Below are 55,577 nucleotides of genomic sequence, written 5' to 3'. Positions count from 1 at the left end.
AGGATCGAGCGGCCGCTCGCCCGCACCTGGCGCACGAAATGGAACACCTTGGCGGTTTCGGTCAGCGACAGCGCCGTCGTCGGCTCGTCGAGGACGATCAGCTCCGCCTGCTTGTAGATGGCGCGTGCGATCGCCACGCCCTGGCGCTCGCCGCCCGAAAGCTGGCCGACGATCGACTGCGGCGTGAACACTTTCGAGGTGAAGCCGATCTCGCGCATCAGCCGGCTCGCCTCCTCGATCTCCTTGTTGACCCTGAGAAAGCCCATGAAGCCGGTCAGTTCGCGGCCCATGAAGATGTTGCGCACGATGGTCTGCTGCACGGCCAGCGCCCGATCCTGGAACACCGTCTCGATGCCGGCCTCGCGCGAGCGCGCGGCACTCCATCCGGTCACCGGCTTGCCGCGCACGAGGATTTCGCCGCTGGTCGGCTTGACCACACCCGACAGGATCTTGATCAGTGTCGATTTGCCGGCGCCATTGTCGCCGATCAGGCCGACCACCTCGCCGCGATCGACGCTGAGATTGACCCCGCCCAATGCATAGACATGGCCATAGGATTTGCTGATGTCGCGCAGTTCGATGAGGCGTTCGGCCATCGGATCCTCGCTTGATTGTCTCTTGTCGGCCTTGTCGCCGGCGGTCCCGCCGGCCGGGGCCTGATCCCAGCCGGCGGCTTGGGAGGTCAGCGCAGCGCCTGTTTGGCGAGTTCGGCGACGATCTCGTAATTGTCGGGCGTGACGAAGCCGGCGCCGGTGTCGACATTCATCGGCGCCAGCCCCAGCACCACCTGCTGGCAGAGGCTGAGGATCGGCAGATAGCCTTGCAGGAACGGCTGTTGGTCGGCCGTGAGCTGCACCCAGCCGCCCTTGAAACCCTCGACGATCTGCGGGCTGGTGTCGAAGCCGAAGTTGAAGATTTCGCCCGCCTTGCGTCCCGCCGCCTGCATGTAGGTGGGGACGTTGCCGAGCATCTGCCCGCCGGGATAACCGACCGCCTTGACGTCGGGATTGTTGAGCAGTGCCGCTGTGATCACCGGAATGGCCAGATTGGGATCGGACGCCCATTCGCCACTCGGCGGCGAGGACAGCTGGATGACCTCGACGCCGGCCTCCTTGAGCGCTGCCACCGTGCCGCGCTCGCGCGCGCCCCGGCTCTCATTCTCGAACGGACCGATCATGATCGCCTTGTCGCCGGCCTTCAGCTTAGCCAGCTTGAGCGCCTCGGCGCCGAGCGCGCGGCCCTGCTGCTCCTGCTGGGCGCCGACATAGCCGCCGCCGAACGCTTCCACCACCTTCGGCACCGGCACGTTCTGGTACATCATCTTGATGCCGTCCTTATGCGCCTGTTCGGCCAGCGGCATGATCGACGCGTCACCCGGATGGCCCATCATGGCGATGCCGTTGGGCTTGACCGCGACCGCCTCGCGCAATTGCTGCACCATCTTTTCGATGTCCCACTGGGAGAAGATGTAGTCCACCTTCGGCCCGAGATCGGCCTCGGCCTGCTTGGCGCCATTGTAGACGATGGTGCCGAAGGCGTCGCCCTCGGCGCCGCCGACGAAGAAGCGGATGTGGACGTCCTTGCACCATTTGGCGTCGAGCGCCTGCGCCGGCAAGGTGGAGATCGCAGCGGCAAGCACCGTGGCGGCGGCCACGACGGTCGAGCGCAGAACTGTCCTTCTCATCGTCATGCTCATGCACTTATCCTCCCTTTTTGTCCTCGCAAGCCGAGGGTTTGGCGTTCGTTTCGGCGCAGCACCACAGTTTTTACCAGTCGGCTCCTCCCGCCCGGCCTGCGGTCACACCGGGTTCGGCAGATAGGTAGCTCCTCCCCGGCATTGCTTCAGATATTCCAGCGCCCGCACCTGGCCGGTGATTTCCAGATCGTCGCGATAGACAGGGTCGTGCCAGCCTTCGATATCGATGGCACCCTTGTATCCGGCCAGCCGCAATTCGCTGATCACCCGCGTCCAGTCGCTGTCGCCGAAGCCTGGCGTGCGCATCTGCACGAACGGCAAGCCGCCGAACACGCCATGCTCGCGGATGACGTCCCAGCGCACCGTCGCGTCCTTGCCGTGCACGTGGAAGATGCGCGGCGCCCATTTGCGGATCTGCGGCATCGGGTCGATCAGATAGACGAGCTGGTGGCAGGGCTCCCATTCCAGCCCGAGATTGTCGTCGGGCACTTCGTTGAACATCAGCTCCCAGGCGTCCGGATTGTGCGCGATGTTCCAGTCGCCGGCGGCCCAGTTGCCGTCCATGGCGCAGTTCTCGAAGGCGATGCGGACGCCTTTGTCGGCGGCGCGTTTGGCCAGCGGCTCCCAGACTTCCTTGAAGCGCGGCAGGCTGTCGGTCAGCTTCTTGCCGCGCAGGCGGCCGGTGAAACCGCTGACCATCGAGGCGCCGAACAGATGGGCGTTGTCGATCACCGTTTCCCAGGCCTGGAGCACGCCGCGATCGACATCGCCGCTCTCCAGCGGATTGCCGAACACGCCGAGCGAAGACACGGTGACGTCGGCATCGCCGATCGCCTCGCGGATCTGGCCGGCGAGCCGCGGCAGGTCCTTGCCGCCCAGCGTCTGCCAGAAGAAGGGCTGGATGCTCTCGAAGCCGAGCGGCAGGATCTGTTTGATGTAAGCCGCCGGGTCGTCGAGATTGGCGCGCACCATGGTGCCGATCCGGATGTCGAGAAGCGGGTTGGGCATCATTGTGCTTCCTCTGCGATTGCAACGCGGCGTCCGGTTTCGGCGCTCTCGATGGCGCCGAAAACCATGGCCAGGCTCTTGATGTTGTCGGCGCCGCGCGTTTCCGGCTCGGTGCCGGTCTCGATGGCGCGGACGAAATCCTGGATGATGCCGAGATGGCCGCCGATGCGGTCGGACGCGTCGAGCGGCGGCACGTCGATTGGCTGGGTTTTGTCGATCAGGCCGTCGCGGCCTGACACCACCACTTCTGCCTTCAGCCCGTCATGACCGTCCCAGATGAGGCTGCCGCGCTCGGCAACGATACGCCATGCGCTCTCCCAGCTGGTGCGAAAGCCGGCCGCGCACCAGCTGCCTGCGTAGGTGAAGACCTTGCCGCCGCCGAGATCGAAGACCGCACTGGCCGACGATCCCTGCCGGTACCAGGAATTGGCCGGCTCCCATTCCTGGCAATGGACGCCGGCGGGCTCGCCATTGACCATGTAGCGTGCGGCATCGAAGGTGTGGATCGCCATATCGAGCAGCAGCACATGGGCCATCTCCTCGCGAAAACCGCCGAAATGCGGCGCGACGAAGAAGTCGGCGTGGATGCTGGTCGGCATACCAATGGCGCCGGAGTCCAGGAACCTGCGGATGCGTCTGACATTGGCGACATAGCGGCGGTTCTGGACGACGGCGTGGACGCGCTTTGCCCGGCGCGCGGCCTCGACGATGGCGCGCGCATTCTCCGGACTGTCGGCGAGCGGCTTTTCCGTCAGCAGATGGCAATTGTGGGCGAAAGCGGAAAGCGCAACCTCGCGCCGCGCGGCGGGAACCACCACATCGAACACCGCTTGCGGTTTGGTCTGGTCGAGGACGGCATCAAGACTGGTGCCGATGACGGCATTGGCGAGGTCGTATTCGCGCGCCCTCGCCCGCGCCCTGTCGGCGTCGAGGTCGACAAGGCCGACAATAGCGAGCCCGTCGAGCTGCCGCGCGGCATCGAGCCAGGCCTTGCTCATGGCTCCGCAGCCGACCAGGACGGCATTGATCATCCAGCAATCCTCCTCCCCTTCGGCCCCTCCAGGCCGAAGTCACGGCGTTCACGGCATCACCGTAAACGTTTTTCCGTAAACGTTTACGAGAACACACCCGAAGGCGTAGAATGTCAATTGGCCGTTGGCGAAAATCGTCTTATCGCCTTGGCCTGAGCGGCTACCGGTGCTAGCCAAGCAAGGGGGAGTACAGTCACTTGGCATCCAGCATTCACGACCTTGCCCGTCACCTGAACATTTCGATCGGCACGGTGTCGCGGGCGCTGAACGGCCGCGCCGACGTCAATGCCGACACGCGCCAGCGCGTGCTCGAAGCGGCCAGGACGCTCAACTATTCGCCGAACCAGTCCGGCCGCAGTCTCAGGCAAGGCGCCACCCATTCGATCGCCTTCATGCTGCAGCCGCATCCGGGCGACCTGGAATATGGCGAGCCGTTCTTCATTCCGTTCCTGACCGGACTGCAGGCCAAGCTCGCCGAAAGCGGGCTCGACCTGATCGTGGTCATGGGCGCGCCGGGCGACTACCAGCAGGAACGCCTGCGCCGTGTCGTCGAGACGCGTCGCGCCGATGCGGTGCTGCTGGCCTGGACGCGGCGCGAGGACGAGCGCATCGACTATCTCACCAAGGCCGGCTTTCCGTTCGCCACGCTCGGCCGCAGCCGCTCCGGGGCCAAGTCCTACCCTTCGCTCGACCTCGATTTCGAGAAGGCCGGCGCCGACGCGGTCGACCGCCTGGTGGCGCGCGGCCACCGCCGCATCGCCGCCGTCCGCCCGTCACTCGACCTCAACTTCGGCTATCTGTTCATGGCCGGCTACCGCAAGGCCCTGAAGCGGCACGGCATCGAGGTCGATCCCGAGCTGATCGCGTCCGGCTTCATCAACGAGGCTGGCGGCTACGAGGTGACGCCGCAGGTCATGCGCTCCAAGGACCCACCGACCGCCATCATCTTCAACAATGACGCGATGGCGCTTGGCGGCTGCAAGGCTCTGGCAGAGATGGGCATCAGGCCGGGTCACGACATGGCGGTGACCGTCATCGTCGACACGCCGCTCTGCCGTTATTTTTCCCCGGCGCTGACCGCCTTTCGCCCCGCGCTGGAGCCGATGGGACAACGCCTCGCCGAAATGCTGCTGGCGTCGCTTCCCGCCTTCGCCGGTCCGGAAGGTCCGCGGATCATCCGCGAGGTCTGGCCGCTGGAACTGGTCGCGCGCGACAGCGATTGATGGTGACGGGAGTTGCGCCGGATCGGCCGTGAAATTTGCCTGGCAGAACTTAGTCCACCTTCTTCTCGCCCTTCTCGCCGGCCTTGACGATGTCGCCTGACGTAAACAGGATTTCCTTCAGTTCCGCCCGCCAATCTTCCTTCTGGCGCAGCAGGAATTCGAGATCCATGCCGAAATGCTTGAACTCCTCGCCTTGCGCATTCTGCATGATGGCGCGCGCCTGCGGGTCCTTCTCCACCGACATGCGCTGTTCGTACCAGCTGATCGCTTCCGCCTCCTCGATCAGCGAGGTGATCATGCGGGCAAAGGTCCGCACCTTCTGCGACAGCTCTTCAGGCGGTTCGTGATACTGGTCGAAACCCATGTCGTCCTCCGTCAGGCCTTTCCCATGAATGCCCGGAAGCGACGCCGGTTCCGCACCCACTACAATTCCGACAGTGGTCACGACACCGGTGCGGCTCCGCCCTCCTCGGTGCGCCGCGCGATGAATTCGTCCAGCACGCCTGATGTGGCGGCAGCCGAAGCCGGCGGCACGAAATCGGCAAGTGTGCGTTTCCAGACGCCGGTGGCGCGCTCGCTCGCCGTCTTCGAGCCACTTTGCGTCCAGTTGCCGAAATTCGACCAGTCGGCCACCAGCGGTTCGTAGAAGGCGGTGCGGTAGCGCGCCATGGTGTGGCCGGCCGAGAAGAAATGCCCGCCCGGCTGCACCTCGGCGATCGCCTCGAAACCGATGGCATCGCTGTCGCCAGGCGTCGCGGTACAAAGTTCAGCCACCGTCTGCAAAGCCTCGATGTCGGTGACCAGCTTTTCAAAGGAAACACTCAAGCCCCCTTCGAGCCAGCCAGCGGCATGGATGCACATCGTCGCCCCGGCCAGCACCGAACCCCACAGCGCGAACTGCGTTTCGTGCGCGGCCTGTGCGTCCGAGACGTTGGCCGCACTGCCGCCGCCCGATCGCCACGGCAGTCCGGTGAAGCGCGCCAGCTGGCCGGCGCCCAGCGTCGCCTTGACATGCTCAGGCGTGCCAAAGGCGGGCGCCCCGGATTTCATATCGACATTGGAGGAGAACGAGCCGTAGACGACCGGTGCGCCCGTTCGCACGATCTGCGCCAGCGTCAGTCCGGCCAGCGCCTCGGCATGCTGCAGCGTCAGCGCGCCGGCGACCGTGATCGGCGCCATGGCGCCCGCAAGGCAGAACGGCGTGATGACGGAGACTTGCCCCGCCGCAGCGAAATCGATGATGCCTTGCGCCATCGGAATGTCGAGCTGGCGCGGCGAGTTCGTGTTGATGACGGTGTAGCAATGCGCGCCCGCCCGAAATTCGTCCTCCGACAGGCCGCGCGCCAGCCGCAGCATCTCGAATCCGTCCTCGACCTGTGGCGTGCCGCGCGCGAAAATGAACGGGAGCTTGTCGGACAGCGTCAGCTGCGCACGATTGACGGCATAATGGCGAAAGCGGTTGTCGACATCCTGCGGCTCGATGCAGGGTCCCAGCATGTGCAGCACGTCGAAATGCTGCACCAGCCGCATCAGATCCTCGAAATCGGCGAGCGTGCCCGGCCGCCGGCCGCGTTCGAGGTCGGTGACGTTCGGCGCTCCGCTCCCGGCCAGGAACGCCATCGAGCCGAGTTCGAGCGTCAGATCGCGGGCGCGGGAACCGGCATGGACATGGATCGACTTCGGCGCCGAGGCCAGTGCCGCCGTCACCATATCGCGACCGATGCGCACCATGTTGGTGTCCGGATCGATCAGCGCGCCGCCGCTGGCGAAATGCTCGCGCGCTTGCGGCAGCAGCACCTTGATACCGAGCTCTTCCAGCACCCGCAGCGCCGTGTCGTGGATCGCGGCCACCTGATCGTCGGAAAAGATCGGCTGCGGCAGGAAGGGGTTCTTCAGCGAATGGTAGTTGGGGCGGCGGCTGCTTTCGCTGCCGGCCTCGCCCGTGCGTCCACGCCGGCGCTCGCGCCTGACATCACGTGCCGCGTCATCGACCATTGGAAATCCTCCTCATTGCCGCATCGCCTTGCCCTCGGGATCGTATGGCGAGGCCGCGATGACACGCGCCGTCCGCTCGACGCCGACAATGTGCACCGAAAGCGCTGTCCCCTCCTCGGCAAAATCGTCGTCCACCAACGCCAGCGCGACGCTCTTGCCGATCATGTAGCTAAATCCGCCCGACGTGACGAAGCCGATGCGCCGGACCGTATATGTACTAGACATAAGTGTCCATAGCATCAATTTTGAGCCAGGCGGAAGTTTTTATCGTCGCGCGAAGGAGACGGCGGGCATGCACAGCGCGCTGTCACGCAAGCATCATGTTCGCGCCGTAGACCGCGTTTCGGGGAGGCGCTCGCGGCATCGTCGATGTTGCACCTCTTTCAGATTTTCGTCCTGCGGCCGCTCCGCACATCTGTCACAAAGAGGATTGTCCATGAAACATCTGCACCGAACCGCGCCGCTCGGCGTCGCGCTGGCATTGTTCACCGCCCTGACGCCGGCGCTCGCCGACAGGACCAGCTTCGTCAACAAGGGGCTGGTCGGAGTCGGTCGCATTCCGGCCGCCCAGCGCGACAAGTTCGGCGAGACGTTCGGCTCGGGCTCCGGCATGGCGATCGACACATCAGGCTGGACGCGTGACGCCTCCGGCTACAAGGGCTCGCTCTGGCTGCTGCCGGACCGCGGCTACAACGTCGCCGGCACCACCGACTACCGGCCGCGCCTCAACACGATCGGCATCGAGTTTGCTCCGGTAGCACCGGGTGCGGCACCCGCTGCCGGCCAGGAGCAGACTGAAGTCAAGGCAACGCTCGCCGGCACCATGCTTCTCACCGACGACAAGGGCGCTGATGCCACTGGCCTCGATCCGCTCAACGGCGTGCGCGCGGCAAGCGGCGACATGCCGATCCTGCCGCAAGCCGACAACGGCAAGCTGGCGCTCGACAACGAGGCGATCGTGCGGCTGCCCGACGGTTCGATGTTCATCTCCGACGAATACGGCCCGAACATCTACCGGTTCTCGGCCGACGGACATCTGATGTCGGCGACGCAGCCGCCGGCGGCACTCGTGCCGATGCGCCACGGCGCGCCGAACTTCGCCTCGGATAATCCGGGTCCCGGTGCCGCCGAGCCCGATCCAAAGGATCCCGACACCGGCCGCCAGAACAACCAGGGCCTCGAAGGCATGGCGATGACGCCCGATGGCAAGTTCCTGATCGCCGTGCTGCAGTCGGCGCCTCGCCAAGATGGCGGCGATTCGCCCGCGACGCGCCAGAACACGCGTGCGCTGGTCTACGACGCATCCGACCTCGCGCATCTCAAGCTGGCGCACGAATATGTCGTGCCGCTGCCAGTGTTCAAGGATGCCAAGGGCAAGACCAAGGTCGCCGCGCAAAGCGAGATCGTGGCGCTGTCGGATCAGACCTTCCTGATGCTGGCGCGCGACAGCGGCAACGGCCAGGGCGTGAAGGGTGACACCTCGCTGGTGCGACAGATCTTCGTCGTCGACTTCTCGGCCGCGACCGATATCGCAGGCGGCGCCTTCGATGCAGCCGACAAGCCGGTCGCCGCCAAGGGCGTCCTCGATCCCTCGGTGACGCCGGCCAAGCTGACGCCGTTCATCGACATCAACGAAAGTGCCGAACTCGGCCGCTTCGGCCTGCACAATGGCGCGCCGAACGACAAGAACAACCTGTCGGAGAAGTGGGAGGCGATGTCGGTGGTCAGCGTTCTCGATCCAAAACTGCCCGACGACTACTTCCTGTTCGTCGCCAACGACAACGACTTCCTTGCCCAGGACGGCTTTCAGGTCGGTGCGCCCTACAAGGCGGAAGACGGCGCCGATGTCGACACCATGTTCCTGGTCTATCAGGTCACGCTTCCCGGCCTTGCCAGGAAGTAACGACCACTTTTCAGGCGGGCGCGCCTGACGCGTCCGCCTGGGCAGGTCGTGAGGGCTTACTTCAAGAACTCCGCATCCTTCGGCACACCCGCATCGATCGGCTCGGCGGTCCTGCTCGACACGGCCATGATCTTGCCGGCAGCCGACAGGTTGGGACGCACGAAGACCTGGGCGGGGCCGTTGACGCGGCTGTAGAGGTCGATGATGTCCTGGTTCATGAAGCGCACGCAACCGGACGAAGCGTTCTTGCCGATCGAATCCCACTCCGGCGTGCCGTGCAGCCGGTACATCGTGTCCTTGCCGTCGCGGAACAGATAAAGCGCACGGGCACCGAGCGGGCTCTGCGGGCCGGGCGGCATGCCGTCCTTGTATTTCGCCAGTTCCGGCCGGCGCTGGATCATTTCCGGCGGCGGCGTCCAGACCGGCCATTTCTTCCTCGCCTGGACCACGGCGCTGCCGGTCCATCCGAAACCGGCCTTGCCGAGGCTGACGCCATAGCGGATGGCCGTGCCGCCGTCGCGCACCAGATAGAGGAAGTGCTCGGACGTATCGACGACGATCGTGCCGGGTCTCTCTCCGGTCGGGTCGGAGACGATCTGGCGCACGAATTTCGGATCGACCTTGGCCACCGGGATTGCCGGCAGTTGATAGCCCTCGTCGGTGCGCGCCGCATACATGCTTGCGGCATCGCCGAAAGCCGGATCGCTTGGCGGTGCTGCCGCTGGCGGCGGCGCCACGTCCGTCGTGGTGCACGCCGAAAGAGCGACGGAAGCCGCGCCCAAAGCGGATGCACCGAGAAACGCGCGCCGGTTAAGGCGCTCAAAAAACAGCGGAATATCGGACATGACCCCCCCGGCTTATCCAAGATCTAATAGGAATGCGGCCCCACGCACCGAGGATCAATATCCCATTCCGGAAGCTTTGAGAACATGATTAGATTAAGGCACGCCGGAAGATCCCAGGCCAACCTTTTGCGATGCCGCATCGACCCGTCCCGTGGAATCGGCGATCATTGAGAGCCGGGCTTCCGATAAACCATCGCCGAGTGGCCAGCCATGGACGAAAAAATGCCGACGCGCCGGCGCACCGGCGATCTGACAAGCGGCCCGATCCCGCGCACGCTTTTGCTGTTCGCCCTGCCAGTGCTCGGATCCAATGTGCTGCAGTCGCTCAACGGGTCGATCAACGCCGTCTGGGTCGGCCGCTTCCTCGGTGAATCGGCGCTGACCGCCACCTCCAACGCCAACCTCGTCCTGTTCCTGATCCTCGGCACCGTCTTCGGCATCGGCATGGCGGCCACCATCCTGGTGGCCCAGTCGGTCGGCGCCCGCGACCTGCCGGAGGCGCGCCGCATCGTCGGCACCAGCGCCACCTTCTTCTTCCTCGTCTCGATCGTCTTCGCCGTCTGCGGCTGGATCTGGGTCGACGCCATCCTGGGCGCGCTCGGCACACCGGCCGATGCCTTGCCGCTGGCGCGCTCCTATCTGCGCATCATCTTCGTCGCCGTGCCGATGATGAACCTTCTGTCCTTCGTCATGACCGTGCTGCGCGGTGCCGGCGATTCACGCACGCCCTTCTTCTTCATGGCGCTGGCCGTCGTCCTCGACATCGTGCTCAACCCATTGCTTATCCGTGGCTTCGGGCCGTTTCCCGAACTCGGCATCGCGGGCTCCGCCACGTCCACGCTGATCGGCCAGACGGTGAGCGTGATCGCCATTCTGATCGTGCTCTATGTGCGCAAGCATCCATTGCGTCTGGCCGGCGCCAACCTCGCTCTGCTGTGGCCCGACCCCACCTTGCTGCGCATCGTCGTCTTCAAGGGTGTACCGATGGGTCTGCAGATGATCGTCGTCTCGGCGGCGGCGCTGACGGTGATGGGCATGGTCAATTCCTACGGCTCGCAGGTCGCCGCCGCCTACGGCATCGCTGCCCAGCTGTGGACCTACATCCAGATGCCGGCACTCGCCATCGGTGCCGCGGTCTCCTCGATGGCGGCGCAAAATGTCGGCGCCGGGCGCTGGGACCGGATCGGCCGCATCGCCGCCTCCGGCGTCGGCTTCAACCTGGTCCTGACCGGCGCACTGGTTGCCGTGCTGTCGGTTTTCGACCGCTCGGTGCTGAGCCTGTTCCTGAGCAGCGACAGTGCGGCGATCGACATCGCCGTCCACATCAACACCATTGCGTCCTGGTCCTTCATCCTGTTCGGCATCACCATCGTGCTGTTTGCCACTGTGCGCGCCACGGGTGCCGTGATGCCGCCGCTGATCATCCTGGTGATCTCGGTGCTGGTCGTACGCACCGGCTTTGCCTACTTCATGCGCGGCGTGATCGGCGAGGAAGCGTTGTGGTGGAGTTTCCCGGCCGGCTCGATCACCTCGCTCGTGCTGGCTGCCGCCTACTATCGCTTCGGCGGCTGGCGCACCATGCATATGATCGAGAACAGGCCGGCCGCCGGCGAGCCGCCGGACACCGGGCTTGGCGTGCCGCGCGGACGCGCGCATCTTTCGCCGGAAACACCTAACGGCTGAGGCCAACCCGACCTCGCTGGCCCGATTTCGTGGATCGTCCGGACTCTCAACGCCTCTGTTTCAGGCCAAAAACCAGTGCCACCAGCGCAAACACCATGATCATGCCGGCGAACGCCAGACTCGCGGCGACGGGACTGGCATAGATCGACACGATGCCAATGCCGATGACAGGCAAGGCATTGCCGACAAAGCAGCAGATGAAGAAACTGGACACCACTTCGGCGCGGCGTTGCGGCGGCGCAATCTCGTTGACCACCTGCAGGCCGCCTCGGTAGCTGCGCCGCCACCACCAGCAAGACGCTTGGGATCATCAATGCCAGCGCAGCCAACATCGCTTTGTTGCTCTTCATGTGCCTCAGAACCACGATGCTGATCGCGGTGACGATCGCCAGTTCGAAGAACAGCGCGCCGGCGATGGCGTGGTTGGTTTCATGAAGCTGCTGCGCGGGGATGCTCGGCGCCAACGCGGCATAGAAGCCGACCAATGCCATCGCACCGAAGCCGGTCACCGCCGGCGCAACGAAGCGCGTACGGATCTCCTCCGGAACGGAGAGTTGCGGCCGCGAGGAAATCCGCCCGAGACCGCCCGGCTTCGCCACCGTTTCGCGAGTACGCCAGACCAGGATCGTCACCACCACAAGTGCTGCCAAATAGACGATGAAGATCAGCCGCAGCGGCCATGGCTCATACTCAGCCAGAAGTCCCGAAATCAAGGCGCCGAAGCCGAGGCCGAGGAAATTGGTGCTGGTGGCAATCACGCTGGCGCGCGACTTGTCCGCATCGGGGAGAAGCTCGGCAATCCACCCGGTTCCGGTACCCGCGCCGACGCCGATGCCAAGCCCGCTGAGAATGCGCGCGACATCGAGCGAGAGGACGTTTCCGGCAAATAGGAAGACAAGCGCGCTGATGATGGCGACAAGCATGGCCGCCAGGCTCGCGGGCCGGCGCCCGACAACATCGGACACGCCGCCGAACATCAGCAGTGCCGCCAGATTGCCGACGACATACACCGCGTAGATCAGCGTCAGCGTGATTTGTGAAAAGCCGAATTGCTGCTTGTAGACGATATAGAGCGGCGTCAGCACTGTGCTGCCGGCAAACAGCACGGCAATCATCGCCGCGACGGTGGGGACTGCAAGGGCGTCGCCGCCAGCCCCTTCGTGCGTACGCGCCAAATCGCGAATAACCATAGCCAACCTCGTCACCCATTTCGGGAATCGAGGGTTTAACGCGGTTTCATCCCCTGCGTTCCGGCCGGCAGGCAGGCTCCTGACAGCACGGTGGGAATTGCCTGAACGGGATATCCGCCCGAACAGGCTCGGATCGGAGCCAGCGGCTCCGATCCGTCATCTATCGCTCAGGGATCGGCCTTACCTGCAAGGAAAGCCGGGCGCGATCTTGCACTTGCCGGGACGTGGCTTGTGCGGCGGGCGATGGTGCGGAGGGCGGTGCGGCCTATGCCAGTGCGGTGGCCGATGCGGCGGACGCACGATGATGATCGGCGGGCGAACGATCTGGGAGCGCTCGAGATAGCCGGCGCTGGCCCAGCCGCTCACGCCGCCGCCATGGATTCTGCACCAGCCCGGCTGGCAGCCGGTGACATTGACCCTGAAGCCGGCGGGCAGCGTTCCGACCTTGGCGTATCCCGCTCCCGGCCCGCTGCGGACATTCAGGTTGGTCGTGGTGTGGGCGCTGTAGGCGAAGGCCGCGGCGGACGTACCGAAGACGGCGGCCAGGATGGTCGCGATCAGAAGCAGAAAACGAAATCTCATCAGTCCCTCCATTCGATCCCCGGCTGCTCGTCTGCTTCGGCCGAGGCTTCGCCGCAGGGGGAGAGGCCACAACAAGAAAAGTCAACAAGTGGCCACCGCAAACCACCCCAACCAGTGGCTCGGCGCAGGAGTTTCCTTGGATATAGTTGAGGAATTTCTCCAACACCGTTTATCCGCCCGGCAACATCCGCTAACAATTTACTTTCTTTCGACAATCCGTTGTGGGCAAAAGGCAGGATATGGGCAAAGGCAGGGTCGAGGCATTCACCGACGGCGTAGTGGCCATCATCATCACCATCATGGTGCTTGAACTGAAAGTGCCGCATGGCGAGGATCTTTCGGCCCTGGTACCGCTGTGGCCTGTCTTCCTCTGCTACGTATTGTCCTTCATCAATGTCGGCATCTACTGGAACAATCTGCACAACATGTTCCACACCGTGCAGCGCGTCGATGGTGGCGTGCTGTGGGCGAACCTCAATCTGCTGTTCTGGTTATCGCTGATGCCGGTGACGACGGCCTTCATGGGCGAGAACCATTTTGCGCCGGTGCCGGTCGCCGTCTACGGCGTAGACCTGGCGCTATGCGCTATTGCGTTCAACATCCTGACCATCACTCTCCACCGGCTTCACGGCAACGAGAGCGCCTTTGCCAGGGCCTTGGGCAGCGACCGCAAAGGCAAGATCTCACTCGCCCTTTACCTCGCGGCCATCCCGCTCACCTTTGTCAGCCAATGGATCGGCGTCGCCATCTATGTGCTGGTCGCGATGATATGGCTCGTGCCGGATACGCGTTTTGCGCGGATGATCGAAAAGTAGCTGCTATTTGCGCATCGCCTTCAGTTTTTCCGCCACCGATGCGGCAAGGTCGGCATAGCGCTCCTCCAGCCGTTCCGCCGCCTTGATGATCGAGAAATCATGGCCGAACTTTTCCAGCGCCATGCGCAGTTTCTCGACGAACTCGGCTTGTTTCTCCAGGGCGGAAAAGAGCGTCTTCACCTGCGCTTCGCTGATGTCGGGATTGGCAAGCATCTGCGGCACCTCGCGGCTCATCTGGTCGCCGGTAGCGGTCTGTTCTTTCAGGATTGCAACCCAGTCCGTCAATCAGGAAATCTCCGTTTTACCCCGGCAAAAGTCTCCTTTTGCCCCCGGCGCAAAAATCTCGTCTGCTCCTGGGCAAAAGCCTCTTTTGCCCCGGCAAAAGTGTCTCTTGCCCAAGGCAACATGCACAGCCTCGACCGGACTGGTCAACCCGACAAGGCGCGCGGAGGCTTGCGCGAGCCCGTTCCAGCGCTAAGTTCGGCGCCATCGAGAGAAGGAACAATCGCCCATGATCACCGACGTCGAAATCCAGGCCGCCCTGCCCGCGCTTGGCCGAGGCAACGCAGCCGTCATCACCGGTGCCGCCAGCGGTATTGGTCTTGCGGCCGCCAAGCGGCTTGCATTGATGGGCATGAAAATCGTGCTAGCCGACATCGGCGGTGCGCGCCTTGACGATGCCTCGCGCGCCGTCTCGGCGATTGCCGGCGACGGCGCCGTGCTTGCCGTCGCCGCCGACGTTTCGAAGCCGGATGACATGGACCGTCTCGCCGAAAGGGCATTCGGCGCCTTCGGCGATGTGTCGCTGCTGATGAACAATGCCGGCGTCGGCGACAACCCCGGAAAGCCCTGGGAAAACCGCGACGCCTGGAGACGGCTGCTGGACATCAATTTCTGGGGCGTCGTGCATGGCGTCGAGGCCTTCGCGCCACGCATGCTGGCATCGGCCAAGCCGGGCCTGATCGTCAACACCGGCTCCAAGCAAGGCATCACCACGCCGCCCGGCAACCTTGCCTACAATGTCTCCAAGGCCGGGGTGAAGACCTTCACCGAAGGCCTGGCGCATGCGCTGCGCAACGAACCTGGCGCCCATGTCTCGGCCCATCTGCTGATCCCCGGCTTCACCTTTACCGGCCTCACCGAGGGCGCGACGGAAAAACCGGCCGGCGCCTGGACCGGCGAACAGGTCATTGATTTCATGCTGGAATCCCTCACCAGGGGCGATTTCTATATCCTATGCCCGGACAATGAGGCGGCGCGGCCGCTGGATGAAAAGCGCATGGCCTGGGCAATCGGCGACATTATCGAGAACCGCCCCGCTTTGTCGCGCTGGCATCCGGACTACAAGGAGCCTTTCGCCGCGTTCATGAAAGGCTGACCTTCACGCCGCGTGTTTTTTCTTCTGCGCCACGGCCTTCTTCGCCGCCATGGAGGCAACCTGCTCGTCGTGCCGCTTGGCCGCACGCTCGCATTTGTCGCGGATCTCCTCGACTTCGGATTCGGTCAGGTGCTCGATGCCGATGAAGTGGTTATGGCCCTTGCCGACCCGGATCAGTTCGTCGAGCTTTGCCTGGATCGCCGCACCGTCGCGATTCTGGGTGTTCTGGATCAGGAACACCATCATGAAGGTAACGACGGTTGTGCCCGTGTTGATGACGAGCTGCCATGTGTCCGAAAAGCCGAAGAACGGACCGCTTACCGCCCAGACGACGACGATCAGGCAGCAGACGGCAAATGTCGGCGGCATGCCGGCTATATGGGCGACCCAGTTGGCTATCTTGGTGAAAAGCTTTTCCATCTGTCGAAATCCCTCAACACTGCGGCGCGATGAGAAACAACCGGCGACCGTTTCAGGTTCCCGGTGCAGATAAATACCTCAGGTACAATTGAATACACGCATAGGGAGAATAGGGTAGAAAACACACCTTATGGGTTTAATGTCACAGTAACCGTGCAGGCAAGAGTGCCTGTTCCTTCCGCTTCACAGCGGTTTACCTCCAGCCCCTTCCGCTGCGCCACCCCCGCATGGCGGAAGGGGTTTCAGTCCGGAGAGCGCGGAGGATTGTCTCTCGACAACTCCGACCGGCGGCTGCGCCGATGTGTTTGCGCGAACTCAGACGGCGTCGTTTTCCCAGCGATCGAGGAAGGCTTCGATCGGCATCGCCTGCATGTCGGGAACCGCTCTGGCGAGCTTTTCGACCGGCCAGTCCCACCAGGCGAGAGCTTCGATCCGCGCCGCAACATCCGGGGCGAAGCGTGGCCGGAGCGCCTTCGCCGGCACGCCGGCGACAATTGTGTAGGGCGGCACGTCCTGCGTCACCACTGCGTTGGCGCCTACGACGGCACCGTTGCCGATGGTGAGCCCGGGCATGACCACCGCGCCGTGGCCGATCCAGACATCATGGCCGATGGTCACGGCTTTCGCCTGCCGGCGCGCGCGGAACGCCGCGTCGACGCCAAGCCAGCGAAAATACTCGTTCGGCCGGTAGCTCATCTTGTGCTGGGTCAGCCGCTCGATGGGATGTTCCAGCGCGTTGATGCGGCTGTTGGCGGCGATCGAGCAAAACTTGCCGATCGTCGTGTAGATCGCTTCGCAATGGCGTTCGAAATAGGAGAAATCGCCGATGTTCACCTCGCGCAGCACCACCCGTTCGCCGATCGAGGCATAGCGGCCGAGTTTGCACGCCTTCAGCTCCGCGGTTGGATGGATGCGCGGCTCGGAATCCTTTGGGACGAGACTTTCGGTGCGGTCCATGCCGGCGGCTTTACGCCCGAGCGAATGGTCCCGCAAGCGGGACCATTCGTCCGTCCGACCAGTTCCGGGAAAGAACTGAACCCCCTATTGCGGCTTGCCTTTGCTCCACACCACGTTCTGGCCGTAGAGCGGCACGGTGGTGACCGACATTTTGGCCGAGCCATTCTGCACCTGGCGCGAATGCGACAGATAGATCAGCGTCTCGTTGGCCTTGTCGTAGATGCGGTTCACCACCTGCTTCTTCCAGATCAGGCTGATGCCCTGCTTGAACACCTCCTCGCCGCCCTCGCTCATGTCGATATCGCCGATGGTGATCGGACCGGTCTGGCGGCAGGAGATCGAGGAATCGGACGGATCCTCGAACCAGTTGCCCTTGTGCAGGCGATCGATGATGCCGCGATCGAAATAGGAGACGTGGCAGGTCACGCCCTCCACCTTCGGATCCTTGATCGCCTCGACGATGATGTCGTTGCCGAGCCAGTCGACGCCGACCTTACCGACTTCCTCGGCCACAGCGGCACCAGCGCCAAGGACAACGCACGCGGCCAATGTGCCGCCGATCAGTTTTCGCCCAATCAGTCCGTGCCCAATCAGTCGTCGCAAACTAGCCTCCTGCGGTTCGAGTTGCCGGTCACAGGTGGGGCGAGAATCCGGGCTTTGCAAGCAGATACATCATCGCGTCTGCGGTTGCGGCAACGCGGCACTTTGCCTGGGCGGTGCCGAACCGCTAAGACTGTCGCACGGGCGCGGCATGGAGCCGGCGCGACGATTTCTGCAGACGGACTTTTCTGATGATGCGTTCTATCCTGGTCGGCATTCTCGTCCTGATGGCAGCCGGCATTGGCTGGCTGACCTTCGACTGGTACCGCGGTCACTATGGCGGCGAGCCTTTCGGCGCCGCCTTTACACTGGTCGACCAGAAAGGCGCGCCGATCACCGAAGCCGCCTTCAGGGGCCAGCCCAGCGTCGTCTTCTTCGGCTTCACCCATTGCCCCGAGGTCTGCCCGACCACGCTGTTCGAACTGGCCGGCTGGCTGAAGACGCTCGGCGACGACGGCAAGAACCTGCACGCCTATTTCGTCTCGGTCGATCCGGAGCGCGACACGCCTCAGGTGATGAACGCCTATGTCAGCAATTTTTCCGACCGCATCATCGGCATCACCGGCGATCCGGATAAGGTCCATGCCATGGCCAAGTCGTTCGGCATCTACTGGAAGAAGGTCGACACCGGCGATGGCGACTACACGATGGACCATACCGCCTCGGTGCTGCTGCTCGACGCCAGGGGCGACTTTGCCGGCACCATCGCCTATGGGGAGAGCTCGGATACGGCCGTCGCCAAACTGAAGCGGCTGGCGGCGAAGGGCTAGAGCTTGATCCCGAAAAGTGGGAACCGGTTTTCTCGGACAAACGGAAACGTTTGTCCAGAGATCATGCTCAAAAAGAAACAGATTTCATGACCCAGACGCGCCTCTACTTCACCACCGGAAAGATCGAGTCCGTCAGCATTTTCGCAGCACTTGAGGCAGCCTTCGAGGATGAGGGCCTGCCGATCGCCGTGATCGAGGTCGACGAGGACAAGGACATCCACGAAGTGTCGCTCTATGCCGATGGCGACGTCGATATGGTCGAAACCCGCTTGAAGGATGTTCTCGCCGAGCTTTCCCTGCCGAAGCAGATCGAGCGCGAGGCCCTGCCCGACATCGACTGGGTGGCGCATTCGCTGGAAGAGTTGAAGCCGGTGCGTGCCGGCCGCTTCTTCGTCCATGGCGCGCATGACCGCCGCAAGCGTCACAGCGGCGAGCTCGCCATCGAGATCGAGGCCGGCCTCGCCTTCGGCACCGGCCACCACGGCACCACCGCCGGCTGCCTGGAAATGCTGGAAAGGGTGGTGCGGCGCGAGCATCCGCGCAACGCGCTCGACCTCGGCACCGGCAGCGCTGTGTTGGCCATCGCCATCGTCAAGCTCGCGCATATTCCTGTGCTGGCCACCGACATCGACCCGGTGGCGGTGAGAGTCGCTGCCGCCAATGCGCGGCTCAACCACGTCAAGGCGCTGGTGGAAACAGCAACCGCGCCGGGCTTTCACCACCCGATCTTCGGCAAGCGCGCACCGTTCGATCTGATCGTCGCCAACATATTGGCGCGGCCGCTGATGCGGCTGGCGCCGCAAATGGCCGATCATATCGCGCTTGGCGGCTCGATCGTGCTGTCAGGCATTCTCGAGCGCCAGCGCGACGCTGTCGTCTCGGCCTATGTCGGCCAGAACTTCCGCCATGTCAGAACCCTGCACCGCGAGGGCTGGGTGACGATCCACCTCAAGCATTGAGCCCGGCAGCAACCGCTTGGACCAAGTTCCGCCGGTTGTCAGTCAAGCCATGCTGTAGCAGGTTGCGTCAGCCGGAAATCGATTCCGATTTCCACCACCGTACGCTACGGTTGCGCTGACTGCAGGAGGCCCACAATGTTCCAGACTTTCGATTCCGCGGGCGACCCGGCCGTCGGCAAACCGCGCGTGGCGCTGCTTCGCCAATGGCTTGAAGCCAACGGGCTGGACGGCTTCATTGTGCCACGTGCCGACGAGCACCAGGGGGAATATGTCGCCGACCGTTCGGCGCGGCTGAAATGGCTGACCGGCTTCAGCGGCTCGGCCGGCATCGCCATCGTCCTGCGCGACCGTGCCTTCGTTTTTGTCGACGGGCGCTACACGCTGCAGGTGCGCAGCGAGGTCGATCTCGACATTTTCTCGATCGAAAGCCTGGTCGACAACCCGCCCGCTGTCTGGCTGAAAGACAATCTCGGCAAGGGTGCGCGGGTCGGCTTCGATCCGTGGCTGCACACAATCAGCGAGATCAAAGCGCTGCAGGCCTCGGCCGACAAGACGGGTGCTGTGCTGGTGCCGCTCGACAAGAACCCGATCGACATCATCTGGAAGGATCAGCCCGACGCGCCGGTGGCCCCCGTCGAGCTTCACCCGATCGGCTTTGCCGGCGAGCTTGCCAAGGACAAGCTGGCGCGGCTGGCGGCGGCGATCGGCAAGGACGGCGCCACCCATGCGGTACTGACCGACCCCTCCTCCATCGCCTGGGCCTTCAACATCCGTGGCGGCGACGTGCCGCATACGCCGCTGGCGCTCGGCTTCGCCATTCTCGCCGCCGACGGGGCACACCAGCTTTTCATGGATCGGCGCAAATTCTCGCGCCAGGTCGCGGCCTACCTCACCCAGCTCGCCGAGCCGCACGAGCCCGGCGAATTCGAGGCGGCAATCGTGGCCCTCGCCAAGAGTGGCGCGAAGATCGCGCTCGACCCGGTGCTGGCGGCCGATCGGCTGCGCATGCTGGTTGAGACCAACGGCGGCACCGTAATTGCAGCAGCCGACCCTGCCCGCATCCCGCGCGCCACCAAGAACCAGGCCGAGATCAACGGCTCGCGCGCCGCGCATCGCCGTGATGGCGCCGCGGTGGCGAAATTGCTGTGCTGGCTGGAGCGGCAAAAACCCGGCTCGCTCGACGAGATAGCAGTCGTCACCCGGCTGGAGGAGTCGCGCCGGCGGACGGGCGAGGAAACGCAGATGCCGCTGCGCGACGTCTCGTTCGACACCATTTCCGGCGCCGGCCCGAACGGCGCCATCATGCATTATCGCGTGTCGCGCGCCACCAGCCGCAAGCTGCGGGCTGGCGAGCTGTTCCTGCTCGATTCCGGCGCGCAGTATCAGGACGGCACCACCGACATCACCCGCACCGTGCCGATCGGCCAGCCGACGCAGGAGATGCGCGAACGCTTCACCCTGGTGCTGAAAGGCATGATCGGTATTTCCACGCTGCGCTTCCCCGCCGGCACGCGCGGCTCTGAAATCGATGCCGTCGCCCGCATGGCGCTGTGGAAATACGGCTGCGACTTCGCCCATGGCACCGGCCATGGCGTCGGCTCTTATCTGGCCGTGCATGAAGGGCCGCAGCGCATTGCCCGCACCGGCACCGAAAAGCTGCTGGAAGGCATGATGCTGTCCAACGAGCCCGGCTACTACAAGGAAGGTTCCTACGGCATCCGCATCGAGAACCTGATCCTGGTGACGCCGGCCGAACAGATCGAGGGCGGCGACATCGCCATGCACGGCTTCGAGACGCTGACGCTGGCGCCGATCGATACCAGGCTGGTGCGCACCGATCTCCTGACGCGCGACGAGCTGCACTGGCTCGACACATATCACGCACGCGTGCTGGCCGAGATCGGGCCGATGCTCGATGGCGAGACGCTAGCCTGGCTCGAAAAAGCCACCGCGCCGCTGCCGCACGATTTCAAGCAGTAGCGACGGCAACCGTGCTTGGGATTGGGGAGCCTTGCTCTGCAAGCAGATCCCGCAAAGCCTGGACGTTGGGAGAGCCTGCTCCCTTGCGCCAAAACAATACCGTCAGGGCGCTGTCCTCGCCCGAAGGCAGTTCATGCACCTGCAGCCTGCCAATTTCAGGGAAGCCGTTGAGCACGCTTTTGGGCATCAGCGCTATGCCCATGCCGGCCGCCACGCAACCGAGCATCGCATGATATGAACCGAGCTCGACGATTTGCTCGGCCATGAAGCCTCGGCGCGCATACCATTCTTCCAGCCGCCTGCGATGTGGACAGCCATGCTCGAAGGCTAGCATGGTTTTGGGCACGTCGCTGCGGTCCTCAATCGAACCGCGCGATGCCGCCGAGACAATGACCAACTCCTCGCGAAATGCAGTCTGCTTCTCAAACGGAGCGTCTGCGAGCGGCTCGGCCGCGAGCGCAGCGTCGAGTTCGCCGGCGAGCATGGCGGCCGCGAGAACCTGCGGGTTGCCGGTGCGCAGTTGGATCTCCACCTCGGGATAGCGTGCGTGGTACTCGGCGAGCAGGCCAGGAAGCCGAGCTGCGGCGGTGCTCTCCATAGCGCCAAGTCGCAGCGTACCGCGTGGGCGCGGATCGAGGACCGCCGTTCGTGCTTCCTCGGCAAGCGCCAGCAACTGGTCCGCATAGACAACCAACCTTCGGCCGGCGGGCGACACCTGCAGCCGCTTACCTTCTCGGATAAACAGCCGCACGCCCAGATCCTCTTCAAGCTGCCGGATGCGAGTGGTCACGTTGGACTGCACGCGAAACAGCTTTTCCGCCGCCCTGGTGATGCCGCCCTCGCGCACCACCATGCGAAAAATGCGCAGGTCGGCCAAATCCATACATCTTCCCCGGAGAATAAAATGATCTCAACAATTCATTTTATCTGATGATCAACGGCGCGTAAATCGCCTGTTATTGACGCCGATTAGGGCGTCAACCACGGGAGATGGAAATGTCACCTGAACCTCTCGGCCGTTGGCCGATCGATCTTGACGCATTGACTCCGATGCAGCGCGACGCCCTTTACACCAACCTTGTGCGTCGCGCCGATCAGGAGAGATCGGAGGCAATTCGGCTGAGCGCGGTGTGGATCGCTTCGATTTTCAAGAAGCGCCTGACAGGAATTATTGCCTCGATCACTACGTGTGTCGGCGCTGCGTCAGTGAGCATACGTGGACTAAGACAAAACGTCAGCCGGCGAACTGCCGAGCAACGATCAACACCACCGCGCCTGCCAGAAACATCGCCATCAGCCCACCGCGCAGCGACACGACGGCGGTGACCACCAGTGCCGCCCATTCCGCCGGCCCGGCATTCAGCAGCTCGGGCGCCACCAGCGTTGTCAGCACCGCCGCCGGCACGGCATTGAGGCCGGCCTCGACGCGCGGATGGATGGTGTCGAAGCGGGAGATGACGAGATGCCCGCCGATGCGCGTCAGATAGGTGGCGATCGCGCCGGCGATGATGATCCAGAATGTCGTGCTCATGGCCGTGCCTTCACGCCGCTGTGGTGGGGAGGCAGGATGACCGCCAGCAGCACGCCCGCAATCGCGCCGATCGAGACATGCCAGGGCGAGCCCACCGTCTTGTAGGCGACGATCGAGGCGGCCGCACTTGCTACGACCACCGGCAACCACAGCGGCCGCTTGCGGAAGCCCAGCACGAGACCGAGGAAATAGATCGGCAGCAGGAAATCTATGCCCAGCGCATGCGTGTCGGGGATCAGCTTACCGAACAGCGCGCCAAGCGCGCTTTCGACGATCCAGAACAGATAGACCGGCAGACCGAGCCCCAGATACCAGGCAAAGCCGACCGTCTGGCCGGATTGCGCCCGCGCCTCGGCCACCGCGAATTGCGGGTCGGTGAGGATGAAATAACCGAGCGCCTGGCTGATGACAGGCCAGTGCGCGATACGCCGGCCGATGCCGGCGGAATAGAGCACGTGGCGGAAGTTGACGGCGAAGATCGACAGCACGATCAGCCACGGCGCCACATGTTGGCCGAACAGCTGGATGCCGACCATCTGGCTGGCGCCGCCATAGACCAGCGCGCTCATCAGGAAGGCTTCCAGCACCGAGAAGCCGTTCTCGACAGCAAGCGCACCGAACAGCACCGCAAATGGCGCCGACGCCACAACGACAGGCATAGAGAGCCGCACGCCTTGCCAGAAATCGCTTCTATCGCCGCTCTCGGAAATTGCTTGCGCCGACATGACCTCTCCTTAATCAGAGGCCTGATGTAGGAAGCGCTGCCTGCCTTGTCACACGAATTCGCTTGAGCCAAACAATCAGCGGAAATGATCGTCGGATCGGCCAAGTTGGACGCCTATTCCTTCGGGGTTTTGCCCTCGATCGCCCTGCCCCAGTCGAGCAGCGGCTTGGCGCGCAAGGTGAAATCGACGAGTTCGTCGACCAGATCAGCCGTGTGGATACCCGCCGGATCGATGACATGCTGGACATAAAAATGCCGGTGACGGATGGCGGCGACCAGATCGGCATCGCTGATTTCCTCGAAGCCACGCGGCGTGCGCTTCATACGGTCTTCCGTCTCGAGTTCAAGACCGTTCTTCTTCAACGCCGCCACGAGGGCGCGAAACTTGTCCGGCTTCGTCGCGATGGCCTTGCGCATCGCCAGCAGCAGCGCCGGCTCCGGCTGCCACCACGCAATGTCGGCGAAGCAGCGCTCAAGCCCGACATGCACGTAGAACACGCCCTGCTCCATCTTGGTGCCGTCGGGCGACAGGATGGCCGACAAATGCCTGTTATAAGGCCGCTTGTCCTTGGCGAAGCGCACGTCGCGATTGATCCGGAACAGCGACTTCTTGCGATCGCCGCGCAGGCCGAGCCCTGCCTTTGCGAAGCGCTCGGTCAGCGTGTCGACCAGATCGCCAAAGGGATCGCGCAATTCCTTTTCGAACAGGTCGCGGTTTTCAAGGAACCACTCGCGGCTCTGGTGGAAATCCAGCGCCTTGAGGAATGGAATGGCCTTTGGGCCGAACCCTTTGAATGCGCCTCCCATCATGCCTTGCCGATCCGCACCAGCCAGGCATCCTCGTCGATCACCTCGACGCCCAGTTCGCTGGCAAGCTTGAGCTTGGAGCCGGCACCCGGCCCGGCGACCACCAGATCCGTCTTCGCCGAAACCGAGCCCGCGACCTTGGCGCCGAGGCGCTCCGCCATGGCCTTGGCTTCGGAGCGTGTCATCTTCTCCAGTGAGCCGGTGAACACGACCGTTTTGCCGGCGACCTCGCTGTCGGCCGAGACCGTGACGACATACGGCTTCGGCTTGACCTGCTCGAGCAGCTTCTCAAGCACGTCGTCGTTGCGTTCATTGCCAAAGAAGCCGCGTAGCGCATCGATCACCGTATCGCCGATGCCGTTGACCGATGGGAAGACACTGTGGGGATCCTCTGCCGCCGCTGTCTCCTTGCCGACACGGATCAGCTCTTCGATGGTCGAGAAGGTGCGGGCAAGCACGGCCGCCGTGGTTTCGCCGATATGGCGGATTCCGAGCGCGAAGATGAAACGGTCGAGTTCCGGCTCGCGGCGCGAGTCGATGGCCGCGAACAGCTTGTCGAGGCTTTCATAGTTGCGATCCTCGACGCTGCGCACGTTCTTGCGCGTCTTGCCCGATGCGGCTTCGCGCTGCCTGGCCTGCTCCTCGCGGCGCTCAGCCAGCGCCCTGGTGACGGCCGGACGGCGATCCCTGAGCGTGAAGATGTCGGCGGCGGTCTTGATCAATCCCGCATTGAAGAAGGTATCTATGTTTTCGGCACCGAGGCCTTCGATGTCCAAGGCGCCGCGCGACACGAAGTGGCGCAATCCTTCCACCGCCTGCGCCGGGCAGATCAGCTCGCCGGTGCAGCGGCGGCGGGAATCTTCCTTGCCGGTCTTCTCGTTGATCTCGCGCGTCGCCGGCGAGCCGCAGATCGGACAGGTGTGCGGGAATTCGTAGGGCACGGCATCGGCCGGCCGCTTGTCGATGACGACACTGACGATCTGCGGAATGACATCGCCTGCCCGCTGGATCACCACCGTGTCGCCGATGCGCACGTCGATGCCGTCGCGGATCGGCTGGCCGGTCGAGTCCAGGCCCTTGATGTAGTCCTCATTGTGCAGCGTGACATTCTCGACCACGACGCCGCCGACAGTGACCGGCGCCAGCCGCGCGACCGGCGCCAGCGTGCCGGTGCGGCCAACCTGGATGTCGATCTTGAGCACAGTCGTCATCGCCTGTTCGGCCGGAAATTTGTGCGCGACGGCCCAGCGCGGCTCACCGGTGACGAACCCCCATCGGCGCTGCAATTCCAGCTGATCGACCTTGTAGACGACGCCGTCGATATCATAGCCGAGCGCCGAGCGCTGCTCCTCGATCCGATGATAATGCGCGATCAGTTCGTCGGCCGATTTCGCCCGCACCATCAGCGGACTGATCTTGAACCCCCATTCCGCGAATTTCTGCACCGAATCATATTGGGTCGGTGCCGGATCCGCTGTCGTATAGCCCCAGGCATAGGCAAAGAACTTGAGGTTGCGGCTGGCGGTAACGGACGGATCCTTCTGGCGCAGAGACCCGGCCGCCGTGTTGCGCGGATTGACGTAGTCTTGGCCGCCGACCGCCGCCGACCGCTGCTTCAACGCCTCGAATTCCGCATAGGTCATGTAGACCTCGCCGCGGATCTCGATGATTTCGGGCCAGCCCGAGCCTTTCAGCTTCGCCGGAATATCGGCAATCGTCTTCAAATTGGCGGTGATGTCCTCGCCGACGGCGCCGTTGCCACGCGTTGCACCCTGCACGAACACACCGTTTTCGTAACGCAGCGAAGCCGAAAGTCCGTCGATCTTCGGCTCGGCCGTGAAGGCGATGTCGAGCTCCTTGTCTCGATCGAAGAATCGCCGGCCGCGTTCGATAAAATCCGCGACGTCATCGTCGGTATAGGCCTTGGCAAGGCTGAGCATCGGCACCGCATGGCGCACCTTGGTAAAGCCTTCCGCAGGTGCGGCACCCACTCTGAGCGACGGCGAATCCTCGCGCACCAGCGCTGGAAAGCGCTCCTCAATGGCAAGGTTGCGCCGTGCCAGCGCATCATATTCCGCGTCGGTGATAACAGGCGCGTCTTCGGTATGGTAGCGCCGATCATGCTCGGCGATCTCTTCCGCAAGGCGCTTCAGCTCGGCTTCGGCCTCGCTTTCGGTCAGGGCATCGACTGGTTTTTCGGACATACTTTCCTTCCCCGGACGGTGGCCCGCCACAATAGATCAGGATTTTTGGAAAATCATTCCTGAACAGCAGGATGGAGCCATATCCTGACTCGATCCCTGATATCAGCTGTTCTTATGCCGCCGTGGTATTTTCGCGCAGCAGTCGTTCCGCGGCGGCGCGGGCCTCGTCGGTGATGGTGGCGCCGGCGAGCATGCGCGCGATCTCCTCCTGCCGCGCCGGCCGGTCCATCTCGGCAATGCCGGTCGCGACACGGTCGGTGGTGCCGGATTTGGAGATCAGGAAATGCGTCGCCGCGCGTGCCGCCACCTGTGGCGCATGCGTCACCGACAGCACCTGGACGCGCTTCGACAGCCGCGCCAGCCGCTGGCCGATGGCGTCGGCAACAGCGCCGCCCACGCCGGTGTCGATTTCATCGAACACCAGCGTCGGCGCCGAGCCACGGTCGGCCAGCGCCACCTTTAGCGCCAGAAGGAAGCGCGAAAGCTCGCCGCCGGAGGCCACTTTCATCATTGGCCCCGGCCGCGTGCCTGGATTGGTGCGCACCCAGAATTCGATCTGGTCGATGCCCTCTTCCATGCGGCTCTCGGCATCGCTCTTCATTTCCACGATAAAGGCCGCGCGTTCGAGCTTCAGCGCCGGCAGTTCGGCCATGACCGCCTTGGTCAGGCCGACCGCCGCCGCATGGCGAAGCGAGGACAGCTGCGCGGCGGCAATGTCGTAGGTCTCGCGTGCCGCGGCGGCCTGCTTTTCCAGCCCGTGCAGGCGTTCCTCGCCCGCATCGAGATCGGCGAGATCGGCCGACATCGTGTCGCGCAGCTGCGCCAAATCGTCGACGGCGACGCTGTGCTTGCGCGAGGCCGCGCGCAGCGAAAACAACCGCTCCTCCGCCTTTTCCAGCCGCTGCGGATCATATTCGGTGGCGCGCAGTGCGGCCTCGACGCCCGATTGCGCCGCGTCGAGCGACAGCATCGCCTCGTCGAGCGACTTGACCACGTCGTCGAGCAGGCCGGGCGCCTCTGTCACCTTGCGTTGCAGCCGCCTCAGCAGGCTGGCCAGTTGCGGCAAGGGCGACGACGGACCGGACAGCACATCCTGCGCATCGTGGATTTCGGACGCGATCTTTTCGGCCCGCATCATCGACGCGCGCAGTTCGGCAAGATCGGTCTCCTCACCCGGCTGCGGATCGAGCTTTGTCAGCTCCGCCACCGCCGCGCGCAGATAGTCGGCCTCGCGCGCGGCCGCCGCCACCTTGGCACGGTGACGCGACAGCTCCTGCTCGCAGGCGCGCCAGTGCCGCCATGCCTCTCCCGTCGAGCGAACGGCGCCGAGATGGCCGCCGAAAGCGTCGAGCACCTCGCGATGAGCGCCGGGATCGACCAGCGCGCGCTCATCATGCTGGCCGTGGATTTCGACCAACGCGCGCCCGACATCGCGCATCAAGGTGACGCTTGAAGGCTGATCGTTGACGAAGACACGGGTGCGGCCGTCCGCCGTTTGCAGGCGGCGCAGGATGATGTCGCCGTCATCCTCGATCGCGTTGTCGGCAAGCAGCGCACGGGCCGGATGGTTGCGCGGCACGTCGAAGACGGCGATGACCTGGCCTTGCGCCGCGCCATGGCGCACCAGCGACGCGTCGCCGCGCGCGCCAAGCGCAAGCGACAGGGCATCGAGCAGGATGGATTTGCCGGCGCCGGTTTCGCCGGTCAGCACCGAAAGACCCGGCTGGAAGTCGATATCCAGCTTCTCGATCAGGACGATATCGCGGATCGACAGTCTGGAAAGCATCAGAACCCAAATCTAGAACGGCACGCGACCATTTGGAGTCGCAGCGCCGCACTATCTTTTTGTTTGAGCACCGGATCAATCCGAAAAAGCGCAGCGCACGTTCGGTCCGATGCTCCAGGCAGTATCCAGCGGTCTTGCGACAAGAACCTGCGACAAGCAACGAAACCAGGCAGACGGCACGTCGGCGAAGCCCCGCGGCGTCTGCTTGGAGGTCAGGCGCCGGTGATCAATTTCCCGGCCTTGGATATCCACGACCCGGCATTTTCGCGTGGTGCAAGCCCATTGCTCTGCAGCAGCTTGTAGGAATCCTTGTACCACGAGCTGTCAGGGTAATTGGTGCCGAGCACGGCGGCGGCGGTCTGCGCCTCAGAGGTCAGGCCCATCGCGTAATAGCTTTCGGTCAGGCGGGCGAGCGCCTCCTCGACATGGCGCGTGTTGGAATAGTTCTCGACCACAGTGCGGAAGCGCTTGACGGCGGCGATGTATTCGCGGCGCTCGAGATAGTAGCGGCCGATCTGCATTTCCTTGCCGGCCAGCTGATCGTTGGCGAAGCGGATCTTTTCCTTGGCGTCGTCGACATATTCCGACGTCGGCCAGCGCGTCACCAGATCCTGCATCGTCTGAACGGTCTGTCGCGCTTCCTTCTGGTCCTGCGTCACGTCCTTGATCTGGCGGTAATAGCTCAAGCCGATGATGTACTGCGCATAGGCAGCGTCATCGGTTGACGGATAGAGCGTGAGATAGCGCTTGGCCGAACCGATCGCCTCGTCGTAATTGCCCTGGCGATAATCGGCGAAAGCGCCCATCACCATCGATTTGCGAGCCCATTCCGAATAGGGGTGCTGGCGGTCGACGGCGTCGAACTTGCGGCTCGCCTCCTGCAGGCGTCCAGCATTGAGATTGGCGAGGCCCTGATTGTAGAGAACATCGGCCGGTTCGGTCTGGTCGACATAGGTCGACAGGTCGATATCTTTCTCCGACGACATGCAAGCCGACAGAAGGAGCGATGGAACAACCACCGAAAGCGCCAGGAAAACGGCCCTCTGCGGCGCTTTCAATTGACCAACTCGCTTGAAGAACATGATTGGATTCCGCCCTTTCGGCGTTATTTCAATGCCAGTTGCATGCCATTGTTTCAAAACTGGTCCCCACTTTTGAACAACATGCACTAATCGACGGCAGCAGCCATAAACCATAACCGCCTTGCCCGGCAACGCTATCTCCGGCCAATCGCGCATTTTTGTGGCGGCCGGACAAAGGTTGAACATCCAAGCAATTTCACTGACGGGTGGTGCATTCCTGCAACACGCGCCGTTCCCCATGGAACCCGAAAAAACCTGGGAAAATCAGATCATCCAGGGCGCGTAGAGCGGCGCATTGACGGCGTTCATCTCGGCGCTGCGGCCGCGCTCGCGGCGCGTCGTCTCGACGATTTCGAACGCGGTGCGATCGGACAAAAGGCGGCGCAGAGCCGCGGCATTCATCCTGTGGCCGCCACGATAGGAGCGGAAGCAGCCGATGAAGCGGGCGCCGGCCAGCGCCAGGTCGCCCATGGCATCCAGCGTTTTATGGCGCACGAATTCATTGGGATAGCGCAGGCCGCCCATATTGATGACGCGGTTGTCGTCGCCGATGACCAGCGAATTCTCCAGCGATGAGCCGAGCGCGTAGCCGGCGGCCCACAGCCGCTCGACGTCCTTCATGAAACCGAAGGTGCGGGCGCGCGCGATGTCGCGGCGGAAAATATCGGCATTGAGGTCTGACGCGAACAGCTGACGGCCGATCGCCGGGCTTTCGAAGTCGATCTCGATCTCGAAACGGGTGCCGTCATAGGGCCTGAACTCCGCCCAGGAGGCGCCGTTCTCGATGCGGACCGGCTTGATGACCCTGATGTAACGCCGCTTGACCGACAGCATCTCGATGCCCGCCTGGTCGATGGCTTCGACGAAGGCCATGGCGCTGCCATCGAAGATCGGAACCTCGGAACCATCGATCTCGACGGCGACATTGTCGATGCCGAGCCCGAACAGCGCCGCCATGATGTGCTCGACCGTGGCGATGTGCTCGCCGGCGGGATCACCAAGCATGGTGCACAGGTCGGTAGCGCCGACTTCAGAGACCAGGGCACGAAACTCGCGGCCCTGCTCCGAGCCATTGAAAAGCTGGAAAACGATGCCGGTGTCGGCATCCGCCGGCATGAAGCTGATGGAGACTTCCTTGCCGCTGTGGACGCCGATGCCGGTAAGCGACGCGCGCGTCTTCAATGTCGTCTGATAGTCGTGCAAGACAATCCCCATAAGCCCGAAATGCCTAGGTCCGCTTCTCCAGCCCGAGGGCGCGGCTCTTGTGTGAATCGGCAGGCAGGGTCACTTCCCCCGAAATCCCGGCAAACCGACGATGGTAGGCAGCGAAGATAGTGTTCCGGTAGGGAGACTCCAAATCACGGTTTCTTACTCGGTGTAACCGCGAATGGGAATATCTACGACTTTGTAAGTAATTGAAATCACAGCATTTAAAACGTTAACAGGCAAGCAATTTCTTGCCTGCCTGTTAACAATTGTTACAGTCCGTTTACCAATCAGTTGGCCTGACGGCGCAGGAACGCCGGAATCTCCAGCTGGTCGTCTTCCTGAGTCGCCCTCACCTGCGGTGTCAGGCGGCCCTGGTCGTCGAGCTGGCCGCGGCGCGGCGCGTAGAGCTGCGCGTCCTGGCTGGCGAGACGGCGCACTTCGGGCGCTGCCTGGCGCAGCTTGGGTTCGCGCGGCTGCGCCGGCTGCAGCCGTGCGGGCTCTTCCTCGCGGCGGGTCAGGCCGTTGGTCAGGCGCTTCAGCAGGCCCATCGGTCCGCTGTTGTTCTCATGGTCGACCGGACGGCTCTTGGCATCCACCTCGGCCTTCACCACGGGCGGAAAGTCCTCGACGCGCGGCATACGCTGCGGCGCCATGGCAACCGGCTGCGGCGCTTCACGCAGCATCTCGCGCGGCTGTGGAGCCGGCTGCATCTGCTGGACCACAGGCTGCGGCATCGGCTGTGCCGGTGGCGCCTGGAAGATCTTGCTCTGCGGGCGGAAATCCTCAGCGTGAGCGACCGGAGCCGGGCGCGCCTGCGCCATGGCCGCGGCATTCGCTTCGGCCAGTTGGATGGCTTCGGCGACCGGGTCGACCGCGCGTGGCTCGTATGCCGCCTGCTGGACCGGAGCCGGGCGAACCTCCGCGATCTGCGCCGCCGGGCGGCTGACAGGCTTCTGCGGCGCCGTGCGGATCGAGATCGGCGCGGCGGCGATTTCAGCCGCCGACTTGTCGATGCCGGTGGCAACCACGGAGACTCGGATGACGCCTTCGAGTTCCTCGTCGAAGGTGGCACCCAGGATGATGTTGGCGTCCTGGTCGACTTCCTCGCGGATACGGGTCGCCGCTTCGTCGACTTCGAACAGCGTCAGGTCGCGGCCGCCGGTGATCGAGATCAGCAGGCCCTTGGCGCCCTTCATTGAGGTCTCGTCGAGCAGCGGATTGGCGATCGCAGCCTCGGCGGCGGCCATCGCGCGGCCCTCGCCCGAAGCCTCGCCGGTACCCATCATCGCCTTGCCCATCTCGCGCATGACTGAACGGACGTCGGCGAAGTCGAGGTTGATCAGGCCTTCCTTGACCATCAGGTCGGTGATGCAGGCGACGCCGGAATAGAGCACCTGGTCGGCCATGGCGAAGGCATCGGCGAAGGTGGTCTTGTCATTGGCCAGCCGGAACAGGTTCTGGTTGGGGATGACGATCAGCGTATCGACGCATTTCTGCAATTCCTCGATGCCGAAATCCGCCGTCTTCATGCGGCGCTGGCCTTCGAAGTGGAACGGCTTGGTGACGACGCCGACGGTGAGGATGCCCTTTTCGCGGGCGGCACGCGCTACGACCGGAGCAGCACCGGTACCGGTGCCGCCGCCCATGCCGGCGGTGACGAAGCACATATGGGTGTTGGACAGGTGATCGATGATCTCGTCGATGCACTCTTCCGCCGCCGCACGGCCGACTTCCGGCTGCGATCCGGCGCCAAGGCCTTCGGTGACATGCGCGCCGAGCTGGATCAGCCGATCGGCCTTCGACATGGTCAGCGCCTGCGCGTCGGTGTTGGCCACCACGAACTCGACACCGCGCAGACCGGCGGTGATCATGTTGTTGACGGCATTGCCGCCGCCGCCGCCGACACCGAACACGGTGATACGCGGCTTAAGCTCGGTGATGTCCGGCTTCTGCAGATTGATGGTCATTGTCTCCGTCCTTTGCCTTTCACGCCGCTTCGCCGCCGCGGCCGCCTATGGGGCTGTCCCCGTCAATTTAGAAACTGTCTCTCAACCACTGACTCATGCGATGCAGTTTTCCGCCCGTTCCAGTCATTCTGAGACCGGAAATTCCTTTCGCAGGATGGCTCTCGAAACTCGCCATCTGCGGATAGATCAGAAGCCCCACCGCGGCCGAGAAGGCCGGCCCCTTCGCCGCTTCCGGCAGGCCGGCCACGCCGAGCGGGCGGCCGATGCGCACATTGCGTCCCAGGATACGACGCGCCGCCTCCGGCAGGCCGGCAAGCTGGCTGGCCCCGCCGGTGAGCACCACACGCTTGCCCACCGCATTGCCGTAGCCGGACTTGTTCAGCCGGTCGCGCAACAGTTCGAGCGTCTCGTCGATGCGGGCACGCACGATACGCGTCATCACCGAGCGCGGAATCTGCAAAGGCACGTCGCCATCGTCGCCGATCGGCTGGATCGAGACCAGGTCGCGATCGTCGGCGCTGCCCGGCAGCGCCGAGCCATGCATCACCTTCAGCCGTTCGGCCGCATCGAGAGAGGTCGAAAGCCCCTTGGCCATGTCGAGCGTGACATGGTTGCCGCCGATGGCGATGGCGTCGCCATGGACGAACTTGCCTTCCGAAAACACCGAGATCGTCGTCGTGCCGCCGCCCATGTCGATGCAAGCCGCGCCCATTTCCAGTTCGTCGTCGACCAAGGCCGCCAGTCCGCTGGCATAGGGCGTCGCCACCATGCGCTCGACCGACAGGTGCGAACGGTTGATGGAAAGCTCCAGATTGCGCATCGGCGCGGCGTCACCGGTCAGCACATGCATGTCGACGCCGAGTTGATCGCCGACCATGCCGCGCGGATCGCGCACGCCGCGTTCGGCATCCAGCGAGAAGCCGACGGGAAGCGAATGGATCACCTCGCGCTCGGCCTTCAGCGCCTGCTTGGCGCCGGCGCCGAGAACGCGCTTGATGTCGGCCTCGTCGGCCTCGTGGCCGCCAAGGTTGATGGTGGCGGAGAAGGCCTCGCTCTTTAGCCGGCCGGCCGTCATGTTGACGATCAGGGAATCGACCGTCAGCCCGGCCATACGCTCGGCCGCATCGACGGAAAGGCGGATGGCGTGCTCGGCCCGGTCGAGATCGACGACGACACCCGACTTCACGCCTTGCGATTTCTGATGGCCGATGCCGATCACCTGGATCCGGTGCGAGCGGCCGCGCAGCAGCTTGCCGTCATCGCACGGCTTGAGCTTGGCCACCATGCAGCAGACCTTGCTCGAACCGACATCCAGCACCGTCAGGGTGCCGGACCGGCGCGACGAGGCATCGCCAGGACCGCCAAGCCAGCTCATATCTTCGTCTCCGGCTTGCGCTTCAGGCTCTTGGGTTTTTCGTTGAGGGCGGCTTCGCGCTGCGTTGCCGCCTCGGGCGTCAACTGCACGACCAGCCGGTCCGTCAGGCGCATGTCGACGGCGGCGATGTCGCGCGACAACAAGCCCTTGTCCTGGTCCATCTTGACGAGTTCGGCGAGCGCCTGGTCCTCGTCATACTCGGGAAGCTTGACGGTGATGCCATTGTCCAGCTTCAGGTCCCAGCGCCGTTCGCCGACGCGGATATAGCCTTTGATCCGGCTCGCGAGCTCAGGATATTGTTCGATCTTGGCGATGAAGCCGGGCGCACTCGCCGGCGCGCCGGTGCCGATCAACAGCGGCAGCAGCACCTGCTTGCCGCCCGAGAACGGCGCGATCACGGCGCCATCCTTCTCGATGACGGACAACTCATCGCCCTGCTGCCAGAGCGCGAAGGCCTCGCGTTCCTCGACGCGCACTTCCAGCGTATGCGGATAGACCTTGCGCACCGCCGCGACCTCGATCCACGGCAATGTCGCAATTCGCTCGCGCGCGGCCTCGGCGTCGAAGCCGATCAGGGATGTCCAGCCGTCGAGCTCGAGCCTGTCGAGGATATCGATCTCCGAGGTCTGGCGGTTGCCGACCACCTTGACCTGATCGACGGCAAAACCGGTGCGGGCGGTGATGCTCTGCACGATGCCGTCGACATGACCACCGAGATAGGCACCATAGGCACTGCTCGAGAAAATCAGCACGGCCGACATCATGGCAGAGGAAAAGCGCGGCGCCTGGAATTCACCGACACCCAGGCGCGCCAGAACGCGCACCGGGCGACGCAGCATACGCGGCAGCACGAAATGATCCGACAACGGCAAGCCGAACGGCGCCGGCCTGGCCGCGCCCCTCTCCTTGCCTTGTAGCCATTTCAACGCAGACACGAAGCGTCCTCCACCATCCAACTCAACAAATCGCCAAACGAGTGCCCGGCCTGGGCGGCGATTTCAGGCACCAAGGACGTCGGCGTCATACCCGGCTGGGTGTTGACCTCGAGCCAGACAACCTCGCCGTTTTCGGAATGCCGATCGTCATAACGGAAGTCCGACCGGGAAACGCCCCGACAGCCGATCGCTTGGTGAGCCTTGAGCGCCAGTGTTTGTATTTTTTGGTAAATATTCGGTGAAACTTTTGCGGGGCATTCGTGCTTTGATCCCCCGGCGACATATTTTGAATCATAGTCGTAGAAGGAATGACCGGTCGGGATGATCTCGCAGACCCCGAGCGCAACATCGCCCATCACCGCGCAGGTCAGCTCGCGACCGTGGATGTAGCGCTCGACCATGACGGTATCGCCATATTTCCACTCGGACGAGCCGATCACCTGCGGCGGATGCGACTGGCCTTCATGCACGATGACGACCCCGAAGCTGGAACCCTCATTGACCGGCTTGACCACATAGGGCGGCTTCATCGGATGCTTGTTCTGGATGGCGAAGCGGCTGGCGACCTTCGATTCGGCGACCGGGACGCCGACCGCCTTGGCAACCCGCTTGGCCTGCTCCTTGTTCATGGCCAGGGCCGAGGCGAGAACGCCGGAATGGGTGTAGGGAATGCCGAGATATTCGAGGATACCCTGAACGGTGCCATCCTCTCCAAAGGGGCCATGCAGCGCATTGAAGGCGACGTCGGGCTTGAGCTCGGAAAGCACGGATCCCACATTGCGCCCCACATCGACGCGGGTGACCTGATAGCCTTCCTTTTCGAGCTCATCGGCACAAGCCTTCCCCGAAGACAGAGACACGGGCCGCTCGGACGAAAAACCACCCAGCAGGACGGCCACATGCTTGCTTTTCATTCCCCGGCATCCCCTCTCACGGCGGACCAAAAACCAAGATTTCCGCAACATTGAGTCCGAGTCTCCCGGCAGGTTGCCCCCCCAGACGGAAAACGCGGGTAACGCGTTCGAACGACTCAAATCAGGAAACGCTTTCGAGCAGAGAATCAGAGAGTTGATTCACTGGCAAGTGCTTACGATTCCGAGAGATTCACTTTCTGAGAAAATGCATGCGAAAAGCGTGTCGTTGAGTCTTCGGGGCAACGGTCGTGGACCGTGTCGACGGCGTTGAAGTTCATGCATCACATGAACTTCAAGGCGCGCGAAGGTGTGTTGAGATTCAGGTCAGGCCGAGTCGAAAACGATGGCTTTCGAGAACCGGAGCGGAGCGTACTTAAAGTACGTGAGCACCGGAAGCGCAGGAAGCCGTCGTTTGCAGGCCGGCATCACCTGAATATCAATGCACCTTAAAGGAGCTGCCCGAGAAACTCCTGCACGGCATGCCCCGGCCGGAAATTGCCGATGCGCTTGATTTCCCATTGCAGCCGGATGCCGGAATTCTCCAGCACCCGTGTGCGCACGGTCTCGCCGAGATATTCAAGGTCGTAGCCGGTCGCGGTTCCGGTGTTGATCATGAAATTGCAATGCATCGGCGACATCTGCGCACCACCGATCATCAAGCCGCGGCAGCCCGCCTTGTCGATCTCCTTCCAGGCCGACGTGCCTTCCGGATTCTTGAAGGTCGAGCCGCCTGTCTTCTCGCGGATCGGCTGCACGGTCTCGCGATGGTTCTGCACCGCGTCCATCGCCGCCTTGATCGTCGTCTTGTCCTCGGCAAAGCCTTCGAACACGGCGGAGGTGAAGATCAGCCCAGAGGGCGCCGCCGAATGGCGATAGGCATAGCCCATATCGGCATTGCTCAGCGTCCGCACATTGCCCTTGCGATCAAGTGCGCGCACTTCGACGACGCGCTCGCGCGTCTCGACGCCATTGGCGCCGGCATTCATCCGCAGCGCGCCGCCGATGGCGCCCGGAATGCCGTGATAGAAATGAAAGCCGCCAATGCCCGCCTCGAGCGCCACAGCGGCAACGCGCTTGTCGGGCGTGGCCGCTCCTGCCTTGATCCTGATTGGCGAAATGACCTCGGCCTCGCCGAACCCCTTGGCCGAAAGCCGGATCACAAAACCCGGAATGCCGCCATCGCGGACCAGAAGGTTCGAGCCGACACCGACGACGGTCAGCGGTATCTCTTCGGGAACCGCTTTCAGAAACGCGGCAAGATCCTCCTCGTCGGCCGGCTGGAACAGCGCTTCGGCCAGCCCTCCGGCTCGGAACCAGGTGATCTTGTCCATCTCGGCATTCGGCGTCAGGCGGCCGCGCAGGCCGGCAAGCCGGTCGCCAAGTCTGTCGATCAAGGCCTGGCCGTGCATCATGAGACGGTCCCGCCAAGCTCCTTGGGCAAAGCATAGGCCCATTGGGTGATGTTGCCGGCGCCAAGGAAGACGACGAAGTCGCCCGGCTTGGCCAGATCGCGGATGATGGGCGCGATCGCCGCCGGCCCCTCGATGAAGCGCGCGTCGCGATGGCCGCCGGCGCGGATGCGCGACACCAGCGCGTCCGAGCTGACGCCGTCGATCGGCTCCTCGCCGGCCGCGTAGACCGGCGCCACCATCACCGTATCGGCGTCGTTGAAGCAGGTGGAAAACTCGTTGAACAGATCATGCAGCCGGGTGAAGCGATGCGGCTGGGCAATGGCGATGACGCGGCCCTTGGTTGCGCTGCGCGCCGCCTTCAGCACCGCCGAGATCTCGACCGGATGGTGGCCGTAATCGTCGAACATTTCGACGCCATTCCAAGAGCCGGTATGGGTGAAGCGGCGCTTGACGCCGGCGAAGGACGACAGGCCCTTCTTGATCGCCTCGGCCGACAGGCCGAGCTCATGCGCGACCGCGATCGCCGCCGTCGCGTTGGAGACGTTGTGGCGGCCGGGCATCGGCAGGCGCAGGCCTGCTATCGTCGTCTGGCCGCCGGTCTTACGGTCGCGGATCACCACGTCGAATTCCGAAATAGCGCCCGCCATGCGGTGGTTTGTGAAGCGCACATCGGCCTGCGCGTTCTCGCCATAGGTGATGACGCGGCGATCCTCGATGCGGCTGACCAGCGCCTGCACTTCGGGGTGATCGGTGCACATCACGCCGAAACCGTAGAACGGCACGTTCTCGACGAACTGGCGGAACGCCTCGCGCACCTTGTCGAAACTGCCATAGTGATCGAGATGCTCGGGATCGATGTTGGTGACGACCGCGATCTCGGCCGGCAGTTTCAGGAAAGTGCCGTCGCTCTCGTCGGCCTCGACCACCATCCATTCGCCGTCGCCCATGCGGGCGTTGGTGCCATAGGCATTGATGATGCCGCCATTGATGACGGTCGGATCGAGCCCACCGGCATCGAGCAAGGTCGCAACCATCGAGGTCGTCGTCGTCTTGCCATGCGTGCCGCCGATCGCCACCGCCTGGCGGAAGCGCATCAGCTCGGCCAGCATCTCGGCCCGGCGCACGATCGGCAGCAGCTTTTCGCGCGCCGCCTTCAGCTCCGGATTGGATTTCTTGATCGCCGTCGAAACGACCACCACCTCGGCATCGCCGAGATTCTCGGCCTGGTGGCCGACGAAGCATTCGATGCCCTTGTCGCGCAGCCGCTGCACATTGGCGCTTTCGGCCTGGTCGGACCCTTGCACCTTGTAGCCGAGATTGTGCAGCACTTCGGCAATGCCGCTCATGCCGATGCCGCCAATGCCGATGAAATGCACAAGGCCGATGGTTTGCGGCATCTTCATGCGTGCGCGCCCTTCCTGAAATCCGAAACGGTTTTTTTGGACGCAATAGCCTCTGTGAGATCAGCGAGCAACCGTGCCGCGTCCGGCCTGCCGGCCGATTTCGCGCCAGCCGCCATCGCTGTCAGCCGCTCAGGCGTGTCCATCAGCCCGCCGACGAGCGCTGCGATGCGTTCGGGCGAAAGCGAGGATTGCGGGTGCACTTCGCCACCGCCGGCAGCGGCAAGGGCCGCCGCGTTCGCCGCCTGGTCGTGATCGAGCGCATAGGGATAAGGCACCAGTAGTGCGGGCCGGCCAATGACGGCGATCTCCGAGACGGTCGAGGCGCCGGAGCGCGAGATCACCAGGTGCGCCGCCGCGATGCGTGCCGCCATGTCGGTGAAGAAGGGCGAGACCTCGACGGCGACGCCAAGAGTGGCATAGGCCGCCTTGACCCGCGCCACGTCATCCGCGCGAGCTTGTTGGGTAATGACCAGCCGCTTGCGCTGCGCTTCGGAAAGCAGCGCGACAGCCCCGGGCATGGCATCGGAAAAGAACTGGGCGCCCTGGCTGCCGCCGAACACCAGCAGGCGGAACGGTTCTTCGCCGCTCGACGCCGCATAGGCCGTCCTGGCCGCTTCCAGCACGGCAGGCCTAACCGGATTGCCCGTCGTCACCGTCTTGGCGCCGACCACACTGGCATCCTGCGGCAGGAAGCCGCCGGCGATCGCATCGACACGGCCGGCCAGCGCCCGGTTGGCGCGCCCCATCACCGCATTCTGCTCATGGATCAGCGTCGGCACCTTGCGCCGTGTTGCGGCGTAGAGTGGCGGCAAGGTCGGATAGCCGCCGAAGCCGACGACGGCATCCGGCTTGATCCTGGCGATGACGGCTGAAGCCTGGCGCACGCCGCGCCAGATCTTCCAGAAGGCGCCAAGCAGGGCAAAAGGATTCTTCGAACCCATCGTCGCCGACTGGATCGGATAAATGGCGGCGGCCGGGAAATGACCGGCAAAACGCTCGGCACGGTCGTCGGTCGCCAGATGCACCGACCAGCCGCGTCCGTTCAGCTCATGCGCCAGCGCCTCGGCCGGGAAAAGATGCCCACCGGTTCCGCCCGCCGCGAGAAGGATGACGCCTCTGGCCATATCACTCCGCCGGCACGGCGCGTTGCGACAGGCCAAAGCCCATCTGCTTGCGCTTTTCGGGCCGCTTGCGTGTCAACGCCAGCACCATGCCCATCGAGATGGCGATGGCGATCTGCGATGAGCCGCCATAGGATATGAACGGCAGCGTCATGCCCTTGGCCGGCACAAGCTGCAGGTTGACGCACATGTTGATGACAGCCTGCAGGCCGAACACGGTGACGAGGCCACCGACCGCATAGCGGGTGAAATCGTCATGCTCCTTCAGCGCCGTGTTGAGGCCGCGCAACACGATGAAGGCGAAGATCGACATGATGAAGAAGCACATGATCAGCCCGAATTCTTCGCCCGCGACCGAGAAGACGAAGTCGGCATGGCTGTCGGGAATGACCCGTTTGACGGTGCCCTCACCTGGCCCGACACCGAACCAGCCACCATTGATCAGCGCCTCGCGGCCCATGTCGACCTGGAACGTGTCGCCTTCGCCGGTGAGGAACTTGTCGATGCGCAAGGCGACGTGCGGAAACACCGTATAGGCGGCAAAGACGCCGCCGATGCCGGCCGCACCCAGTGCGATGATCCACAGCCATGGCAGGCCCGCCATGAAGAACATGATACCCCAAGTGCCGGTCGTTAGCATGGTCTGGCCGAGGTCCGGCTGCGCCACCAGCAGCGACACGACCAGCACCAAAAGCAGCATGGCGAACAGATTGCCCGGAATGTCGGGCTGGCGCTTGTGCTCGGCAAACAGCCAGGCGCACATGATGACGAAGGCAGGTTTCAAAAATTCCGACGGCTGGATGGAGAGGCCGGCAAGCGACACCCAGCGGCGCGCGCCCTTCACCTCGACGCCGATGTAAAGCACCGCCACCATCAGCACCAGCATCAGGCACAGCATGATCAGCGCCATGCGCCGGATCTCCCGGGAATCGAGGAACGACACGGCCAGCATCACGCCGAGCGCCGGCACGGTGAAGATGATCTGCCTTGTGGCGAAGTGGAAACTGTCGAGACCGATGCGCTCAGCCACCGCCGGGCTTGCCGCGAAGGACAGCACGATGCCAAGGCCCATCAGCGACAGGAACGCCGCCAGGAACCAGCGATCGATCGTCCACCACCAGGTTGCAACCGGACTTTTGTCGAGACGGCTCTGCATTATCGTGCCCCTCCGATGGGTCTCACACCCTCGATAGCATTCGCAGCTTGCCTGAAGGCTTCGCCGCGGACTTCGAAATTCTTGAACTGGTCAAAACTGGCGCAGGCCGGCGACAACAGCACCACCGCCTCGCCGCTGTCATCCTTAGCCGCATCATGCGCGGCGTGTTCGACCGCCGCGGCCAGCGTGCCTGAAATCTCATAGGGCACGGCCTCACCCAGCGTCGCCGAAAAGGCGGGCGCGGCTTCGCCGATCAGATAGGCCTTGGCGATGCGCGGGAAGAAACCGCGCAACGGCTCGATGCCGCCTTCCTTGGGCAAGCCGCCGGCGATCCAGTAGATGCGCGCAAAGCTCGACAGCGCCGGTGCCGCCGCATCGGCGTTGGTCGCCTTGGAATCGTTGATGAACAGCACATGGTCCTTGCGGCCGACCTGCTCCATGCGGTGCGCGAGGCCGGGAAAGCTTTCGAGCCCCGACTGGATTTCGCCAAGCTCCAGTCCGACCCTGAGGCACGAGGCGACCGCTGCCAGCGCGTTCTGCGCATTGTGCTGGCCGCGCAGCGAGCCGATGCCTTCGAGGAAGGCGACACGGCTGTAGCGGCCGTGAACCGCTTCCATCAGATCGCCGCCGTCGGCGAAATAGCCGTCGGTCAGCGGCAGCCTCTTGGAAATGCGGATGACATGCCGCCCCGCCCGCTCCAGCCGCTCGGCGATCTGCGCGCACCAGGAATCGTCGATGCCGACGATCGCCGTCTCGCTGCCGGCCACCAGCCGCTCCTTGATCGCGGCGTAGTGCTGCATGGTGCCGTGACGGTCGAGGTGGTCGGGCGTCAGATTGAGCAGGATGCCGGCCGTCGGGTTGATCGAGGGCGCGAGATCGATCTGGTAGGACGAGCATTCGACCACATAATGCCGATCGGGCTCGGGCGGATCGAGCGTCATCACCGCGCGGCCGATATTGCCGCCCATCTGGGTGTCGCGTCCTGCCGCCTTCAGGATATGCGCGGTCAGCGCGGTCGTCGTCGACTTGCCGTTGGTGCCGGTGATGGCGATGAAAGGCGATGTTGGCGCGCTCAGCATCCGCTCGCGGCAGAAGAGCTCGATGTCGCCGATGATCTCGACACCTGAGCCGCGCGCAAGCTCCACCGTCCAATGCGGCTTGGGATGCGTCAGCGGCACGCCCGGCGACAGCACGAAAGCCGAGAACTTTGCCCAGTCGGCGCCGCGCAGATCGGCGGTTGCAATGCCCGCCCCTGTCGCCTTGGCAACGCTTTCGGGATTGTCGTCCCAAGCCAGCACGTCCGCACCACCAGCGATCAGCGCGCGCGCCGTCGCGATCCCCGAGCCACCGAGCCCGAAGAGCGAAACGCGCTTGCCTGAGAAAGATACGGCGGGGATCAAAGCGCTTCCTATCTCAGCTTGAGGGTCGACAGGCCGACCAGCGCCAGGATGACGGCGATGATCCAGAAGCGGATCACCACCTGGCTTTCGGTCCAGCCGAGCTTTTCGAAATGATGGTGGATCGGCGCCATCAGGAACACCCGCTTGCCGGTCATCTTGAAGTAGCCGACCTGGATGATGACAGACAGGATTTCCACGACGAACAATCCGCCGACGATGACCAGGACGATCTCGTGCTTGGTGGCGACCGCGACCGTGCCGATCAGGCCGCCCATGGCCAGCGAGCCGGTGTCGCCCATGAAAATCGCCGCCGGCGGCGCGTTGAACCAGAGGAAGCCGAGACCGGCGCCGATCACCGCGCCGAGGACGACCGCCAGCTCACCGGTGCCGGGCACGAAATGGATCTGCAGATATTCGGCAAACACCGCGTTGCCGGAGAGATAGGCGATGACGCCGAAGGAGGCCGCCGCGATCATGATCGGCACGATCGCCAGCCCGTCGAGCCCGTCGGTCAGGTTCACCGCATTGCCGGCGCCGACTATGACGAAGCAGGAGAACGGAATGAAGAACCAGCCGAGGTTGACGATGAATTCCTTGGCAAAGGGGAATGTCAGCGACGACGAGAACGGCGCCTGGCCATTGTGCATGATCACCCAGGCGGCGATGCCGGCGATGACGAATTCGAGCGCCAGCCGTGCCTTGCCGGAAAAGCCGAGATGCGACTGCTTGGTCACCTTCAGATAGTCGTCGTAAAAGCCGATCGAGCCGAAGCCCAGCGTCACCAGCAGCACCACCCAGACATAGATGCTCGACAGGTTCGCCCATAAAAGCGACGAGCCGATGATGCCGGACAGGATCATCAGCCCGCCCATGGTCGGCGTGCCGGCCTTCTTGAAATGCGTTTGCGGCCCGTCGGCGCGGATCGGCTGGCCCTTGCCTTGCCGCAGCCGCAGCGAATTGATGATGGTTGGCCCGAAGATGAAGACGATCAGCGCCGATGTGATCAACGCTCCGCCGGTGCGGAAGGTGATGTAGCGGAAGACATTGAAGACCGAGACCTTGTCCGCAAAATCGACGAGCAGTGTGAACATGCGCTTTCGTCCCCCGACCTAGGTCTGTTTTCTGGTTGTCGATTCGGCCGGGAATTTGCCCAGCAGCGCATCGACCAGTTTTGCAAAACCGATGCCCTTCGACGATTTGATCATCACCACATCGCCCGGCTTCAGCGCGGCAAGCAGCACCGGCTTCAGCTCCTCGACCCCGGCGCGGTATTCCGTCTTGATTTCGGCCGGCAGTGCCTCGGCCAGCGCGCGCATTTCCGGGCCGCCGAGAAAAACGGTCTGCGTGCCCGTGCCGACGATGAGTTCGGCAAGCGCGGCATGCAGCTTGGCCGAATGGTCGCCGAGTTCGAGCATATCGCCGAGCACGGCTATGCGGCGGCCCTCGCCCGTCACCGGCGTCGCATTGAGCAATGCCATGGCAGCAGCCATCGACGCAGGATTGGCGTTGTAGCTCTCGTCGATCAGCGTGATCGACCCACGGGGGTGGCTCGAAGTCGAGCCACCGGGATGCCGCAGCACATGGCGCTTGCCGCGTCCGCGTTCGGCCGAAAGATCGGCCAGCGCCGACGCTACCTTGCCGAGATCGGCGCCGACCAGATGCGCGGCACCCAGCACCGCCAACACGTTCTGCACCATGTGGCGGCCGGGCGCACCGATCCGCGCCGTCACCTCATGGCCGCCGATCCGGGCAATGATATCGGAATGATCGGCGTGGAGTTCGCATTGGACCAGCTTGAAGGTCGAGCGCGCATTCTCGCCGAAGCCATACACGTGCTCGACGCCGGCGGCATGCGCCATCTTGTCGAGAAGCTTGAAGCGCGCATCGTCGCGGTTGAGGATAGCGGCGCCCTCGGGCTCCAGCCCCTCGAAAATCTCGGCCTTGGCCTTGGCGATCTCGTCCAGATTGCGGAAGAAGCCAAGATGGGCCGCCGCGATCATGGTGACGATAGCGACATGCGGCCTCACCATTTTCACCAGCGGCCGGATCTCGTCGGGATGGTTCATGCCGATCTCGAACACGGCGTAATCGCAATCGGCTGGCATGCGCGCCAAAGTCAGCGGCACGCCCCAATGATTGTTGAACGACTGCGCCGAAGCATGCACCTTGCCGACGGCTTGCAGCACATGACGCAGTGCTTCCTTGGTGGTGGTCTTGCCGGCCGAACCGGTCACCGCGATGATTTTCGCCTGAGAACGCGCCCGCGACGCGACCCCGAGCTTTTCCAGCGCGACCAGCACATCCTCGACGACGACGATCGGCGCCGTCAGCCGGCCGAGCGACGGCAGTTTGCCTTCGGCCACCACCAGCACCCCAGCGCCAGCCTTGATGGCTGATGTGACGAAGTCATGGCCATCCATCGCCTCGCCCTTGATGGCGAAGAAGGCGTCGCCCGGCTGCAGGCTGCGGCTGTCGATCGAAATGCCTGAAATGCCTTCCGGCATCGGCCCGAGCGGCCGCCCGTCCATGGCGGCAACCAGCGCCTCGGAGGTCCACAGCAAGCTCATGCGGCACGCTCCGAGAGGGCGGCGCGAACTTCCTCGTGATCGGAAAAATGCAAGGTCTCCGAGCCGATCGTCTGGCCCTCCTCATGGCCCTTGCCGGCCACGATCAGTGTGTCGCCGGCATGCAGCATGGCGACCGCCTCGTGGATCGCCTGTCGCCGGTCGCCGATCTCGATAGCGCCGGGAGCAGCGGCGAGGATGGCGGCGCGGATCGTTTCCGGCACTTCCGAGCGCGGATTGTCGTCGGTGACGATCACGACATCGGCTAGCCGCGTCGCGATCTCACCCATGATCGGCCTTTTTCCCCGGTCGCGATCGCCGCCGCAGCCGAACACGACGATGACGCGACCAGTGGTGAACGGGCGCACCGAAGCCAGAACATTTTCCAGCGCATCGGGTTTGTGGGCGTAATCGACGTAGACGGGCGCGCCATTGGCGGCGGTGCCGACGAGGTCGAGCCGGCCCGGCGCGCCCTTCAGTTTCTCCAACGCCATCAAGGCCTTGGCGATAGGTGTTCCCGTGGAAATGGCAAGCCCCGCCGAAACCAGCGCGTTCGAAATCTGGAAATCGCCCGCCAGCGGCAGGTCGATCTCGTAAAGCACGCCATCGGCCTCTACCTCGGCCCGCTGGCGATGGCGCTCGTGCTCGACGCGCTTCAGCCTGAGAAAATCGCCATGGCGGCCAACCGTCAGCACTTCGAGCCCGGCAGCCTGCGCGGCTTGGATCGTCGGCGCCGACCATGGGTCGTCGGCAAAGATTACGGCCGGCACGCCCTTCGGCAGCAGTGCGTCGAACAGGCGCAGTTTGGCGCGGTGATAGTCCTCGATGGTCGGGTGATAGTCCATATGGTCGCGGCCGAGATTGGTGAAGCCGCCGGCCGCCAGCTTCACGCCGTCGAGACGGCGCTGGTCGAGCCCATGGCTGGAGGCTTCCATCGAGGCGTGGGTGACGCCGGCATCGGCCAATTCCCGCAGCAACTGGTGCAAGGCGACCGGATCGGGAGTCGTCAGCGAGCCATAGTCGTTGCGGCCGGGCGCCACCACGCCGGTGGTGCCGATCGAAGCGGCGGAATAACCGGCCTGCTCCCAGATTTGCCTGGTGAAGGCGGCGACCGACGTCTTGCCGCTGGTGCCGGTCACCGCGACCATGATCTCAGGCTGCTTGCCGAAATAGCGGGCCGCACTCAGCGCCAGCGCCAGGCGCGGATCGTCGACCGCCAGCACCGGAACCGGCAGCCCGGCAACGGTGCTGCCCTTGCCCGCGATGATCGCGGCCGCACCGCGCGCGGCGGCGTCGACGGCATAAACGGCACCATCGGCCTTGGTTCCGGCGAGCGCAAAAAAGACAACGCCCGGTTTTACCTGGCGGGAATCTGAAGAAATCCCTGTAACCTCCAGATCGGCGGAAGCTGTTCCTTCGACTGGCAGGATACCGGCTAGATCTCTGAGCTTCATCGAGTCCCGTTCATCGCAACAAAATAGCGCGCAGTTACCGGCGCGCCCTAAGAATCACTGATAGGAAACCAGCGTTGCACCATTTTCATGGCTGAAATCTGGCTTCACGCCAAGCATGGCAGCCGCACGTCTGATGATATTGCCGGCCATAACCCCCGCATTTGCGGCCGCGACGTCTGTCATGCCAGGCTTTTCCGGATGCGGAGCGTCGGCAATCGTAAACACCAGATATTGCGGATCGTCCATCGGGAAAGCGGCGACAAAGGTATTGAAATTCAATTCTTTCGAGTAGCGGCCATTGATGACCTTCTCGGCTGTTCCGGTCTTGCCGCCAACGCGATAGCCGGGGACTCTGGCGTTTCTGGCCGAGCCCTTCTCGGCGTTGAGCGAATAGAGATAGCGCATGCCATCGACCGTCTTGTCGTTCACCACCTTCTTGGCGATGGCCATCGCTTCCTCCTGCGTACGCATCAGGAAGGTAGGGTTCATCAGGAAGCCACCATTCATCAGCGCCGCGCAGCCCACAGCCGCTTGCAGCGGCGTCGTCGACACGCCGTGGCCGAAGGCGATGGTGAACGAATTGACCTGTTTCCAGACCTTCGGTTCAGTCGGGCGGGCGACCTCCGGCAGTTCGGTCTGCATCTTGTCCAGAATGCCGAGGCGATGCAGGAATTCGCGGTGCCCCTCGATACCCACCATCTCGGCCTCCCTGGCCGACCCAATGTTGGACGAATAGAGGAACACCTCCGGCAGCGACAGCACCCGGTTCTTGCCATGGAAATCGTGGATCGCCTGGTGGCCGACCCGGATTGGATGCGAAGCGTCGAAGCGGCTCGCCATCGTCGCCTTGCCGGAATCGAGCGCCATGGCAGAGGTGAAGCTCTTGAAGGTCGAGCCCATCTCATAGAGGCCCGCCGACATCCGATTCAACCGGTCCTTGTCCTGGGCATTGTAAGGATTGTTCGGATCGAAATCCGGCACCGAGGCCATGGCCACCACTTCGCCGGTCTTGACGTTGAGCACAACGGCGCCGGCGCCCATGGCGCGGTAGCGTTCCAGGCCGGCGGCGATCTCGTCGCGCACCACGTGCTGGACCCGCAGATCGATCGAAAGCTTCACCGGCTTCAGGTCCTTGGCGATTGCAAGGCCCGATGCTTGCAGGTCGCTCAACCCTTGCTCGTCGACATACTTCTCCATGCCGGAGATGCCCTGGTTGTCGATGTTGGTAAGCCCGACAATGTAGGACGAGGTCTCGCCGCTCGGATAGAAACGGCGCTTCTCGGTGCGGAAGCCGAAGCCGGGAATGCCGAGCTGCATGATGTCGGACTGCTGCTTGGGCGTCAGTTGCCGCTGCAGCCAGACGAAACCGGCGCCGCTCTTCAGCTTGTGGTAGGTCTGCTCGTAATCGATATCCGGAAGCACCGTCGACAGCTTCTCGATCGCCTCGTCGGCGTCGACGATGCGGCGCGGCTCGGCAAACAGCGACGCCGTCTTGATATCGGTCGCCAGCACTTCGCCGTTGCGGTCGACAATGTCGGGCCGCGATGCCGTCACACGGCTCTGCGGACCGCCCGACATATCGGGGGTCTGGAAGCCGAGATAAACCAGTCGCCCTGATATGGTCGAGAAGATGCCGAAGAACACCGCCATCGTCATCACGATGCGCGTCCTGCCCTTGCCGCCGGTCGCCTTGCGGGCGCCCTCGACGACGATCGATCCGTCTTCACCCGTTTTGGCGCGTCGCTTCAGCAGTTTGCCGATCATTGGGCGATGCCTCCGGTCACCACGGGATCCTTGCCGTCCGAGGGTGCCTTATCGGAATTGTCGGCCATGCCGCCCTGGCGTCCGGACAGGATGTCCTGGATATCCAGGGATTTGGCCGGCAGATCGCCAATGCCGCCGATCTGGCGGGCGCTGACCGGCACGAGTTCGAGCTGCGACTTGTAGAGCTCGGCCAGCTTCTGCAGCCGCGACGGCTGGGTGAGCAGGCTCCAGTCTGCCTTGAGCAGGTCGATCGTGTCCTCCTCATAGCGGATCTGCGCATGGATCTTCTGCACCGAAGCCAATTGTTCCTCGGCCTCGCGCTTGGCCTTGTAGGTGAGGGCCGCCGCCGCAACCATGACGGCGATCAGGACAATGTCGCTGGTACGAAACACGTGCTTACCTCTCCCCCGGCCGATCGAGGCCGGGAAGCTTTGGAAGGCCGAAAATCGAAAAGTCGCCACCGCGCGCAGGCGCCTCGGTGCGGATTGCCGCGCGCAGCCTGGCCGAGCGGGCGCGCGGATTGGCCGCCACCTCGGCGTCGCCTGCAGTCACGCCGCCACCGGCCTTGCGGAAGGTCGCGGTGCGCGCCTGTGCCTCGGGCAGATGCCGCGAGCCGGTCGCGACGTCGGCCCGGTCGGCGATGAAACGCTTGACGATGCGGTCTTCCAGCGAATGGAAGGTCACCACGGCGAGCCGTCCGCCCGGCCTCAGAGCGCGTTCGGCGGCAAACAATGCCTTGGCCAGTTCGCCAAGCTCGTCATTGACGAAGATGCGCAGCGCCTGGAAAACCCGCGTGGCCGGATGGATCTTGTCCTTCGGCGCGCGGCCGATATGCGTCTCGATGGCGTCGGCCAGTTCCAGCGTCCGTTCGAACGGGCGCTTTTCGCGGCGAGCCTCGATCATGCGGGCAATGCGCCCGGCGTGACGCTCCTCGCCGAGGAAGCCGAAGATACGTGCCAGATCGCCCGGCTTGAAGGAGTTGACGACGTCGGCGGCGCTGAGGCCCGCTTGCGCCATGCGCATGTCGAGCGGCCCGTCGGCGCGGAACGAAAACCCGCGCTCGGCCTGGTCGAGTTGCATTGAGGAAACGCCAATATCGAGCACAACCCCGTCGGCGCTCTCGACATGTTCGTCCAGCGTCGAGAACGGCGCCTGCACCAGCCGCAGCCGGCCGCCTGACTGCACTTCCAGATCCCGCCCGGCAGCGATCGCATCGGGATCGCGGTCGATCGCCACCACGGAGGCGCCCGTCGCCAGAATAGCCCTGGTGTAGCCGCCGGCGCCGAACGTGCCGTCGATGATGATATCGCCCTCGGCCGGTTGCAGCGCTTCGAGCACTTCGGCAAGGAGGACCGGAATGTGGCGGGCCGGTCCGCCAACGGCGTGCCCATCTACGGCGCGAGAAGGGTCATCGCCGTGGCCCACCGTCATTCCGGTCGCTCCCCAGGCTTCGTCCCCTGCCGAAGCTGCAAAAGCCGGACTCGCGCCTGCGCCCCGTAGGCGGCAAGCCGTCCCGGCTCCCAGATCTGAAAGAAATTGCCGCGCCCGACAAAGGCCGCTTCCGTCGAAATGCCCGTGTGTTCGCGAATGAAATCGCTCATCGTGATGCGGCCGTCCTGATCGAGTTTCAAGAAGGCTCCATCGCCATGGCAAAAGAACGACATGTCGTCCGCCGTCTGCAGGAAGGGATCCTCCAGCGCGATGCGCTGCTCGTAGCGGTCGAGCAGGTCGAGCCCGCCGACATCCATCGCCGGCAGATCCAGGCAACGCAAGGCGTAGAGTTCCGAATAGCCGCGCTTCTGCACGACGGCACGGAAATGCGCCGGAACGGACACCCGTCCCTTCGCATCGATCCTGCTCATCGTGTTTGACAGAAACCGGTCCATCACGCTTTACAGCCGCTTGCGCCGCCGCACCCCTCTCCATCTTGTCGAACGCACCGCCGCGGCGCGTTCCCTGCCCCGTATCAGCCTCATCCGCATGGGCAAAAACCGGCAAACGCGCAGCCGCTGCGGCTGCCCGATTGGCGTACGCTTTACCCTGACGCGGAACGAAGGCTTTGATGTCTAGATGGGATATCATGGGGCACTATGGGCGTCAACGGGAATAGGCTTCACAAACACGCGCATCGCGACCTGCGAAATCAGCCTTGACGGCACGTCTCGTCTTTATGGTCTATTAAGCCTAACGAAGCGTTTAGAGGCGCCTGGCCCAACCGGACGCGCCTTGCCGCGCGCCGCTGCCGGGCATAGCGTCTCGCCGCATCTCGTCGGTCGCAAACAGGGTTGGAAATTCAATGTCTGAAACAGCAAAGTCACGCGCAGCAGCACTTCCCCATCTGCGTCGCAGCGGGCTTGCCATGGGCGATTCCATTCCCCTGCCCCTGACCATGACCGCCATTTTTCACGCGCCCGGCGACGCCACCGGCTTCAATCAGTATGGCCGCTTCAGCAACCCGACCTGGGATGCGGTCGAGCATATGCTGGCGCATCTGGAGGATGCGCCCTGCGTCGCCTTCCCCTCGGGAATGGCGGCGATCTCGGCGGCGTTTTTTGCCGTGCTCAAGGCCGGCGACCGTATCCTGCTGCCTTCGGACGGCTATCACACGACAAGGGCGCTGGCCGATCGCTTCCTCAAGCCGCTCGGCATCACCTACGATGTCAGGCCGACCTCGACCTTCCTCGATGGCGGCTTCGACGGCTATCGTCTGGCCTTTGTCGAAACCCCTGCCAATCCAGGGCTGGATATCTGCGATATCGCGGCCGTCGCCAATGCTGTTCACAAAGCCGGCGCGATCCTTGTGGTCGACAACACAACGATGACGCCTTTCGGCCAGCGACCGCTCGACCATGGCGCCGATATCGTCGTTGCCGCTGACACCAAGGCGCCCAATGGCCATTCCGATGTGCTGTTCGGCCATGTCGCCAGCCGCAATGCCGATATCATCGCCGCCGTGACCGGCTGGCGCGAGGTTTCCGGCAGCATTCCTGGACCGTTCGAAGCCTGGCTCGTGCATCGCGGCCTTGAGACACTCGATGTGCGCTTCGACCGCATGTGCTCTTCGGCCGAAATTATCGCGCGGCGGCTGCAGGGCCATCGGGCAATCAGCGGCCTGCGTTATCCCGGACTGGAAGGCGATCCGTCGCACAACCTTGCCCGCGCCCAGATGGAGCGCTTCGGCTTTCTCATCTCTTTCGAACTCGCCTCGGAAGACAAGGCCGAGGACTTCATCAACAATTGTGCCTTGATGCAGGCCGCGACATCTTTCGGCGGCGTCCACACCTCGGCCGAGCGGCGCCTGAAGCGAGGCGATGCGGTCTCCGCCGGTTTCGTTCGCCTCTCGGTCGGCTGCGAGCCGGTGGAAGAGCTTTGGAAGGCGATCGAGGCGTCGCTGGACAAAATCGGCGGCTGACCGGACCGATCACGGGCCGAGATCGTCGGCTTCGATGTTGCGATGGCCGTGCAGCACGCGGATGATTTCGATCGCGTCATCCCCGACACGATACAAGGTGAGATAGTCGCCAACGATCAAATGACGGACGCCAGGCGCGATATCCTCGCGCGGCGCGCCTGAGAAGGACAAGAGGCCAGTTGCCGCCACCGTGCCTCGAAGCGATCGAGCAACCTATCGGCTGCGGCCTCGCTGTCTCTTGCAACATGGAGCCAGATCGCGATCAAATCGTCTTCTGCGGGTGCGTTCTTGACAATGGGCAGCAGTTTCATGCTGCGTCGTCAGATCGCAAGCGCCTCCGCGCCTCGGCCTTGATTTCATCCATCGACGCAAATCGTCCAGGTCCGCCGTCGATGCCTTCCTGCACCAGCTTGCGCAACTCATCGAGCGTATAGCCGAAGAGATCGCGGCGGTCCTTCCATTGTCGCAACGCATCGCGGATCACTTCGCTGGCCGACGCATATTCGCCGGCGGCGACGACATCGTCCACTGCTTGCGCCAGTTCCGGCGACAGCGTGATGCTACGTTTGTCGACCTGTCCCATGAGAGGCTCCCGATGCCCTTTGCCGACCTATGGTACGATTTAATCGTACCAATTTCAAGCAATGACCATCCTCGCTCGTACGGATGGACGGCCGAACAAGCTTGAATCAACAGGCGCGCCCGAGGGCGCAACCTGCTGATCTCAAAGACTTCTCTTCGATATGGAGAGAATTGCCAGCTGGCCTGTAAGCCGGGTTCTGTATGGCCCTCGCGCCTTGCGGGGCGAGAACGTGGCGGCCATTCATCTTGGGCGCATGTTGCCATGCGCCTCACGCAACCTACCCGGACGGTGAGCCGGAAACAGCCCTCGAGGGTTTCCCCTCGCACCGCCCCTATTCGGTCTTGCTCCCGGTGGGGTTTACCGTGCCGCTCCTGTTGCCAGTCGCGCGGTGGGCTCTTACCCCACCCTTTCACCCTTGCCCCGAATCCGGCAAGCCGGATCGTGGCGGTTTGCTTTCTGTGGCACTTTCCCTGGGGTCGCCCCCGCCGGCCATTAACCGGCACCGTGTTTCCATGGAGCCCGGACTTTCCTCACCCACGACCTTTCGGCGTTTGCGGGTGCGGCCGCCCAGCCAGCTGGCAAGGCGTATAAAGGGGTTCACGCCCGAAAACGCAAATGAAAAAGCAGACTTATGCGGGCGATCCAAGCGCAGCCATCTGCACCTTGACCTTGCCGCAATAAGCGGCCGACACCGGGTTCATCCGCGTTGCGGCGTGTCCGGCATTGTATTTCAGAATCGTGCCGCAGGTCGTGCCGCCGCCGAGACTACGCGCCATGGCAAGGTATTTCATGCCGTATTTGATGTTGGTATCGGGATCGAATAGGCCCTTGGCGGAGCCGTTATAGCCCATCATCCGCGCCGTTGCCGGCTTGATCTGCATCAGGCCGATCTCGCCGGCGCTGCCGACGATATTGGGCCGGTAGTTGCTCTCGATCTTGATGACCGCCGTGGCGAGCGACACCGGCACGCCTTCGATCGCCGCATAGCGGGCAACAATTGCGGAATACTGGCCACTGCTGGCCACCGCGGCCGTCGACGCCGCGACGTTCCTGAGGCCAATCGATGCCGTTCTCGTCATGTCAACGGTCTTGCGACCGCGCTTCGTCTGCCTTTTGGTGGACTTCTTCGGCTTGGACCAGCTTGCCTTTTCAGCTTTGGCGGAAGCCCGCTTCGTCGCCTGGGCGTCGTGGCTTGCCTTGCCGCTTCTGGCCTGTGGGGCCTTGCCGCCTTTCGCGGATACCACGACAAGCCCTTGATCGGCCCTCGGGCTGAGTGGCGCGGCATCCGCGGCACTGAAGGCAAAAGTCATTACGCCGGCAGCAAGAGCTGCCGTTAAAACGGTAAATTTCTGCATGTGATCCTGTTCTGTCTGAACCGCGCGAAGATGTTCACGCAGCAACGCCTAATCAACATCGGAACAACCCGGGGGGCTTGGGGTCCGACATCTGCACGTCAGCCGTTTGACGCCCGAATTGGTGTCAAACAAGGCCAGGCAAGTCACTTTGAGTGACAGCTTGTAACTTATGGATGGAAAGGGTTGCTTTGGGAGGGGCTTTCCGGAGCTCAGGGCCTCACGGAAGCAAGCAGCCTTTGCAGCGTCCGCAGCGTCGAGCCATCGGCGACGCCATCCACCTTGCGCGGCCGGAAATGCCGCTGAAACGCCTCGACGACGATCTCCGTCTGACGGTCGAAAATACCCGATATCTCGACGCCATAGCCGTAAAGTGCCAGCATCGACTGCAACGCCTCGACATCGCCGCCGGTGTCGCCGGCTGTCAGGGAGGCTCCTGGTCGCACGGGTGCTGCGGCCACGAGATGGCCGACCCCGGCCTCGAACAGCGTCCGCCACGGAAACTTCTCGCCCGGATCGATCTTGCGCCCCGGCGCCACGTCGGAATGCGCCAACACCCGCTCGGCGGCTATCGAATGCCGCCCGGCGATCCCCCGGCACAGCCCGATCACCGCATCGATCTGCCGCCTGGGAAAACCGGGATAGCCCAGCGAATGTCCCGGATTGACGATCTCGATGCCGACCGAACAGGAGTTGATGTCGGCGCGTCCGAACCACGAAGCCTTGCCGGCGTGCCAGGCGCGATCGCTTTCCCTGACCATCTGCACGATGTGCCCGTTCTCATGCACCAGATAATGCGACGAGACCTCGCTGGCCGGGTCGCACAGCCACCCCTCGGCGCCGGCGCCGGTCGCCATGCCGGTGTAATGCAGCACGATCATGTCGGGCTCGAACGTCCCACGCCGTGGACCGAAATTCGGCGATACCCTGACCTCGGCACGTGGTTCGTCGGGCAGGAAGCCGCTCATGCGTGGCGCAGGCCCCGCTCGATCATCTCATAGGCGGCATTGATCGCCGCTACCCTGGTCGTTGCTATCTTGATGAATTCCTGCGGCAGGCCGCGTGCGATCAGCCGGTCCGGATGATTGTCGGAGACCAGCTTGCGATAGCGCTTCCTGACCTCTTCGAACGGCTTGCCGCGCTCGATGCCAAGCACGACATACGGATCCCTGGCGCCCAGATCGACGTGCCGCGCCATGATGCTTTCGTAATGGGCCTCGTCGATGCGGAAAATCTGGGCGATGCGGTGCAGAAAGACGCCTTCGTGCTCATGCACAAGGCCGTCGGCCTTGGCGATGTGGAACAGGCCGTCGAGTATGTCTTCCAGCATCACGCAATTGGAATGCCCGGAACCGCACATCTGCGCCATCCGCTCGGCATAGGTCTCGAAACCCGCCACGTCGCGCTGGGCGAGATCGAACAGCCGCGCCACATTGCGCGTCTCCTTCGGCGGCACTTCGAAGATTTCCTGGAAGGCGCGCACCTCGTCCTGCGTGACGATGCCATCGGCCTTGGCCATCTTGGCCGACAGCGCGATCATCGCCACCGAGAAGGCGACGCGCCGGCGCAGATCCGCATCGCCGGAGAAAACCGTGCGCACGGCCTCGACGACGTCGGCGACACCCGACGAGGTTGAAGATGAAACGCGGGTGATGAACTCGCCGAGGCGATCCCAAATCGACATGGCCTGCTTCTTAGTGCGCGCGCTCCCAGCTATCAAGCCGGGAGAGTGCCGCAGGCTTTTGCACGACGGTCGATTTGACGCCAACATATGTAGCCGCGGCGCGGATCGAATGAGAAAGGCCGACGTGAGCCGGCCTTTCTCATTCATCACACGAAGTGCTGCGTTACTGACTACTGCGCGGGCGCAGGAGCTGGCGTTGCCGGAGCCGGCTCGGCAGGCTTCTCGGGTGTGATGCTCTTCGTGGTCGAGTTATCGGTAGCCGGAGGCGTTGCTGCCGGCGGCGTTGCTTCCGGGGTAGCCGGCTTCATCGGTTCTTCATTGGCCGGCGGGTTGGTGCTCTGGGTGGTGGTGTTGTCCGTGCCGCTGTCACTGCAGGCGGCGACGCCAAGCAAGGCCAAAGCGGAAACGGACGCGAGAATGAGCTTTTTCATTTTGTCTCTCCTTCAACACACGCTCACGTTGCCGTGAACGGTCGAAGGAGAAATGCAGCAGATGGCCATGAGTTTCGTAACGTTGCGTTTCCGCATGTAACATCGCCGGGTCCATTTGCGATTGCCGGTCAGGCGATGGCGAACTAACAGAATGTGCTGAACCAAAGATCGAACAGAAAGTGCCGAGGCTGTCATGACCGAAAAATGGGATTTCTGGATCGACCGCGGCGGCACGTTCACCGATGTCATCGGCCGTGACCCGCAAGGCGGGC

Annotated in this window: 51 protein-coding genes, 1 other RNA gene and 3 pseudogenes (2 of these 55 cut by a window edge); 10 read left to right on the top strand and 45 right to left on the bottom strand. The window is 63.6% G+C overall.

From position 1 onward, the window contains the following. The 4 genes from ACSQ3L_RS16120 to ACSQ3L_RS16105 form a co-directional block, all read right to left on the bottom strand. Positions 1–596: the 5' portion of an ATP-binding cassette domain-containing protein gene (locus tag ACSQ3L_RS16120; protein ID WP_436160854.1), read on the bottom strand. It extends 199 nt beyond the left edge of the window; 596 of the gene's 795 nt are visible here — the first part of the coding sequence; the start codon lies at positions 594–596; the stop codon falls past the left edge of the window. Positions 597–682: 86 nt separating this feature from the next. Next, on the bottom strand, positions 683–1,696 hold the full coding sequence (locus tag ACSQ3L_RS16115) for a substrate-binding domain-containing protein (protein WP_436160853.1): 1,014 nt from the start codon (positions 1,694–1,696) through the stop codon (positions 683–685). A 102-nt stretch (positions 1,697–1,798) separates the two neighbouring features. Then, complete coding sequence (locus tag ACSQ3L_RS16110; RefSeq protein ID WP_436160852.1) at positions 1,799–2,707, bottom strand: sugar phosphate isomerase/epimerase family protein; 909 nt, start codon at positions 2,705–2,707, stop codon at positions 1,799–1,801. Next, positions 2,704–3,735 (bottom strand): Gfo/Idh/MocA family protein, encoded by a 1,032-nt coding sequence (locus ACSQ3L_RS16105; protein WP_436160851.1) that lies wholly within the window; start codon positions 3,733–3,735, stop codon positions 2,704–2,706. The genes ACSQ3L_RS16110 and ACSQ3L_RS16105 overlap by 4 nt, the downstream gene beginning before the upstream one ends. A 197-nt stretch (positions 3,736–3,932) precedes the next feature. Here ACSQ3L_RS16105 and ACSQ3L_RS16100 point away from each other — a divergent pair, with 197 nt between their 5' ends. After that, a complete protein-coding gene (locus ACSQ3L_RS16100; protein ID WP_436160850.1) occupies positions 3,933–4,958 on the top strand; it encodes a LacI family DNA-binding transcriptional regulator in 1,026 nt (341 codons plus the stop codon). Between the two features lie 49 nt (positions 4,959–5,007). On the opposite strand, the gene ACSQ3L_RS16095 is transcribed toward ACSQ3L_RS16100, so the two are convergent. From ACSQ3L_RS16095 to ACSQ3L_RS16085, 3 genes and pseudogenes are all read right to left on the bottom strand, one after another. Further along, on the bottom strand, positions 5,008–5,322 hold the full coding sequence (locus ACSQ3L_RS16095; protein ID WP_436160849.1) for a ferritin family protein: 315 nt from the start codon (positions 5,320–5,322) through the stop codon (positions 5,008–5,010). A gap of 77 nt (positions 5,323–5,399) precedes the next feature. Further along, positions 5,400–6,953: a trimethylamine methyltransferase family protein gene (locus ACSQ3L_RS16090; RefSeq protein ID WP_436160848.1), complete on the bottom strand. Its 1,554-nt coding sequence runs from the start codon at positions 6,951–6,953 to the stop codon at positions 5,400–5,402. A 12-nt stretch (positions 6,954–6,965) separates the two neighbouring features. Then, positions 6,966–7,157: pseudogene (locus ACSQ3L_RS16085) on the bottom strand (glycine cleavage T C-terminal barrel domain-containing protein); the annotation flags it as partial. A gap of 232 nt (positions 7,158–7,389) precedes the next feature. Here ACSQ3L_RS16085 and ACSQ3L_RS16080 point away from each other — a divergent pair. Further along, the gene (locus ACSQ3L_RS16080) at positions 7,390–8,856 is read left to right on the top strand and encodes an esterase-like activity of phytase family protein (RefSeq protein WP_436160847.1); all 1,467 of its coding nucleotides are present in this window, start codon (positions 7,390–7,392) and stop codon (positions 8,854–8,856) included. 56 nt (positions 8,857–8,912) lie between these two features. On the opposite strand, the gene ACSQ3L_RS16075 is transcribed toward ACSQ3L_RS16080, so the two are convergent. After that, on the bottom strand, positions 8,913–9,701 hold the full coding sequence (locus ACSQ3L_RS16075) for a L,D-transpeptidase (protein WP_436160846.1): 789 nt from the start codon (positions 9,699–9,701) through the stop codon (positions 8,913–8,915). A gap of 210 nt (positions 9,702–9,911) precedes the next feature. Between ACSQ3L_RS16075 and ACSQ3L_RS16070 the strand changes: the two genes are divergently transcribed. After that, a complete protein-coding gene (locus tag ACSQ3L_RS16070; protein ID WP_436160845.1) occupies positions 9,912–11,384 on the top strand; it encodes an MATE family efflux transporter in 1,473 nt (490 codons plus the stop codon). 332 nt (positions 11,385–11,716) lie between these two features. Here ACSQ3L_RS16070 and ACSQ3L_RS16065 read toward each other — a convergent pair. Beyond that, positions 11,717–12,499: pseudogene (locus ACSQ3L_RS16065) on the bottom strand (MFS transporter); the annotation flags it as partial. 255 nt (positions 12,500–12,754) lie between these two features. Then, positions 12,755–13,156 carry an SH3 domain-containing protein gene (locus ACSQ3L_RS16060; RefSeq protein WP_436160844.1) on the bottom strand — a complete coding sequence of 134 codons (402 nt, stop codon included), beginning with the start codon at positions 13,154–13,156 and terminating at the stop codon, positions 12,755–12,757. A 239-nt stretch (positions 13,157–13,395) separates the two neighbouring features. Here ACSQ3L_RS16060 and ACSQ3L_RS16055 point away from each other — a divergent pair, with 239 nt between their 5' ends. Further along, positions 13,396–13,971, top strand: coding sequence for a TMEM175 family protein (locus ACSQ3L_RS16055; protein WP_436160843.1), 576 nt, complete (start codon positions 13,396–13,398; stop codon positions 13,969–13,971). A 3-nt stretch (positions 13,972–13,974) separates the two neighbouring features. Here ACSQ3L_RS16055 and ACSQ3L_RS16050 read toward each other — a convergent pair whose 3' ends face one another. Next, a complete protein-coding gene (locus ACSQ3L_RS16050) occupies positions 13,975–14,256 on the bottom strand; it encodes a hypothetical protein (protein ID WP_184874898.1) in 282 nt (93 codons plus the stop codon). Positions 14,257–14,482: 226 nt separating this feature from the next. Here ACSQ3L_RS16050 and ACSQ3L_RS16045 point away from each other — a divergent pair, with 226 nt between their 5' ends. After that, a complete protein-coding gene (locus tag ACSQ3L_RS16045; RefSeq protein ID WP_436160842.1) occupies positions 14,483–15,349 on the top strand; it encodes an SDR family NAD(P)-dependent oxidoreductase in 867 nt (288 codons plus the stop codon). 3 nt (positions 15,350–15,352) lie between these two features. Here ACSQ3L_RS16045 and ACSQ3L_RS16040 read toward each other — a convergent pair whose 3' ends face one another. The 3 genes from ACSQ3L_RS16040 to ACSQ3L_RS16030 form a co-directional block, all read right to left on the bottom strand. Further along, a complete protein-coding gene (locus ACSQ3L_RS16040; RefSeq protein WP_436160841.1) occupies positions 15,353–15,769 on the bottom strand; it encodes a low affinity iron permease family protein in 417 nt (138 codons plus the stop codon). A 315-nt stretch (positions 15,770–16,084) separates the two neighbouring features. Next, on the bottom strand, positions 16,085–16,726 hold the full coding sequence (locus ACSQ3L_RS16035) for a DapH/DapD/GlmU-related protein (protein ID WP_436163460.1): 642 nt from the start codon (positions 16,724–16,726) through the stop codon (positions 16,085–16,087). An 84-nt stretch (positions 16,727–16,810) separates the two neighbouring features. After that, entirely contained in the window at positions 16,811–17,329 is a 519-nt protein-coding gene (locus tag ACSQ3L_RS16030; RefSeq protein WP_436160840.1) for a CreA family protein, read from the bottom strand. A 188-nt stretch (positions 17,330–17,517) separates the two neighbouring features. On the opposite strand from ACSQ3L_RS16030, the gene ACSQ3L_RS16025 reads away from it, so the two are divergent. From ACSQ3L_RS16025 to ACSQ3L_RS16015, 3 genes are all read left to right on the top strand, one after another. After that, positions 17,518–18,096, top strand: coding sequence for an SCO family protein (locus ACSQ3L_RS16025; RefSeq protein WP_436160839.1), 579 nt, complete (start codon positions 17,518–17,520; stop codon positions 18,094–18,096). An 86-nt stretch (positions 18,097–18,182) separates the two neighbouring features. Next, positions 18,183–19,055 carry a 50S ribosomal protein L11 methyltransferase gene (locus ACSQ3L_RS16020; protein ID WP_436160838.1) on the top strand — a complete coding sequence of 291 codons (873 nt, stop codon included), beginning with the start codon at positions 18,183–18,185 and terminating at the stop codon, positions 19,053–19,055. A gap of 135 nt (positions 19,056–19,190) precedes the next feature. Further along, on the top strand, positions 19,191–21,035 hold the full coding sequence (locus tag ACSQ3L_RS16015) for an aminopeptidase P family protein (RefSeq protein ID WP_436160837.1): 1,845 nt from the start codon (positions 19,191–19,193) through the stop codon (positions 21,033–21,035). Here the strand turns inward: ACSQ3L_RS16015 and ACSQ3L_RS16010 are convergent. The 24 genes from ACSQ3L_RS16010 to mraZ all read right to left on the bottom strand — a co-directional run bounded on the left by ACSQ3L_RS16010 (position 21,025) and on the right by mraZ (position 49,729). Continuing rightward, positions 21,025–21,918 (bottom strand): LysR substrate-binding domain-containing protein, encoded by an 894-nt coding sequence (locus ACSQ3L_RS16010; protein WP_436160836.1) that lies wholly within the window; start codon positions 21,916–21,918, stop codon positions 21,025–21,027. The genes ACSQ3L_RS16015 and ACSQ3L_RS16010 overlap by 11 nt on opposite strands. 351 nt (positions 21,919–22,269) lie before the next feature. Next, on the bottom strand, positions 22,270–22,566 hold the full coding sequence (locus ACSQ3L_RS16005) for an AzlD family protein (protein ID WP_436160835.1): 297 nt from the start codon (positions 22,564–22,566) through the stop codon (positions 22,270–22,272). Next, a complete protein-coding gene (locus ACSQ3L_RS16000) occupies positions 22,563–23,291 on the bottom strand; it encodes an AzlC family ABC transporter permease (protein WP_436160834.1) in 729 nt (242 codons plus the stop codon). The genes ACSQ3L_RS16005 and ACSQ3L_RS16000 overlap by 4 nt, the downstream gene beginning before the upstream one ends. A 113-nt stretch (positions 23,292–23,404) precedes the next feature. Then, positions 23,405–24,097 (bottom strand): DUF2461 domain-containing protein, encoded by a 693-nt coding sequence (locus ACSQ3L_RS15995; RefSeq protein ID WP_436163459.1) that lies wholly within the window; start codon positions 24,095–24,097, stop codon positions 23,405–23,407. Beyond that, entirely contained in the window at positions 24,097–26,301 is a 2,205-nt protein-coding gene (ligA, locus tag ACSQ3L_RS15990) for an NAD-dependent DNA ligase LigA (protein ID WP_436160833.1), read from the bottom strand. The genes ACSQ3L_RS15995 and ligA overlap by 1 nt, the downstream gene beginning before the upstream one ends. A gap of 112 nt (positions 26,302–26,413) precedes the next feature. Then, entirely contained in the window at positions 26,414–28,087 is a 1,674-nt protein-coding gene (gene recN, locus ACSQ3L_RS15985; protein ID WP_436160832.1) for a DNA repair protein RecN, read from the bottom strand. A gap of 212 nt (positions 28,088–28,299) precedes the next feature. Continuing rightward, a complete protein-coding gene (locus ACSQ3L_RS15980) occupies positions 28,300–29,169 on the bottom strand; it encodes an outer membrane protein assembly factor BamD (RefSeq protein ID WP_436160831.1) in 870 nt (289 codons plus the stop codon). Between the two features lie 264 nt (positions 29,170–29,433). Then, positions 29,434–30,384 carry a UDP-3-O-acyl-N-acetylglucosamine deacetylase gene (gene lpxC / locus ACSQ3L_RS15975; RefSeq protein WP_436160830.1) on the bottom strand — a complete coding sequence of 317 codons (951 nt, stop codon included), beginning with the start codon at positions 30,382–30,384 and terminating at the stop codon, positions 29,434–29,436. A gap of 281 nt (positions 30,385–30,665) precedes the next feature. Next, positions 30,666–32,345, bottom strand: coding sequence for a cell division protein FtsZ (ftsZ, locus tag ACSQ3L_RS15970; RefSeq protein WP_436160829.1), 1,680 nt, complete (start codon positions 32,343–32,345; stop codon positions 30,666–30,668). Between the two features lie 67 nt (positions 32,346–32,412). Beyond that, positions 32,413–33,720, bottom strand: a complete 1,308-nt coding sequence (ftsA, locus tag ACSQ3L_RS15965; protein WP_436160828.1) for a cell division protein FtsA — start codon at positions 33,718–33,720, stop codon at positions 32,413–32,415. Continuing rightward, a complete protein-coding gene (locus ACSQ3L_RS15960) occupies positions 33,717–34,655 on the bottom strand; it encodes a cell division protein FtsQ/DivIB (RefSeq protein WP_436160827.1) in 939 nt (312 codons plus the stop codon). The genes ftsA and ACSQ3L_RS15960 overlap by 4 nt, the downstream gene beginning before the upstream one ends. Then, positions 34,643–35,569: a D-alanine--D-alanine ligase gene (locus ACSQ3L_RS15955; RefSeq protein ID WP_436163458.1), complete on the bottom strand. Its 927-nt coding sequence runs from the start codon at positions 35,567–35,569 to the stop codon at positions 34,643–34,645. The genes ACSQ3L_RS15960 and ACSQ3L_RS15955 overlap by 13 nt, the downstream gene beginning before the upstream one ends. 446 nt (positions 35,570–36,015) lie before the next feature. After that, positions 36,016–36,981, bottom strand: coding sequence for a UDP-N-acetylmuramate dehydrogenase (gene murB, locus ACSQ3L_RS15950; RefSeq protein ID WP_436160826.1), 966 nt, complete (start codon positions 36,979–36,981; stop codon positions 36,016–36,018). Then, entirely contained in the window at positions 36,978–38,384 is a 1,407-nt protein-coding gene (gene murC / locus ACSQ3L_RS15945; protein ID WP_436160825.1) for a UDP-N-acetylmuramate--L-alanine ligase, read from the bottom strand. Before murC ends, murB begins: the two co-directional genes overlap by 4 nt. Further along, on the bottom strand, positions 38,381–39,508 hold the full coding sequence (gene murG, locus ACSQ3L_RS15940; RefSeq protein WP_436160824.1) for an undecaprenyldiphospho-muramoylpentapeptide beta-N-acetylglucosaminyltransferase: 1,128 nt from the start codon (positions 39,506–39,508) through the stop codon (positions 38,381–38,383). Before murG ends, murC begins: the two co-directional genes overlap by 4 nt. Before the next feature lies 1 nt (position 39,509). Further along, on the bottom strand, positions 39,510–40,661 hold the full coding sequence (gene ftsW / locus ACSQ3L_RS15935) for a putative lipid II flippase FtsW (protein ID WP_436160823.1): 1,152 nt from the start codon (positions 40,659–40,661) through the stop codon (positions 39,510–39,512). Then, entirely contained in the window at positions 40,661–42,061 is a 1,401-nt protein-coding gene (murD, locus tag ACSQ3L_RS15930; protein WP_436160822.1) for a UDP-N-acetylmuramoyl-L-alanine--D-glutamate ligase, read from the bottom strand. The genes ftsW and murD overlap by 1 nt, the downstream gene beginning before the upstream one ends. Before the next feature lie 8 nt (positions 42,062–42,069). Next, positions 42,070–43,152, bottom strand: coding sequence for a phospho-N-acetylmuramoyl-pentapeptide-transferase (gene mraY / locus ACSQ3L_RS15925; RefSeq protein ID WP_013530954.1), 1,083 nt, complete (start codon positions 43,150–43,152; stop codon positions 42,070–42,072). A gap of 18 nt (positions 43,153–43,170) precedes the next feature. After that, the gene (locus ACSQ3L_RS15920; protein WP_436160821.1) at positions 43,171–44,628 is read right to left on the bottom strand and encodes a UDP-N-acetylmuramoylalanyl-D-glutamyl-2,6-diaminopimelate--D-alanyl-D-alanine ligase; all 1,458 of its coding nucleotides are present in this window, start codon (positions 44,626–44,628) and stop codon (positions 43,171–43,173) included. Then, a complete protein-coding gene (locus ACSQ3L_RS15915; protein ID WP_436160820.1) occupies positions 44,625–46,079 on the bottom strand; it encodes a UDP-N-acetylmuramoyl-L-alanyl-D-glutamate--2,6-diaminopimelate ligase in 1,455 nt (484 codons plus the stop codon). The genes ACSQ3L_RS15920 and ACSQ3L_RS15915 overlap by 4 nt, the downstream gene beginning before the upstream one ends. Positions 46,080–46,133: 54 nt before the next feature. Continuing rightward, on the bottom strand, positions 46,134–47,843 hold the full coding sequence (locus tag ACSQ3L_RS15910; protein ID WP_436160819.1) for a peptidoglycan D,D-transpeptidase FtsI family protein: 1,710 nt from the start codon (positions 47,841–47,843) through the stop codon (positions 46,134–46,136). Beyond that, positions 47,840–48,235: a cell division protein FtsL gene (gene ftsL / locus ACSQ3L_RS15905; protein WP_436160818.1), complete on the bottom strand. Its 396-nt coding sequence runs from the start codon at positions 48,233–48,235 to the stop codon at positions 47,840–47,842. Before ftsL ends, ACSQ3L_RS15910 begins: the two co-directional genes overlap by 4 nt. Before the next feature lie 4 nt (positions 48,236–48,239). Continuing rightward, entirely contained in the window at positions 48,240–49,274 is a 1,035-nt protein-coding gene (gene rsmH, locus ACSQ3L_RS15900) for a 16S rRNA (cytosine(1402)-N(4))-methyltransferase RsmH (RefSeq protein WP_436160817.1), read from the bottom strand. Beyond that, positions 49,271–49,729, bottom strand: a complete 459-nt coding sequence (gene mraZ, locus ACSQ3L_RS15895; RefSeq protein ID WP_436163457.1) for a division/cell wall cluster transcriptional repressor MraZ — start codon at positions 49,727–49,729, stop codon at positions 49,271–49,273. Before mraZ ends, rsmH begins: the two co-directional genes overlap by 4 nt. Before the next feature lie 410 nt (positions 49,730–50,139). On the opposite strand from mraZ, the gene ACSQ3L_RS15890 reads away from it, so the two are divergent. Next, positions 50,140–51,255 carry a cystathionine gamma-lyase gene (locus ACSQ3L_RS15890; protein WP_436160816.1) on the top strand — a complete coding sequence of 372 codons (1,116 nt, stop codon included), beginning with the start codon at positions 50,140–50,142 and terminating at the stop codon, positions 51,253–51,255. A gap of 9 nt (positions 51,256–51,264) precedes the next feature. Here ACSQ3L_RS15890 and ACSQ3L_RS15885 read toward each other — a convergent pair. The 7 genes and pseudogenes from ACSQ3L_RS15885 to ACSQ3L_RS15855 form a co-directional block, all read right to left on the bottom strand. Further along, a pseudogene (locus tag ACSQ3L_RS15885) lies at positions 51,265–51,566 on the bottom strand (type II toxin-antitoxin system RelE/ParE family toxin). Beyond that, positions 51,563–51,838, bottom strand: a complete 276-nt coding sequence (locus tag ACSQ3L_RS15880) for a type II toxin-antitoxin system ParD family antitoxin (RefSeq protein ID WP_436160815.1) — start codon at positions 51,836–51,838, stop codon at positions 51,563–51,565. The pseudogene ACSQ3L_RS15885 and the gene ACSQ3L_RS15880 overlap by 4 nt, the downstream one beginning before the upstream one ends. A 169-nt stretch (positions 51,839–52,007) precedes the next feature. Continuing rightward, positions 52,008–52,417: RNase P RNA component class A (gene rnpB, locus ACSQ3L_RS15875), an RNA gene on the bottom strand. Positions 52,418–52,467: 50 nt separating this feature from the next. Continuing rightward, positions 52,468–53,193 carry a lytic transglycosylase domain-containing protein gene (locus ACSQ3L_RS15870; RefSeq protein WP_436160814.1) on the bottom strand — a complete coding sequence of 242 codons (726 nt, stop codon included), beginning with the start codon at positions 53,191–53,193 and terminating at the stop codon, positions 52,468–52,470. 209 nt (positions 53,194–53,402) lie between these two features. Continuing rightward, the gene (locus ACSQ3L_RS15865; protein WP_436160813.1) at positions 53,403–54,158 is read right to left on the bottom strand and encodes an N-acetylmuramoyl-L-alanine amidase; all 756 of its coding nucleotides are present in this window, start codon (positions 54,156–54,158) and stop codon (positions 53,403–53,405) included. Further along, entirely contained in the window at positions 54,155–54,874 is a 720-nt protein-coding gene (locus tag ACSQ3L_RS15860) for a TerB family tellurite resistance protein (protein ID WP_436160812.1), read from the bottom strand. The genes ACSQ3L_RS15865 and ACSQ3L_RS15860 overlap by 4 nt, the downstream gene beginning before the upstream one ends. A 170-nt stretch (positions 54,875–55,044) precedes the next feature. Then, entirely contained in the window at positions 55,045–55,305 is a 261-nt protein-coding gene (locus ACSQ3L_RS15855) for a hypothetical protein (RefSeq protein WP_436160811.1), read from the bottom strand. A 193-nt stretch (positions 55,306–55,498) separates the two neighbouring features. Between ACSQ3L_RS15855 and ACSQ3L_RS15850 the strand changes: the two genes are divergently transcribed. Beyond that, positions 55,499–55,577 carry the 5' portion of a hydantoinase B/oxoprolinase family protein gene (locus tag ACSQ3L_RS15850; protein ID WP_436160810.1) on the top strand. The gene runs 3,878 nt beyond the window's last position, so the window shows 79 of its 3,957 coding nt (coding positions 1–79); the start codon lies at positions 55,499–55,501; its stop codon lies beyond the right edge, outside the window.

The organism is Mesorhizobium sp. LjRoot246, from assembly GCF_964254115.1.
Taxonomy (GTDB): domain Bacteria; phylum Pseudomonadota; class Alphaproteobacteria; order Rhizobiales; family Rhizobiaceae; genus Mesorhizobium.
This window is presented reverse-complemented; position numbering and strand designations above follow the sequence as displayed.

What these genes read in the sequence shown, in the direction of transcription:
- ACSQ3L_RS16115 (WP_436160853.1), bottom strand. Translation starts at nt 1,696, where the DNA reads ATGAGCATGACGATGAGAAGGACAGTTCTGCGCTCGACCGTCGTGGCC.
- ACSQ3L_RS16110 (WP_436160852.1), bottom strand. Translation starts at nt 2,707, where the DNA reads ATGATGCCCAACCCGCTTCTCGACATCCGGATCGGCACCATGGTGCGC.
- ACSQ3L_RS16105 (WP_436160851.1), bottom strand. Translation starts at nt 3,735, where the DNA reads ATGATCAATGCCGTCCTGGTCGGCTGCGGAGCCATGAGCAAGGCCTGG.
- ACSQ3L_RS16095 (WP_436160849.1), bottom strand. Translation starts at nt 5,322, where the DNA reads ATGGGTTTCGACCAGTATCACGAACCGCCTGAAGAGCTGTCGCAGAAG.
- ACSQ3L_RS16090 (WP_436160848.1), bottom strand. Translation starts at nt 6,953, where the DNA reads ATGGTCGATGACGCGGCACGTGATGTCAGGCGCGAGCGCCGGCGTGGA.
- ACSQ3L_RS16080 (WP_436160847.1), top strand. Translation starts at nt 7,390, where the DNA reads ATGAAACATCTGCACCGAACCGCGCCGCTCGGCGTCGCGCTGGCATTG.
- ACSQ3L_RS16075 (WP_436160846.1), bottom strand. Translation starts at nt 9,701, where the DNA reads ATGTCCGATATTCCGCTGTTTTTTGAGCGCCTTAACCGGCGCGCGTTT.
- ACSQ3L_RS16070 (WP_436160845.1), top strand. Translation starts at nt 9,912, where the DNA reads ATGGACGAAAAAATGCCGACGCGCCGGCGCACCGGCGATCTGACAAGC.
- ACSQ3L_RS16060 (WP_436160844.1), bottom strand. Translation starts at nt 13,156, where the DNA reads ATGAGATTTCGTTTTCTGCTTCTGATCGCGACCATCCTGGCCGCCGTC.
- ACSQ3L_RS16055 (WP_436160843.1), top strand. Translation starts at nt 13,396, where the DNA reads ATGGGCAAAGGCAGGGTCGAGGCATTCACCGACGGCGTAGTGGCCATC.
- ACSQ3L_RS16045 (WP_436160842.1), top strand. Translation starts at nt 14,483, where the DNA reads ATGATCACCGACGTCGAAATCCAGGCCGCCCTGCCCGCGCTTGGCCGA.
- ACSQ3L_RS16040 (WP_436160841.1), bottom strand. Translation starts at nt 15,769, where the DNA reads ATGGAAAAGCTTTTCACCAAGATAGCCAACTGGGTCGCCCATATAGCC.
- ACSQ3L_RS16035 (WP_436163460.1), bottom strand. Translation starts at nt 16,726, where the DNA reads ATGGACCGCACCGAAAGTCTCGTCCCAAAGGATTCCGAGCCGCGCATC.
- ACSQ3L_RS16025 (WP_436160839.1), top strand. Translation starts at nt 17,518, where the DNA reads ATGATGCGTTCTATCCTGGTCGGCATTCTCGTCCTGATGGCAGCCGGC.
- ACSQ3L_RS16020 (WP_436160838.1), top strand. Translation starts at nt 18,183, where the DNA reads ATGACCCAGACGCGCCTCTACTTCACCACCGGAAAGATCGAGTCCGTC.
- ACSQ3L_RS16015 (WP_436160837.1), top strand. Translation starts at nt 19,191, where the DNA reads ATGTTCCAGACTTTCGATTCCGCGGGCGACCCGGCCGTCGGCAAACCG.
- ACSQ3L_RS16010 (WP_436160836.1), bottom strand. Translation starts at nt 21,918, where the DNA reads ATGGATTTGGCCGACCTGCGCATTTTTCGCATGGTGGTGCGCGAGGGC.
- ACSQ3L_RS16005 (WP_436160835.1), bottom strand. Translation starts at nt 22,566, where the DNA reads ATGAGCACGACATTCTGGATCATCATCGCCGGCGCGATCGCCACCTAT.
- ACSQ3L_RS16000 (WP_436160834.1), bottom strand. Translation starts at nt 23,291, where the DNA reads ATGTCGGCGCAAGCAATTTCCGAGAGCGGCGATAGAAGCGATTTCTGG.
- ACSQ3L_RS15995 (WP_436163459.1), bottom strand. Translation starts at nt 24,097, where the DNA reads ATGGGAGGCGCATTCAAAGGGTTCGGCCCAAAGGCCATTCCATTCCTC.
- ligA (WP_436160833.1), bottom strand. Translation starts at nt 26,301, where the DNA reads ATGTCCGAAAAACCAGTCGATGCCCTGACCGAAAGCGAGGCCGAAGCC.
- recN (WP_436160832.1), bottom strand. Translation starts at nt 28,087, where the DNA reads ATGCTTTCCAGACTGTCGATCCGCGATATCGTCCTGATCGAGAAGCTG.
- ACSQ3L_RS15980 (WP_436160831.1), bottom strand. Translation starts at nt 29,169, where the DNA reads ATGTTCTTCAAGCGAGTTGGTCAATTGAAAGCGCCGCAGAGGGCCGTT.
- lpxC (WP_436160830.1), bottom strand. Translation starts at nt 30,384, where the DNA reads ATGGGGATTGTCTTGCACGACTATCAGACGACATTGAAGACGCGCGCG.
- ftsZ (WP_436160829.1), bottom strand. Translation starts at nt 32,345, where the DNA reads ATGACCATCAATCTGCAGAAGCCGGACATCACCGAGCTTAAGCCGCGT.
- ftsA (WP_436160828.1), bottom strand. Translation starts at nt 33,720, where the DNA reads ATGAGCTGGCTTGGCGGTCCTGGCGATGCCTCGTCGCGCCGGTCCGGC.
- ACSQ3L_RS15955 (WP_436163458.1), bottom strand. Translation starts at nt 35,569, where the DNA reads ATGAAAAGCAAGCATGTGGCCGTCCTGCTGGGTGGTTTTTCGTCCGAG.
- murB (WP_436160826.1), bottom strand. Translation starts at nt 36,981, where the DNA reads ATGATGCACGGCCAGGCCTTGATCGACAGACTTGGCGACCGGCTTGCC.
- murC (WP_436160825.1), bottom strand. Translation starts at nt 38,384, where the DNA reads ATGAAGATGCCGCAAACCATCGGCCTTGTGCATTTCATCGGCATTGGC.
- murG (WP_436160824.1), bottom strand. Translation starts at nt 39,508, where the DNA reads ATGGCCAGAGGCGTCATCCTTCTCGCGGCGGGCGGAACCGGTGGGCAT.
- ftsW (WP_436160823.1), bottom strand. Translation starts at nt 40,661, where the DNA reads ATGCAGAGCCGTCTCGACAAAAGTCCGGTTGCAACCTGGTGGTGGACG.
- mraY (WP_013530954.1), bottom strand. Translation starts at nt 43,152, where the DNA reads ATGTTCACACTGCTCGTCGATTTTGCGGACAAGGTCTCGGTCTTCAAT.
- ACSQ3L_RS15920 (WP_436160821.1), bottom strand. Translation starts at nt 44,628, where the DNA reads ATGAGCTTGCTGTGGACCTCCGAGGCGCTGGTTGCCGCCATGGACGGG.
- ACSQ3L_RS15915 (WP_436160820.1), bottom strand. Translation starts at nt 46,079, where the DNA reads ATGAAGCTCAGAGATCTAGCCGGTATCCTGCCAGTCGAAGGAACAGCT.
- ACSQ3L_RS15910 (WP_436160819.1), bottom strand. Translation starts at nt 47,843, where the DNA reads ATGATCGGCAAACTGCTGAAGCGACGCGCCAAAACGGGTGAAGACGGA.
- rsmH (WP_436160817.1), bottom strand. Translation starts at nt 49,274, where the DNA reads ATGACGGTGGGCCACGGCGATGACCCTTCTCGCGCCGTAGATGGGCAC.
- mraZ (WP_436163457.1), bottom strand. Translation starts at nt 49,729, where the DNA reads ATGGACCGGTTTCTGTCAAACACGATGAGCAGGATCGATGCGAAGGGA.
- ACSQ3L_RS15890 (WP_436160816.1), top strand. Translation starts at nt 50,140, where the DNA reads ATGTCTGAAACAGCAAAGTCACGCGCAGCAGCACTTCCCCATCTGCGT.
- ACSQ3L_RS15880 (WP_436160815.1), bottom strand. Translation starts at nt 51,838, where the DNA reads ATGGGACAGGTCGACAAACGTAGCATCACGCTGTCGCCGGAACTGGCG.
- ACSQ3L_RS15870 (WP_436160814.1), bottom strand. Translation starts at nt 53,193, where the DNA reads ATGCAGAAATTTACCGTTTTAACGGCAGCTCTTGCTGCCGGCGTAATG.
- ACSQ3L_RS15865 (WP_436160813.1), bottom strand. Translation starts at nt 54,158, where the DNA reads ATGAGCGGCTTCCTGCCCGACGAACCACGTGCCGAGGTCAGGGTATCG.
- ACSQ3L_RS15860 (WP_436160812.1), bottom strand. Translation starts at nt 54,874, where the DNA reads ATGTCGATTTGGGATCGCCTCGGCGAGTTCATCACCCGCGTTTCATCT.
- ACSQ3L_RS15855 (WP_436160811.1), bottom strand. Translation starts at nt 55,305, where the DNA reads ATGAAAAAGCTCATTCTCGCGTCCGTTTCCGCTTTGGCCTTGCTTGGC.